Source organism: Nitrospirillum amazonense (assembly GCF_007828045.1).
Lineage (GTDB): Bacteria > Pseudomonadota > Alphaproteobacteria > Azospirillales > Azospirillaceae > Nitrospirillum > Nitrospirillum amazonense_C.
Genome location: NZ_VITN01000001.1, coordinates 461,372 through 519,042, shown reverse-complemented (window position 1 = coordinate 519,042; position 57,671 = coordinate 461,372). Strand labels below are relative to the sequence as shown.

49 protein-coding genes (2 of these 49 running past the window's edge) are annotated in these 57,671 nt (G+C 66.9%); 29 read left to right on the top strand and 20 right to left on the bottom strand.

The features are described from left to right. The 5 genes from FBZ89_RS02075 to FBZ89_RS02055 form a co-directional block, all read left to right on the top strand. Window positions 1-2,208 carry the 3' portion of a DUF5695 domain-containing protein gene (locus tag FBZ89_RS02075; RefSeq protein ID WP_186457142.1) on the top strand. Its footprint begins 582 nt before the window's first position, so the window shows 2,208 of its 2,790 coding nt (coding positions 583-2,790); its start codon lies beyond the left edge, outside the window; the stop codon is at window positions 2,206-2,208. Between the two features lie 181 nt (window positions 2,209-2,389). Continuing rightward, window positions 2,390-3,784 (top strand): polymorphic toxin type 46 domain-containing protein, encoded by a 1,395-nt coding sequence (locus FBZ89_RS31835; RefSeq protein ID WP_186457141.1) that lies wholly within the window; start codon window positions 2,390-2,392, stop codon window positions 3,782-3,784. 16 nt (window positions 3,785-3,800) lie between these two features. Further along, entirely contained in the window at window positions 3,801-4,073 is a 273-nt protein-coding gene (locus tag FBZ89_RS02065; RefSeq protein ID WP_145748362.1) for an immunity protein Tsi6 family protein, read from the top strand. A 219-nt stretch (window positions 4,074-4,292) separates the two neighbouring features. Further along, the gene (locus FBZ89_RS02060) at window positions 4,293-4,601 is read left to right on the top strand and encodes a hypothetical protein (protein ID WP_145748361.1); all 309 of its coding nucleotides are present in this window, start codon (window positions 4,293-4,295) and stop codon (window positions 4,599-4,601) included. 80 nt (window positions 4,602-4,681) lie between these two features. Next, window positions 4,682-7,531, top strand: coding sequence for a rhomboid family intramembrane serine protease (locus FBZ89_RS02055; protein ID WP_145748360.1), 2,850 nt, complete (start codon window positions 4,682-4,684; stop codon window positions 7,529-7,531). A 16-nt stretch (window positions 7,532-7,547) separates the two neighbouring features. Here FBZ89_RS02055 and FBZ89_RS02050 read toward each other — a convergent pair whose 3' ends face one another. Then, window positions 7,548-7,895 (bottom strand): ArsR/SmtB family transcription factor, encoded by a 348-nt coding sequence (locus FBZ89_RS02050; protein WP_145748359.1) that lies wholly within the window; start codon window positions 7,893-7,895, stop codon window positions 7,548-7,550. Window positions 7,896-7,955: 60 nt separating this feature from the next. Continuing rightward, on the bottom strand, window positions 7,956-9,176 hold the full coding sequence (locus tag FBZ89_RS02045) for an NADH:flavin oxidoreductase (RefSeq protein ID WP_145748357.1): 1,221 nt from the start codon (window positions 9,174-9,176) through the stop codon (window positions 7,956-7,958). A gap of 277 nt (window positions 9,177-9,453) precedes the next feature. Between FBZ89_RS02045 and FBZ89_RS02040 the strand changes: the two genes are divergently transcribed. Together FBZ89_RS02040 and nhaA are read left to right on the top strand one after the other, a co-directional pair. After that, window positions 9,454-10,128, top strand: coding sequence for a class I SAM-dependent methyltransferase (locus FBZ89_RS02040; RefSeq protein WP_211115068.1), 675 nt, complete (start codon window positions 9,454-9,456; stop codon window positions 10,126-10,128). A 96-nt stretch (window positions 10,129-10,224) separates the two neighbouring features. Further along, a complete protein-coding gene (gene nhaA / locus FBZ89_RS02035; RefSeq protein ID WP_145748355.1) occupies window positions 10,225-11,424 on the top strand; it encodes a Na+/H+ antiporter NhaA in 1,200 nt (399 codons plus the stop codon). A 151-nt stretch (window positions 11,425-11,575) separates the two neighbouring features. Here nhaA and FBZ89_RS02030 read toward each other — a convergent pair whose 3' ends face one another. From FBZ89_RS02030 to FBZ89_RS02020, 3 genes are read right to left on the bottom strand one after another with little or no spacing between them, the layout of a single operon-like run. Continuing rightward, entirely contained in the window at window positions 11,576-12,325 is a 750-nt protein-coding gene (locus FBZ89_RS02030) for an HvfC/BufC N-terminal domain-containing protein (RefSeq protein WP_186457140.1), read from the bottom strand. Further along, window positions 12,318-13,235: an MNIO family bufferin maturase gene (gene bufB, locus FBZ89_RS02025; protein ID WP_145748352.1), complete on the bottom strand. Its 918-nt coding sequence runs from the start codon at window positions 13,233-13,235 to the stop codon at window positions 12,318-12,320. The genes FBZ89_RS02030 and bufB overlap by 8 nt, the downstream gene beginning before the upstream one ends. A gap of 31 nt (window positions 13,236-13,266) precedes the next feature. Then, complete coding sequence (locus tag FBZ89_RS02020) at window positions 13,267-13,584, bottom strand: BufA1 family periplasmic bufferin-type metallophore (RefSeq protein WP_145748351.1); 318 nt, start codon at window positions 13,582-13,584, stop codon at window positions 13,267-13,269. Between the two features lie 319 nt (window positions 13,585-13,903). Here FBZ89_RS02020 and FBZ89_RS02015 point away from each other — a divergent pair, with 319 nt between their 5' ends. From FBZ89_RS02015 to FBZ89_RS01995, 5 genes are all read left to right on the top strand, one after another. After that, window positions 13,904-14,512, top strand: coding sequence for a YceI family protein (locus FBZ89_RS02015; RefSeq protein WP_145748350.1), 609 nt, complete (start codon window positions 13,904-13,906; stop codon window positions 14,510-14,512). 46 nt (window positions 14,513-14,558) lie between these two features. Next, entirely contained in the window at window positions 14,559-15,131 is a 573-nt protein-coding gene (locus tag FBZ89_RS02010; protein ID WP_145748349.1) for a cytochrome b, read from the top strand. Between the two features lie 36 nt (window positions 15,132-15,167). Beyond that, window positions 15,168-15,731 (top strand): YceI family protein, encoded by a 564-nt coding sequence (locus FBZ89_RS02005; protein ID WP_145748348.1) that lies wholly within the window; start codon window positions 15,168-15,170, stop codon window positions 15,729-15,731. 162 nt (window positions 15,732-15,893) lie between these two features. Next, a complete protein-coding gene (locus FBZ89_RS02000; protein ID WP_145748347.1) occupies window positions 15,894-16,478 on the top strand; it encodes a YceI family protein in 585 nt (194 codons plus the stop codon). Window positions 16,479-16,630: 152 nt separating this feature from the next. Further along, on the top strand, window positions 16,631-17,617 hold the full coding sequence (locus FBZ89_RS01995; RefSeq protein WP_145748346.1) for a CBS domain-containing protein: 987 nt from the start codon (window positions 16,631-16,633) through the stop codon (window positions 17,615-17,617). 61 nt (window positions 17,618-17,678) lie between these two features. Here FBZ89_RS01995 and ilvD read toward each other — a convergent pair whose 3' ends face one another. Then, entirely contained in the window at window positions 17,679-19,523 is a 1,845-nt protein-coding gene (gene ilvD / locus FBZ89_RS01990) for a dihydroxy-acid dehydratase (RefSeq protein WP_145748345.1), read from the bottom strand. A 362-nt stretch (window positions 19,524-19,885) separates the two neighbouring features. Between ilvD and FBZ89_RS01985 the strand changes: the two genes are divergently transcribed. From FBZ89_RS01985 to FBZ89_RS01970, 4 genes are read left to right on the top strand one after another with little or no spacing between them, the layout of a single operon-like run. Beyond that, window positions 19,886-20,860 carry an OmpA family protein gene (locus FBZ89_RS01985; RefSeq protein WP_145748344.1) on the top strand — a complete coding sequence of 325 codons (975 nt, stop codon included), beginning with the start codon at window positions 19,886-19,888 and terminating at the stop codon, window positions 20,858-20,860. A gap of 42 nt (window positions 20,861-20,902) precedes the next feature. After that, window positions 20,903-22,237 (top strand): hypothetical protein, encoded by a 1,335-nt coding sequence (locus FBZ89_RS01980; RefSeq protein ID WP_145748343.1) that lies wholly within the window; start codon window positions 20,903-20,905, stop codon window positions 22,235-22,237. A 12-nt stretch (window positions 22,238-22,249) separates the two neighbouring features. Continuing rightward, entirely contained in the window at window positions 22,250-23,395 is a 1,146-nt protein-coding gene (locus tag FBZ89_RS01975) for a hypothetical protein (protein WP_145748342.1), read from the top strand. 43 nt (window positions 23,396-23,438) lie between these two features. Continuing rightward, a complete protein-coding gene (locus FBZ89_RS01970) occupies window positions 23,439-23,969 on the top strand; it encodes an RT0821/Lpp0805 family surface protein (protein WP_145748340.1) in 531 nt (176 codons plus the stop codon). A gap of 84 nt (window positions 23,970-24,053) precedes the next feature. Here FBZ89_RS01970 and FBZ89_RS01965 read toward each other — a convergent pair whose 3' ends face one another. Both FBZ89_RS01965 and FBZ89_RS01960 read right to left on the bottom strand, forming a co-directional pair. Next, on the bottom strand, window positions 24,054-25,724 hold the full coding sequence (locus FBZ89_RS01965) for an MDR family MFS transporter (protein ID WP_246171988.1): 1,671 nt from the start codon (window positions 25,722-25,724) through the stop codon (window positions 24,054-24,056). A gap of 32 nt (window positions 25,725-25,756) precedes the next feature. After that, the gene (locus tag FBZ89_RS01960) at window positions 25,757-26,875 is read right to left on the bottom strand and encodes an HlyD family secretion protein (protein WP_246171987.1); all 1,119 of its coding nucleotides are present in this window, start codon (window positions 26,873-26,875) and stop codon (window positions 25,757-25,759) included. A gap of 283 nt (window positions 26,876-27,158) precedes the next feature. Between FBZ89_RS01960 and FBZ89_RS01955 the strand changes: the two genes are divergently transcribed. Further along, the gene (locus tag FBZ89_RS01955; protein ID WP_145748339.1) at window positions 27,159-27,776 is read left to right on the top strand and encodes a TetR/AcrR family transcriptional regulator; all 618 of its coding nucleotides are present in this window, start codon (window positions 27,159-27,161) and stop codon (window positions 27,774-27,776) included. A 79-nt stretch (window positions 27,777-27,855) separates the two neighbouring features. Here FBZ89_RS01955 and FBZ89_RS01950 read toward each other — a convergent pair whose 3' ends face one another. Continuing rightward, window positions 27,856-28,647, bottom strand: coding sequence for a hypothetical protein (locus tag FBZ89_RS01950; protein ID WP_145748338.1), 792 nt, complete (start codon window positions 28,645-28,647; stop codon window positions 27,856-27,858). Window positions 28,648-29,135: 488 nt separating this feature from the next. On the opposite strand from FBZ89_RS01950, the gene hpnA reads away from it, so the two are divergent. The 7 genes from hpnA (at window position 29,136) to FBZ89_RS01915 (ending at window position 37,530) form a co-directional block, all read left to right on the top strand. Then, the gene (gene hpnA, locus FBZ89_RS01945) at window positions 29,136-30,137 is read left to right on the top strand and encodes a hopanoid-associated sugar epimerase (RefSeq protein ID WP_145748337.1); all 1,002 of its coding nucleotides are present in this window, start codon (window positions 29,136-29,138) and stop codon (window positions 30,135-30,137) included. Then, entirely contained in the window at window positions 30,134-31,429 is a 1,296-nt protein-coding gene (locus tag FBZ89_RS01940; RefSeq protein WP_145748336.1) for a glycosyltransferase, read from the top strand. The genes hpnA and FBZ89_RS01940 overlap by 4 nt, the downstream gene beginning before the upstream one ends. After that, complete coding sequence (gene hpnC / locus FBZ89_RS01935; RefSeq protein ID WP_145748335.1) at window positions 31,426-32,304, top strand: squalene synthase HpnC; 879 nt, start codon at window positions 31,426-31,428, stop codon at window positions 32,302-32,304. The genes FBZ89_RS01940 and hpnC overlap by 4 nt, the downstream gene beginning before the upstream one ends. After that, complete coding sequence (gene hpnD / locus FBZ89_RS01930; RefSeq protein WP_246171986.1) at window positions 32,301-33,170, top strand: presqualene diphosphate synthase HpnD; 870 nt, start codon at window positions 32,301-32,303, stop codon at window positions 33,168-33,170. Before hpnC ends, hpnD begins: the two co-directional genes overlap by 4 nt. Further along, complete coding sequence (gene hpnE / locus FBZ89_RS01925) at window positions 33,170-34,459, top strand: hydroxysqualene dehydroxylase HpnE (protein WP_145748334.1); 1,290 nt, start codon at window positions 33,170-33,172, stop codon at window positions 34,457-34,459. Before hpnD ends, hpnE begins: the two co-directional genes overlap by 1 nt. A gap of 127 nt (window positions 34,460-34,586) precedes the next feature. Then, window positions 34,587-36,578: a squalene--hopene cyclase gene (shc, locus tag FBZ89_RS01920; protein WP_145748333.1), complete on the top strand. Its 1,992-nt coding sequence runs from the start codon at window positions 34,587-34,589 to the stop codon at window positions 36,576-36,578. Window positions 36,579-36,825: 247 nt separating this feature from the next. Continuing rightward, the gene (locus FBZ89_RS01915; RefSeq protein ID WP_186457139.1) at window positions 36,826-37,530 is read left to right on the top strand and encodes a phosphorylase family protein; all 705 of its coding nucleotides are present in this window, start codon (window positions 36,826-36,828) and stop codon (window positions 37,528-37,530) included. On the opposite strand, the gene hpnH is transcribed toward FBZ89_RS01915, so the two are convergent. After that, window positions 37,465-38,601, bottom strand: a complete 1,137-nt coding sequence (hpnH, locus tag FBZ89_RS01910) for an adenosyl-hopene transferase HpnH (RefSeq protein ID WP_040850176.1) — start codon at window positions 38,599-38,601, stop codon at window positions 37,465-37,467. The genes FBZ89_RS01915 and hpnH overlap by 66 nt on opposite strands. Window positions 38,602-38,705: 104 nt before the next feature. After that, a complete protein-coding gene (gene ispH, locus FBZ89_RS01905; protein WP_145748330.1) occupies window positions 38,706-39,626 on the bottom strand; it encodes a 4-hydroxy-3-methylbut-2-enyl diphosphate reductase in 921 nt (306 codons plus the stop codon). 710 nt (window positions 39,627-40,336) lie between these two features. Between ispH and FBZ89_RS01900 the strand changes: the two genes are divergently transcribed. The 4 genes from FBZ89_RS01900 to FBZ89_RS01885 all read left to right on the top strand — a co-directional run bounded on the left by FBZ89_RS01900 (window position 40,337) and on the right by FBZ89_RS01885 (window position 45,696). Beyond that, entirely contained in the window at window positions 40,337-40,750 is a 414-nt protein-coding gene (locus tag FBZ89_RS01900; RefSeq protein ID WP_211115067.1) for a copper resistance CopC family protein, read from the top strand. 16 nt (window positions 40,751-40,766) lie between these two features. Further along, window positions 40,767-42,425, top strand: coding sequence for a CopD family protein (locus FBZ89_RS01895; protein WP_145748326.1), 1,659 nt, complete (start codon window positions 40,767-40,769; stop codon window positions 42,423-42,425). Window positions 42,426-42,508: 83 nt separating this feature from the next. Then, on the top strand, window positions 42,509-45,127 hold the full coding sequence (locus FBZ89_RS01890; RefSeq protein ID WP_145748324.1) for an MMPL family transporter: 2,619 nt from the start codon (window positions 42,509-42,511) through the stop codon (window positions 45,125-45,127). Window positions 45,128-45,222: 95 nt separating this feature from the next. Further along, the gene (locus tag FBZ89_RS01885) at window positions 45,223-45,696 is read left to right on the top strand and encodes a VOC family protein (RefSeq protein WP_145748323.1); all 474 of its coding nucleotides are present in this window, start codon (window positions 45,223-45,225) and stop codon (window positions 45,694-45,696) included. 181 nt (window positions 45,697-45,877) lie between these two features. Here the strand turns inward: FBZ89_RS01885 and FBZ89_RS01880 are convergent, their stop codons facing one another. The 7 genes from FBZ89_RS01880 to hpnI all read right to left on the bottom strand — a co-directional run bounded on the left by FBZ89_RS01880 (window position 45,878) and on the right by hpnI (window position 54,567). Then, window positions 45,878-47,467: an inorganic phosphate transporter gene (locus FBZ89_RS01880; RefSeq protein WP_246171985.1), complete on the bottom strand. Its 1,590-nt coding sequence runs from the start codon at window positions 47,465-47,467 to the stop codon at window positions 45,878-45,880. A gap of 192 nt (window positions 47,468-47,659) precedes the next feature. Next, the gene (locus FBZ89_RS01875) at window positions 47,660-48,304 is read right to left on the bottom strand and encodes an HAD family hydrolase (RefSeq protein ID WP_145748321.1); all 645 of its coding nucleotides are present in this window, start codon (window positions 48,302-48,304) and stop codon (window positions 47,660-47,662) included. 31 nt (window positions 48,305-48,335) lie between these two features. Next, window positions 48,336-49,943, bottom strand: a complete 1,608-nt coding sequence (locus FBZ89_RS01870) for an inorganic phosphate transporter (protein ID WP_145748320.1) — start codon at window positions 49,941-49,943, stop codon at window positions 48,336-48,338. Window positions 49,944-50,033: 90 nt separating this feature from the next. Further along, entirely contained in the window at window positions 50,034-50,993 is a 960-nt protein-coding gene (locus tag FBZ89_RS01865) for a lysylphosphatidylglycerol synthase domain-containing protein (RefSeq protein WP_145748319.1), read from the bottom strand. Window positions 50,994-51,004: 11 nt separating this feature from the next. Then, window positions 51,005-51,901 (bottom strand): hopanoid biosynthesis-associated protein HpnK, encoded by an 897-nt coding sequence (gene hpnK / locus FBZ89_RS01860; RefSeq protein WP_145748318.1) that lies wholly within the window; start codon window positions 51,899-51,901, stop codon window positions 51,005-51,007. A gap of 30 nt (window positions 51,902-51,931) precedes the next feature. Beyond that, window positions 51,932-53,359: a hopanoid biosynthesis associated radical SAM protein HpnJ gene (gene hpnJ / locus FBZ89_RS01855; protein WP_211115066.1), complete on the bottom strand. Its 1,428-nt coding sequence runs from the start codon at window positions 53,357-53,359 to the stop codon at window positions 51,932-51,934. Continuing rightward, a complete protein-coding gene (gene hpnI / locus FBZ89_RS01850) occupies window positions 53,356-54,567 on the bottom strand; it encodes a bacteriohopanetetrol glucosamine biosynthesis glycosyltransferase HpnI (RefSeq protein ID WP_145748317.1) in 1,212 nt (403 codons plus the stop codon). The genes hpnJ and hpnI overlap by 4 nt, the downstream gene beginning before the upstream one ends. Window positions 54,568-54,954: 387 nt before the next feature. Here hpnI and FBZ89_RS01845 point away from each other — a divergent pair, with 387 nt between their 5' ends. After that, window positions 54,955-55,710, top strand: a complete 756-nt coding sequence (locus FBZ89_RS01845; protein WP_186457138.1) for an MlaA family lipoprotein — start codon at window positions 54,955-54,957, stop codon at window positions 55,708-55,710. Window positions 55,711-55,878: 168 nt separating this feature from the next. Here the strand turns inward: FBZ89_RS01845 and FBZ89_RS01840 are convergent, their stop codons facing one another. Together FBZ89_RS01840 and dxs are read right to left on the bottom strand one after the other, a co-directional pair. Next, window positions 55,879-56,538 carry an ABC transporter substrate-binding protein gene (locus FBZ89_RS01840; protein WP_145748315.1) on the bottom strand — a complete coding sequence of 220 codons (660 nt, stop codon included), beginning with the start codon at window positions 56,536-56,538 and terminating at the stop codon, window positions 55,879-55,881. Then, on the bottom strand, window positions 56,535-57,671 hold the 3' portion of the coding sequence (gene dxs, locus FBZ89_RS01835) for a 1-deoxy-D-xylulose-5-phosphate synthase (RefSeq protein WP_145748314.1). Its footprint extends 774 nt past the window's final position; 1,137 of the gene's 1,911 nt are visible here — the last part of the coding sequence; its start codon lies off the right edge, out of view — the gene reads right to left on this strand; it ends in the stop codon at window positions 56,535-56,537. The genes FBZ89_RS01840 and dxs overlap by 4 nt, the downstream gene beginning before the upstream one ends.

Below are 57,671 nucleotides of genomic sequence, written 5' to 3'. Positions count from 1 at the left end.
TCCTTCCTGTTCTGGATGCGGTCCAACAGCGTCGGCCCCTATCTGGTGATGACGCCGGAGCGGGGAACCCATTTCGAATATTGGCAACCGCGCCAAGGCGCCCGGCAGGACAGCGACAGCCCCGTCCGGCCTTACCGCGCCTATCAAGTGTTCATCCACGCCGCCGCCACGGGCGAAGCCATGAGGGCGGAGGGCGGCCGCTGGCGCCAGCCGCTGACCAGCCTGACCCTCAAACCGGGCGAAACCCACCGCTTCGGCGCCCGCTTCACCTGGGCCCCGGACTATGCCGGCGTGCGCGACGCCCTGGTCGCCCAGGGCGGCATCGATGTGGAGGTGGCGCAGGGCATGACCCTGCCCACCGACCTGCCCGGCCGCATCGCGCTGCGCACCCTGGACACCATCGACGCCGTCGAGGCGGAATATCCCGACCACACCACCATCCTGGATCTGGGCACCCTCAGCGGCCGCCGCGTCTATGAGCTGCGCTTCCGCCGCCTGGGCGAGAACCTGATCACCATCCGCCACGGACAAGGCCGCGCCACCCATCTGGAGTTCTTCGCCACCGAGCCGGTGGAAACCCTGGTCAAGAAGCGCGCGGCCTTCATCGCCGCCCACCAGCACCGCGATCCGGCCAAGTGGTACGACGGCCTGTTGGCGGAATGGAATATGGAAACCCAGACCCTGCTGGGCCCCGACAATTACGACCGCATCAAGGGCTGGCGCATCTATGAGGTGACCTGCGATGACCCGGGCCTGAGCAAACCGGCCTATCTCGCCAGCAAAAACGCCGAGCACCCGGTGCAGGCGGAGGTGGCGGCGCTTGATTACTATGTCGAGCACTTCGTCTGGGGCGGCCTGCAGCGCACGACGGAGGAAGAAGACAGCTACGCCCTCTATGGCATTCCCGACTGGAAGAAGAACCGGGACAGCGCCGATCCCGGCCCCAAGGGGCGCCAGCATTACTGGCGGCCCTACGACTACCCGCACATCATCACGATGTATCTGGGCCTCTATCGCGTCGCCACCCGCTATCCGGCCATCACCACCCGGCTGGATGCCGCCACCTACCTGGAGCGGGCCTACGGCACCACCCGCGCCCTGTTCACCATCCCCATGAAGATCGAGCAGTGGAGCGCCTATGAGACCGGCTTCTATAACGAGGTGGTTATTCCCGAGTTGATCGACGCCCTGGACGCGGCCGGGGAGACCGCCAAGGCGGCGGAGCTGCGCGGCCACTGGGTGCGCAAGGTCGATTTCTTCGTGAACGGCAAGCCCGACCTGTTCGGGTCGGAATATCCCTTCGATTCCACCGGCTTTGAATCGACGGAAGCCCTGGCCCGCTATGCCCTGGACCACGCCGGCCAGCCGGGCTTTCCCATCGGCCGCGCCGACGCCCGGCGCTTCGCCGACGCGCAGATCGCCGCCAACCTGTTCTGCCGCGGCACCATCGAGCCCGCCTATTATTATCTGGGCAGCGACTACCGCGCCGCCGGCGGCGACGCCTTCACCCTGACCTACATGGCGCAGATGGGCGGCTGGGCCCTGCTGGACCATGCCCTGAACGATGCCGAGGACGGGCGGCCCCATCTGCGCCTGGCCTGGACCTCATTCCTAAGCGCCTGGGCCCTGGTGAACAGCGGCATGGCGGAAAGCGGCTATGGCTATTGGTATCCCGGCCAGGCCAACGACGGCGCCTCCGGCGGCGGGTTCGAGCCCGCGTCCCACGGCACCACCTGGCTGGGCCAGCCCCACCACCGGGGCAGCTGGTATTATTCCAGCGAAAGCGACCTGGGCTTCTGCGGCGCCCTGCGCATGGCCGCCACCCTGGTCAGCGACGACCCCGTGTTCGGCCGCTTCTGCTTCGGCGGCACGCTGGCGGAAAAGGACGGTTGGCTGAGGATCACCCCGCGCGACGGCGTCCGCCGCCGCCTGCACGCCCGCCTGACCCGCCAGCACCTGGACCTGGAGGTACAGGGCGCCCGCCTCGCTCCCACCGAAAGCATCGCCTGGCACCCGGGGAACGCCCACCTGCGCCTGACCCTGGACGGCGAGGCGCAGCGCCAACCCCCCGCCCTGCGCCTGCGCGGCCTGCCCAAGGGGCGCTACCGGGTGACGGGGGGCGGTGCGGTCGAGGTGGTTGCCGAGGCGGCCTGGGTGACGGTGGCGCTGCCGGCTGGAACGCGGGAGGTGGCGGTGGGGCGGGTGTAACGACGCCTACCCTCTCGGCTAAGCCGTTGCTTTCGACTATGGCCCGTTGGCATATGCCCCTTTCCCGTGCAGGCGATCACCTTAATTCATCCCCCGGGCCGTATGGCGGCCCGGCTTGAACGCAGGGGAAGGGACGGTGCCCGACAGTTTCATCAGCGGCGGCGGCCCGGCCGGCCTGTCCATGGCCGACTGGATGGATGCCGAGATTCCCGAGGGCCGCCTGCTGATCGGCCCCACGCACGGCATCCCGGCCGGCATGCGGCGCTATGCCCTGGGCGGCGGCGCCAGCGGCCCCATCTGGCGGGATGCCCGTGTCATCCGGTATTTGCAGGGCCTGGACGCGATCGGCCGCCTGCGCCTGCGCCATGTGGTGCAGGGCGTGGACTTCCGCGTCAGCGACACCCAACTCATCGACCAGGCGATGCGCGACCTGGCCATGGGCAGCCTCAGCGCCTTCCTCATCCCCCGCGCCGTCGCCCCGCTCTCGCCCCCGCCCGTGGACCCGCCCCGGCACGACCAGGGGGACGAGGATCCGCCGGGCCAGCCGGCGCAGTGGTCGGTGACCGACCGCGTGGTCGCCACGCTGCGCCGCTGCGTGCCCCTGCTGCCGCGCGACATGCAGCAGGCGGCCAAAAGCGTGTTCACGCGTGAGACGCTGTACTGGCTGGCCGGCTTCCTGGTGGTGTGGGCCGGCGGGCACCTGGCCGGCTATGGCGAGGCCATCGACCTCATTCTGCTGGGCGTGGGCTACGCCATGGTGGGCTGGTCGGTGTTCCAGGGCCTGAACGACCTGGGCCACGGCATCGCCCTGGCCACCACCGCCAAGACCCAGCACGACCTGGACGAGGCCGCCCGCCGCACCGCCGCCGGCCTCACCATCCTGACCATCAACGCCATCATTGCCCTGATCGCCAAGGTGAAGCCGGCCTCCGGCGGGCGCAAGTCTATGGTTGCTGAGGAGCCGCAGCCGACGGTTTCGTCCTTTGACTCGCTCAGTGCGCAGCCCAAGTCTGCGGCGCCCGAGCCCAAGCCGCCGCCAGAGCCGGAAGTCGGACCTCCGCCCAAGGCCCCGATTCCTGATCCGGGTCGCCGTGCATATCTGAATGAGAAATTTGGCCGAACGGGCGACCTTAATCAGGACATCAATATTCGTGGCCGGCAGGAAACCGCCACTAATTTCTTCAAGGCACAAGGAGTGCCGGAGCAAAACATTTCCTCATATATGACTGGTATTGACTTCACCAAGCCAGTAGATGTGCAAACGCTGAATTCTGGCAAAACGCTCTATCAGTATCAAACCCCCGGAGCTCCACAGGGAAATTGGTATTCCCCGAATCCGTCTGTTCAACCGACGGAATTAGGCATTAGCCCGCTAGGCTTCAACCGAGCGACACAAACCATCGAGCCGAAGGTCCTAAACACCTACACCACGACTCAGCCAGTGTCGGTCCTGCGGAGCACCTCGGCCGCCGTGGATGACTTCTGGTCGGTCAAAGGGCAATCATTCCCGACAGAGGGCGGAGCAACCCAGCTTTTCTCGACACAGAAATCGGCGTTCAACTCGACGCCGCAGTAATCAGGAAATGAAGACCATGACGGCCATAGAAACTGTAGAGTATGCGCTGAATCTCGCGCGCCAAAGACTGAGCGAGATGCCGGCGTTCGAGATATTTGCGTCGGCGGTCGCTCAGCTAGAGTATCTGTTGTCGGTGCTGCAGGGGAACCCCGACCGGACCCGCCTTAAGAACATCATCGTTGGTCATTACGGCGCTCGGGAATTCGCCGAGAGCGATCCCGAATTCGCCCAGGCATTAATGTCCGCGCAAAACATAGCAACCAAGATCAGCAAGGGACTGAAAGTTTAACGCTTGGGCGGAGAGGGCCTCGTTTGGGTGACCTGCGCCACCTCCGCCACCGGACCGGGTACGTCTTTTATCGTCGCAGCCTGCTGTACCGTGAAGGCCCCCAGGTCGAAACGAATTGAGCGGGGGCAGGATAGCCCACTTATCGGCCCCCTTCCCGAATGGGCCGTTGGATGCCATAGAGGACGGAGCCCGCCTCAACCACCGTTCCGACCTTCCCTCATGACCCGCTTCGACAAATTCTGCAGAATCGCCCTATGGGTGCTCGGCTTCCTGCTGATCGTGGGCGGGTGCATGGCCATCTTCCCCGCCCTGTTCCTGACGGTGGTGGCGGCCAACGATAGCGCGCAGGGTGGGAGCACCCCCGGCATGGTGTGGCTGCTGATGCCGCTGGTGGTCGCCGGCGTGCCCGTGCTGATCCTGCTGTCGGCGCGCAAGTTCCCGGCCCACGTCAAGCTGCACGCCCTGGCCATGCTGCTGGCCTGGGCGGGTGCCCTGTATCTGCTCGACCGGTTCTGGCTGCACCGCTGAAGCGGCAGCTCCCACGATTGGCCTTGCCTTCACCGGGCGTGCAAAAATAAATTGTTCCGCAATTAAAGGCCCATGGATCGGTGACGCAGGAAGTGCGGCGGCGGATCGGTGGGGGGATGGGGGATAACGTGGGGTCCACGCCAACGGCGCCGGGCGCGCATGACGGCCTAATTGATTTTTCCCAATATTCAGACGCCCAGCTACGCGATTTGCAGCAAATCGTCACCCCCAGCGCGTCTCCCCAAAATCATGCCAACCTCATGGCGGAAATCACGCGACGCGCGGCGATTGGCGAACACGCATTGGCCATCGATGCTGTCAACCAGCGCGCTTCGTGTTGGTCTGTGCGCTTAAGCCGCCATAACGGCCTGCTGGGCTGGCTAGAGTCTGTCCGCGACCGCCAACCCCTGTATGGCGCAGGATTGGTGGAAATTGATGACGCGGGCATCACCTTCCATGGCTGGCGGCGCACCTGGCTTGGCGTGCCCTTGAGGGCGACCCATGCCATTCCGCGCGCTTCCGTCCGCAACGTCGGCGTCGATGATACGCTTGTACAATTCGACCAGCGCGGCCTTTCAGGTTGGCTGGCGGCTATCGGCTTGGGTAAGGGGCGGCTTTCCTTTCGGGCCGACTCGGTGACGGACGCCCAGGCCATCACCCGTGCTCTGCCCACCACCCGTACGGATGGTTTCGACGATAACTGGGCAGCAGTCCGTCAGTTCGACCGGTCAATGGCGGCTGCCGGAGGGGCCTGGATCACGATCGCGTTGGTTCTGGTCAATATCGTTATATTTTCGGTAATGGCCTGGGCAGGCCAACGCTTCACCGCTTTCGACATTCAGTCCTTGCTCAGTTGGGGCGGCAACTTCGGCGTTCTCACCATCAACGGACAATGGTGGCGTCTATTGACCGCCATGTTCCTGCACCTGGACCCTGCCCACCTGCTCGTCAACATGTGGGCACTATGGAGCGTCGGGCGGCTTACGGAACGCTTGTACGGCCGCTGGGTGTTCCTGGCCCTTTATTTGGCTATAGGTCTACTGAGCGGCTTGACCAGCGTGGTCTGGGATCCAGCACGGGTGAGCGCCGGTGCCTCGGGCGCCATTTTCGGACTGTTCGGTTTGTTGCTGGCTTACCTTTCACTGCGTCGTACCCAGGTGCCCCGGGCCGTTTTCCGCGCTCATTGGCTAAGCACGGCTGTGTTCGTCGTCTTCAGCCTAACCAACGGCATGCTGCAGACCGGCATCGACAATGCCGCTCACGTAGGCGGCCTGGTCGCCGGATTGGTGCTGGGTCGCATCCTGGCCCAGCCACTCGTGGATAAAGGCAGCCAGCGTCCGCGCCCACTGGCGGTGGGTCTTGCCACAGCCGTACTCACCATCGCCTCAATCGCCGGCATCCTCCGGGCCCGCAACGAAGGGGTGCAACTGAGCCCCTGGGAGCAATACTGGCAGTCGCGTCAGGATCTGGCACGGGACAGCGGCGCGGCGGAGCGCCGTTGGGCCCAGCTGGGAGCACAGGTTAGCGGCGGGTCGATGAGCGTGGCTGACGCAGCCGCGGCCTTTGAAACGGAAATGATTCCCACTTGGCAAAAAATGTACGATCGGCTGCGCCGAGAGAAACCTCTCCTGCCCGCAAGCCAAGCTCGCGCGGGGGCCGAGGCCTTGACCTATGCCGAAAATCGCCTCAACTGGGCCAAGGAACTGGTCGCCTTACTGAAGAGGAATGACAATTCCGAAGCTGACAAATTGTTAACGTTCAGTAAGAAAAACGATCGTGTCGTTGCATATATGCAGTGGCAAAACCTACGCGCGGCCTCAACCCACCGCCCCACTGCGCTTTCCAACAGCACCTTTGTAACCTATGCCCGCGCACTGCTGCGGCACGGTGGCACCGATTGCGTTCATGGGCCTGCCGTTTTCGGCCGAAGCCCTACCACTAGCGACGCACAGGGCGACGGCCCGGCCTTGCGAGAAGCCGCCGGATGCGGCGCGCAACAAGCCCTCCGCAAGGGCGACTATGCGGCCCTGGAGGCCGCGTTAGCCGAAGGACTGCGAACCATCGGCGAGATGCCTGATGGTGGATCGCGCTTGCAGGGAATCGTTGGCGGCCTGAACGACCTATTCGATTATGAAGGCCTAAGCGTCGATGATCAATTCGCCCGCATTGCCAGTTGGCGCCGCGCCTACCCACAGTCCGTCTATCCTGACTTGATGGAAGTTCAGGTTCTTTACACCTGGGCCTGGTGGGCACGGGGACACGGCGGAGCCAATACCGTCAGCGGCCAAGCGCAGGCCATTTACAGCTTCCGCCTCGCCATGGCGGCGGCGGCGCTGAATGAAATCGGGGGGCGGGCAAATAGCACGCCGCTTTGGTACCTCATGTCCATGGCAATCGGTATTAGCGAGGGCTCGGAGTTGAAGGAATTGCGGGCGACCTTCGATGAGGGGCACGCCAAGTTCCCGCGTTATTATGCCCTACATAGACAAATGCTGCGCGCCCTTATGCCCCGCTGGTACGGGTCGGCTGACGATCTCATAGAGTTCTTTTCCGATATACGGAACCGGGCACCGGAAGCCGAGCGCGAGGAAATATTCGCACGCCTCGCCTGGGACTATTCGGCGATGGAAGGCGACGATTACGACATCACCGTGGAAAACAATTTTGGCTGGCCTGCGCTGATGACCGGATATCAAGGCCTTATGAAGCGTTATCCCGCGAGCGATTTCTGGATTAACGTCTACGCCAACATGGCCTGTCGCGTCGGTAGTGATTTGGAATACATAAAGCTGCGGCCTGACCTCAACACACGGATGTCATCGATTGTGTGGTCGGACAAGATTTCGGTCGCCACCTGCGACAAGAAATTCGAGCGGCCCATCAAGCGCTACCGGCAGGATCATCCCGACTGGCATGGCCCGGCCCTATGAGCCGCGCCCCGCGGCATCAATCCCGCCCGCCCTCGTAATCCCCCCGCTTCACCAGCATCTGGCACAGTTGCTTGCCAAACGTGCTCATGAATTCGTTGATCAGCGCCTCGTCGCGCCGATAGAAGGTCCATTGCCCCACGCGGTGGGAGGTCAGCAGGCCGGCGCGTTGCAGCATGGCCAGGTAGGTCGAGACGGTGGACTGCGACAGATCCGTCTTTTCCAGGATGCGGGTGACGCACACGCCCTTTTCGACGGGGTAGCCATCGGGCTGGGGGCCGAAGTGGGTGGCCGGGTCCTTCAGCCACATCAGGATGTCGCGCCGGACCGGGTTGGCCAGGGCCTTCAGGATCGCTTCCACATCCATCGCGTCGACATCCACACCCGTGAAACCGGGGAAGGCTGGCCACCCTCCCCGGCCTGACAATCAAACCACCAGCCGGTCCAGCGCGGCGCGGTCGAAGGGGATCACCTCACCCACGCGGCCATCGCGGACCTTGATGGCCCAATCGGGATCGCTGAGCAAGGCCCGGCCTACGCCCAGCAGGTCGAAATCACCCCGCGCCAGGGCCTGGGCCGCCTGGTCCACGTCGGTGGGCTTCACCTCGAAGGCGTCGCGGTTGGCGAACATGCCGACCTTGAAGGCGCCATCCAGCCCCACGCTGCCCACGGCGATGACGGGCTTGCCCGTCAGGCGCTTGGTCCAGGCGGCCAGCGTGTCGGGCGAACCCCCGTCCGCATCCGGGAAGGCGGGTTCCCAATACCGCCGGGTGCTGACGTGGAAGACGTCCACGCCGGCCCCGGCCAGGGGGGTCAGGATGCGGCCCAGTTCTTCCGGCGTCTGGGCGATCCGGGCGTTGTAGTCGACGCCCTTCCACTGTGAGAAGCGGAAGACGATGGGGAAGTCCGGGCTGACGGCGGCGCGCACCGCCCGCACGATCTCCACCGCGAAGCGCGTGCGGTTCTCCAGGCTGCCGCCATAGGCGTCGGTGCGCCGGTTGGTCTGTTCCCAGAAAAAGTCATCGATGATGTAGCCGTGGGCGCCGTGCAGCTCCGCCCCGTCGAAGCCCAGGCGTTCCGCATCCGCGGCGGCCTGGGCGAAGGCGGCGATGACGGCGTCGATGTCGGCCTGGGTCATGGCCCGCACCACCTCGACCCCGTCGGCCACGATGGCGGAGGGGCCGTAGCCCGGGACGCCGGGGTCCGGTTCCACCCCCGGGCGGCGGGCGATGCCCACGTGCCACAGCTGCGGGATGATGCGCCCGCCCTCGGCATGCACGGCGTCCACCACCCGCTTCCAGCCGGCCAACGCTGCCTCGCCATGGAAGGCCGGGACCTGGGGATAGCCGTTGGCGGCCGGGTGGTTGATGGTTGTGCCCTCGGTGATCAGCAGGCCGACGCCGCCCCGCACCCGGCGGCGGTAATAGGCCACGACATCATCGGTGGGCACGCCGCCCGGCGACTTGTTGCGGGTCATGGGCGCCATCACCAGACGGTTGGCCAGGGTGTGCCGGCCAAAGGCGAAGGGCTGGAACAAGGGCGCCACCGCCGCGTTGACTGGATGGGCGCCGGTACCCGGCTGGGCGGCAGGGGTGGTGACCGGAGTCGCACCGGAATTGGCGGCCGGGGCGGGGGTGGCGGTGTCCATCGGAGGGCCTTGGCTGGTTGATGCAGAGAGGGCGTTTCGGTATATCGCGTTTTCTCGATATATCAAGTCCCTGGTTTGGCGACATTTTCGCGCGGATGAAATGTTGCGCCGCAAACCAACCAATCATTAACGAATGATCGCCTATGGTATGTATTGGGAAATGCGCTACGCTTTGATGACAGGCTTTGAAGAGGCCAGCAAAACAGCAGACGCAGATTGGGTTTATGCGCGCCAGACGGCGCCGTGACAGCAGGAGGACAGCAGGATGGCGGCACCCGTGTCAGCCCGTGCAAGCCTATTGGAAACCGGGCGTAATGATGCGCTGCAGCGGAGCCTGATCCCCTGTTTCGATGCCTTCTATGGCGCGGCGCTGACCCTGATCGACGACTGGGGCGCCCCAACCCGGCCCCGGGTGCTGGACCTGGGCGCCAATGGCGGCCTGTTCGCCTCGCTGGTGCGCGCCCGCCTGCCCCACGCCCATCTGCACCTGGTGGAAGAGACGCCCCAGGCGATGGAGCAGAGCCGCCGCCGTTTCGCCGGCGACGCCCGCGTCAGCTTCGCCCTGGCGGAGCTGGAGGAGGCGGACCTGACCGGCCCCTGGGACCTGGTCGTCTCCTCCCTCGCCATTCACCACCTGGACCATAACGCCAAGCGCGACCTGTACGGCCGCATCAACCAGGCGCTGGCCCCCGGCGGCCTGTTCATCAGCGCCGAGCAGGTGCTGGGCCCCACCGCCGAGGTGGAAAGCCAGTACGACCGGCTGTGGCAGTCCGAGGCCAGCGACCTGGGCGCGCCGGCGGTGGAGCTGTCGCGCGCCCGCGACCGCCTGCGCCAGGACCATTGCGCCACCCTGGGCGAACAGCTGATGTGGATGGCGGAGGCCGGCTTGGCTGACGTGGACTGCGCCTTCAAATCCTGGCGCTTCGCCGTCATGAGCGCGCGCCACCACTGACCTTTATCGTCCGGCATGGCGGCTTTGGGTGGCAATCGGCGGCCCCGTCCGTAAAGTGGGACGGGTATCCGCCCTTAAGCCGTAGGCCTGCCCCCCATGATCCAGTCCCTGGTCCGCCGCATCCATTATCGTGTGGAGCACTTCCTGGCTCTGGATAACTGGGGCGAGATCCTGCTGCTGGCCCTGTCGCTGGCGGGGTTGGCCGTGGCCAACTCCAGCCTGGCGTCAGCCTATTTCCACGCGCTGCACGCACCGCTGGGCATTGGCCCCGCCACCCTGTCGGTGGAGCAATGGGTCAACGACCTGCTGATGGCGCTGTTCTTCCTGCTGGTGGGCCTGGAGATCAAGCGGGAGATGGTGGGCGGCGACCTGTCCAGCCCGTCGCAGATCGCCCTGCCCGGCATCGCCGCCCTGGGCGGCGTGCTGTTCCCGGTGTTGATCTACGTCGCGCTGAACCGAGGGCACGCCGATGCGCTGGCCGGCTGGGCCACGCCGGCCGCCACCGACATCGCCTTCGCCCTGGCGGCGTTGTCGGCCTTCGGACGCGGCCTGCCCCGCTCCGCCTTCCTGTTCCTGTCGTCGCTGGCCATCTTCGATGATTTGGCGGCCATCCTGATCATCGCCCTGTTTTACAGCGGCGGCCTGTCCTGGCCTGACCTGGGCCTGGCCACCCTGGCCCTGGCGGCGCTGGTCGGCATGAACCGCCTGCGCGTGCGCCGGCTGACGCCGTACCTGGTGGTGGGCCTGGCGCTGTGGGTGGCGGTGCTGCGCTCCGGCATCCACGCCACCATGGCCGGCGTGCTGCTGGCCCTGACAATCCCCCTGGGCAGCGAGGAGGAGGAGGCCGCCGGCCGGTCGCCGCTGCACCGGCTGGAGTCGGCGTTGCACCCTCTCGTCTATTTCGGCGTGCTGCCTCTGTTCGGTTTCGCCAACGCCGGCGTCAGCTTCCAGGGCCTGGACTGGTCCAGCCTGCTGGATTCCGTGCCGCTGGGCATCGCGCTGGGCCTGTTCCTGGGCAAGCAGCTGGGCGTCTTCGCCTTCACGCTGGGCGCCGTGCGTCTGGGCCTGGCCCAGCTGCCGGCGCAGGTGGATTGGGGCACCCTCTACGGCATCGCCATGCTGTGCGGCATCGGCTTCACCATGAGCCTGTTCATCGCCGGCCTGGCCTTCCCCGACACGGGACTGACGGGGGAGGCCAAGCTGGGCGTGTTCAGCGGGTCGCTGATCTCCGCCCTAGGGGGTGGGCTGTGGTTGGCCGTGGCGCGGCGGAAGGCTTACACCAGCGGCACGAGATAGTGACTCATGCCGCTTAGGCCGCGACCGCGGGCGCCGGAGCGAGACACCGCCCAGCTGACATGAAGGGGGCACAGCGAGGAAGCCAAGCCAGCGGATGCTGGCGCCCGGCGACTGAGGGGCGTTTGAGCGGCACGATCAAACGCCACGTGTATTAGAGTCTGGCGCCGGCCAGCGCCCCCTGGGCCAGCAGCGTATGCAGCATGGCCTGCAAATCCAGCTCCGGTTCCACCAGCAGGCCGGCCTCGGCCGCCTGTGTCAGCATGTCGCCATTCAGCAGCGACTGGATGGCGGCGGCGGCCCCGGGCGGCAGCGAGACGCAGACGATGCCGTCGGCCGGGCGCAGCACCAGCACCTCGCCATCCAGCGCGTCCGGTGCCGGCGGTACCCAGGTCTCATCCTCCTGCGCCTGGCGCCACAGGGGCAGCACGTCATGCCCCAGCCACAGCACCCGGGCGGCGGGATGGGGGACGAAGCGCAGTTGGGCATAGTCGCCGGGCGGAAAAGCCGCCAGTCGCTCCACCGTCAGGACGGGGGCATCGGCGGCGAAATAGGCCTCCATCACCGCCCATTCCAGGCGCGCCATGTCAGCGGCACCGGTGTCGAGCGGCGCCAGCGCCGCGGGGAAGTCGCCACCGTAGGCCGCCAGTTGCGGCCGCGTGGGCGGGTGGGCGCGCACGAAATCCAGAGCCGCCGAGCGGAAGGCCGGCACGCCCATCAGCCGCAAGGTGACGGGGAAGGCGGCGGCCAGCGCTTCCGCCAAGGATTGCTGAACGTTGGCGCGATAGATCTTCAGCCGCGCCTCGGCCACCGCGCCAAGGGCGAGGTCTACGCCGACCCCGCCTTCACCGCCGCCGGCGGCCAGCAACGCCCGCCGCATCTGTTGCTGAAAGGCCTCAAGCATGCGGGGCCGCCCCATCCAGCAAGGACTGGGCGTGGGCCGCCTCCCCCAGCAGCACCTCCAGCGGCGGTACGTCCATGTCCCATTCCACCAGCACCGGCAGCGGCCCGGTGCGGGCGAGCACGCCGGCCAGCAAATCCCAGACGGTGTCCGATACCCGGCTGCCATGGTCGTCGATCAGCACCACGCCGCCGGTTCCCGCGTCCGGGCCCACCCAGGGGTCGAAGGCCTCGCGCCGGTGGCCGGCCACATGGATCTCGCCTACCGCCTCCAGCGGGAAATCCGCCAGGTAGCCGGCGGCGTCAAAGCCCAGGTTATGGGCGCAGACCACCACGTTGTTCACGTCCAGCAACAGGCCGCAGCCGGTGCGGGCCACCAGGTCCGCCAGGAACCGCGGCTCGGGAATGGCCTCCACCCCCGGCGGCAGGGTCAGCGGCATGTAGAGGGAGGGGTTTTCCACCAGCAGGCGGCGGCCCAGCGCGTCCTGGGCATGGGCGATATTGACCGCCACCACGTCCCGCGTCTCCGCCGTCAGCGGCAGGGGCAGCAAATCGTTGAGGTAGGCGCCGCCGGCCCCGGTCCAGGCCAGGTGATCGGAGATCTGGTCGGGCCGCAGCCGGTCATACAACTGGCGCAGGTTGGCCAGGTGGTTGGCATCCAGCCCGGTGGCGCTGCCCAGGGACAACCCCACCCCGTGGCAGGACAGGGCGTAGTCGCGGCGGATGGCTTCCAGTGCCGCCAGGCGCGGCCCGCCCGCCACCAGGTAGGTCTCGCTGTGCACCTCCACCCAGGCCACGTCCGGCCGCCCGTCGCCCAGGAAGGCCGGGACGTGGGGATGGCGCAGGCCGATACCGGCGCGGCGCGGCAGGGCGACGGCGGGGGTGGCGCCCGGGGCCGGCGCGGCGGTGTCCATGGGCGCCCTTCTGTCCACGGGGGCCGGCCGGTCAGTCTTGCGCCGGCTTTTGCGCGGCCGCCTTGGGCGGCTTGCCCACGCCCTTGAACGGCTTCAGCTTGCCGCCCAGGGTCTTGCACTCGCCCTTGGCCACGTCGAGGTATTCCTGGCCGTCGTAGTCCACCTTGGACATGGCGCCGCAATCGTGGATGCCGGCGGCCGATGAGCACGAATTCTCACCCGCCTTGGCGATGCCGTAGCACTTTTCCCGGCCCGGGGGCGTGGGGGCGTCGTGCGCCGCGGCGCTGAGCGCCGTCAGGGCGCCGGCCAGGGCCAGGGCCGCGGTCAGGGCGGTGGTTCGGTCGGTCATCAGGCCATCCTTCGGCAAAGACGGGCGCCATCGCGCGCCCCCAGGGGCCGCCCCACCGGGCAGGCCCGCAGACCCTACGCCCTTTGACGCCGCGACAAAACCCCCGGCTTGCGTGTGAAATCGACGCGGCGAGGGCATGATTGGTGCGACGAATGGAACAATGAATTCCAGGTGACCTTGATTGTGGGCAAGGGCGGCGCGACTTAGATTAGGCCCGTACCGCCGGCTCACCACCCGTCCCATGGGTGGCGGCCGGCGCCCCCCTCCCTCCGGCCGTTCGGCCAGCTTTCTCCCCAAGGCTTTCTCAAGGAACATTCCCATGAAGTGCATTCCCGCCCTGATGTTGGCCGCCGCCTTGCTGGCCGCCCCCGCCACGGCCCTGGCCCAGGCGACCACCGACCTCAGCAAGGTCGAGGGTGGCCACTTCACCCTGGACAAGAGCCACGCCAAGGTGGTGTTCGCCATCACCCACTTCGGCTTCTCCACCTATTACGGCGCCTTCCCGGACCTGGAGGGCACGCTGGACTTCGACCCCAAGGCGCCGGCCAAGAGCAAGCTGGATGTGACCATCAACGTGAAGGGCCTGGCCACCGCCAACCCTAAGCTGGATGAACACCTGAACAGCCCGGACTTCTTCGACACCGCCAAGTTCCCGACCGCCACCTTCAAGACCACCAAGATCGAGGTGACCGGCGCCACCACCGGCAAGATCACCGGCGACCTGACCCTGCACGGCGTGACCAAGCCGGTGACCCTGAACGCCAGCTTCCACGGTGGCGGCAGCAACCCGATGACCAAGGCCTACGTTGTCGGCTTCGACGCCAAGGCCGAGGTGAAGCGGTCCGAATTCGGCATCGACAAGTACGTGCCCTACGTCAGCGACGAGGTTGAGCTGCTGATCAGCGGCGAGTTCGACCGCGCCCAGTAATAGCGTTAGTATCATCGCGTTATCGGACTGAAGGGGGAGCCGGGCCATGACCGTCGCGGCGCGTTACAACAGCGTGGCCATCCTGGTCCATTGGCTGACCGTTATCGCCATCCTGGCCCTGTTGATCATGGGCTGGACGATGACGTCGCTGCCACCCGGCTCCCCCGACCAGTTCAAGCTGTTCCAGTTGCACAAGTCGGTGGGCATCACCGTGCTGGCCCTGACCCTGTTCCGGGCGGCCTGGCGCCTGGCCCACCAGCCTCCGCCCCTGCCGGCCCATATGCCGGCGTGGGAGAAGTGGGCCGCCCACCTGGGCCATGCCGGCCTGTACGCCCTGCTGCTGGGCATGCCGCTGACGGGCTGGGCGGTCGTCTCCACTTCGAAATTCAACATCCCGACCGTGTTGTACGGCCTCATCCCCTTCCCGCACATGCCCGTCCTGGCCGACCTGGAGAACAAGGCGCCGATCAACGACGTGGTGTCGGAGGCGCACGAGCTGGCCGCCTGGATCCTGGTGGCCCTGGTGGTGGTCCACGCTTTGGCGGCGCTGCGTCACCATTTCCTGGTCAAGGATGACGTGCTGCTGCGCATGGTTCCCCGTTTCGGCCGCCGGGCCTAAGTCCCCGGCCGCCCTCACAGACTGAGGATATCCATCATGAAGTTCCTCGCCCCCATCGTCAGCGCCGCCCTGGGCGCGCTGCTGCTGGCCGGCCCTGCCGCCGCCGCCGGCTGGACCGTGGACACCGCCCATAGCAAGCTGGGCTTCACCGGCAGCCAGAGCGGCGCCGCCTTCAGCGGCCAGTTCACCCGTTGGGACGCTACCATCGATTTCGACCCGGCCAACCCGTCCACCGGCCACGCCACCGTCACGATCGACATGGCCAGCGCCAAGACCGGCGACGTGCAGAAGGACCAGTCCCTGCCCGAGGCCGACTGGTTCAGCACCAAAGCCTTCCCCAAGGCGGTGTTCGAAGCCACCAGCTTCAAATCCAAGGGCGGCAACCAGTATGACGCGGTGGGCACCCTGACCATCCGCGGCATCAAGAAGGACGTGACCCTGCCCTTCACCCTGGACGTGGCCGGCGGCAAGGCCCACGCCGTGGGCAAGCTGGATCTGGTGCGCACCGATTACGGCGTGGGGCAAGGCGCCTGGGGCGACGGCAAGATGGTGGCCCTGGCCGTCAGCGTCACCATCGACCTGAACGCCACGGCCAAGTAAGCCGTAACACAGTAAACGCCAAGACAAGGAAGCCCCGGACGCCACAGCGTCCGGGGCTTTTCTTACAGTGTATGCTACGCAAGGTCGCAGACGGCGCAGCCGGCCCGTCGATTATTATCGGCAACCACCCCGCCGCATAGGCCTGTCCTGGAGGTTTTGCCCGTGACCCTGCGCCCATCTTTTCTGATACCCGCCCTGGCCGTCCTGTTGCTGTCGCCCCTGTTGCTGGCCGCCCCGGCGGGCGCCGCGTCCTGGGTCGTGGACAAGGCTCAGAGCCAGCTGGGCTTCATCGGCCACCAAAGCGACAAGGAGTTCACTGGCCGCTTCGGCCGCTGGGACGCCGCCGTCGACTTCGACCCAGCCGACCCCACCGCCGGCCATGCCAAGGTGACCATCGCCATGGGCAGCGCCGTCATCGGCGACGCCGAGAAGGACCAGGCCCTGCCCGGCGAGGACTGGTTCAACATCCAGGCCTTCCCCGACGCGGTGTTCGAGGCCACGACCTTCCGCGCCAAGGGCGGCAACCAGTACGACGCGGTGGGCACCCTGACCATTCGCGGTATCAAGAAGGACGTGACCCTGCCCTTCACCCTGGACATCACCGAGGGCAAGGCCCACGCCGTGGGCCGGCTGGACCTGGTGCGCACCGACTATGACGTCGGCGGCCACGGGCTGTTCAGCAAGGGCCGGACGGTGGACCTGAACGTGGCGGTGGTCGTCGATCTTATGGCCACGGCGCAGCCCTGACGAGTATGGCGCGCGGCGCGGTCTTACCAAAGGGTAGGCGCCCGGCTCATTGGGGGAAGTGCTCCCGTGGCTATGATGCAGCGCAAAGACGGCCGTCCTTTCATCGGGTTATCTTTTCCGGCACGGACCCATCGTGACAGGAAAGCCGCCCCATGCGCGCCCATGACGTAATGACCGAGGATGTCCTGACCCTGGCGCCCGATACGCCCGTCAGCCGCATCGCCGCCTTGCTGTTGGACCGGGGCGTCAGCGCCGCACCGGTGGTGGACAGCCACGGCGGCGTCATCGGCATGGTCAGCGAAGGCGACCTGATCGACCGGGAGAAGGCGGGTACAGCCCATGAGGCGCGGCGCGACTGGTGGCTGGCCCTGGTGGCGGAAGGCGAGCAATTGCCCCCCTATTGGGCCGACGCCCAGAATCGCGAGCGCACCGCCCGCGATGTCATGGCCGCCCCGGTCATCACCGTCGACATCAACACCGACACGGCCGACATCGCGCGCCTGCTGATGACCCATGGCATCAAGCGCGTGCCCGTGGTGCTGGACGGGTCGCTGGTGGGCATCGTGTCACGCGCCGACCTGTTGAAGGTGCTGGCGGCCGAGCCCGCCGAGAAGACGGAGCCGGCACACCGTTCCGGCCTGTTCCAGCGGTGGGAGAGGAAGGCGCCCGCGCTGGCGCCCGTGCGCGAGCCGGCGCATGAACCCTTGTTCCGCGCCGCCGACTTCCGCCACCTGGTGGGTAATTTCCACGACGAGAACGCCCGCCACCTGGCCGAGCAACGCAAGGAGGCGCTGGTCCGCCGGCAGGAGAAGGTGCAGGAACTGATCGACCATCATGTGGCCGACCATGGCTGGCACAAACTGCTGGAGGGCGCGCACGACGCCGCCGCGCGGGGTGAGAAGGAATTCCTGCTGCTGCGCTTCCCTGCGGAATTGTGCAGCGACGGCGCCCGCGCCATCAACGCCCCGGAACCGGACTGGCCCCGCACCCTGCGCGGCGAGGCGGCCGAGATCTACCAGCGCTGGCACCATGAGCTGCAGCCGGCGGGCTTCAGCCTGACCGCCCGCGTCCTGGACTTCCCCAACGGCTTCCCCGGCGACGTCGGCCTGTTCCTGGTGTGGGGCGACGCGGAAGGGTAAGGGCGCCGCCGTGTCCCGCAGCGGCATGGGGGGCGTCCCATGCCGCTGACATGGCCCCGGATCAAATCCCCGACGTGTCCCGCACCGCACCGCGCGAGGCGGAGGTGGCGAAGTAGGCGTAGGCCTTGAGCGCGCCGGAGACCTGGCGGTTACGGGTGGCGGGCTTCCAGGCCTTGGCGCCCTTGGCCTTCATGGCGTCGCGGCGGCGCTCCAGCTCACTGTCCTCAACCTCCAGCCGGATGCTGCGGTTGGGGATGTCGATGACGATGCGGTCGCCCTCCTCCACCAGGCCGATGGTGCCGCCCTCCGCCGCCTCGGGCGAGATGTGGCCGATGGACAGGCCGGAGCTGCCGCCGGAGAACCGGCCGTCCGTCACCAGGGCGCAGACCTTGCCCAGGCCCTTGGACTTCAGATAGCTGGTCGGGTACAGCATCTCCTGCATGCCGGGGCCGCCGCGCGGGCCCTCATAGCGGATCAGCACCACGTCGCCGGCCACCACCCGGTTGCCCAGGATGGCGGAGACGGCGTCATCCTGGCTTTCGAACACGCGGGCCTTGCCGGTGAAGGTCAGGGCCGCCGGATCCACGCCCGCCGTCTTCACGATGCAGCCATCAACCGCCAGGTTGCCGTACAGCACGGCCAAGCCGCCGTCCTGGCTGAAGGCGTTTTCCTTGTTGCGGATGATGCCGTTCACCCGGTCACGGTCCAGGCTGGTGTAGCGCGAGGCCTGGCTGAAGGCCTGGGTGGTGCGCACGCCGCCAGGCGCGGCCGCGTAGAACTCGCTGATGTCGGCGTCGTTGGCGCGGGTAATGTCCCAGCGGTCCACGGCGGCGCCGATGGTGGGGGCGTGCACGGTGGGCACATCGCGGTGCAACAGGCCGGCGCGGTCCAACTCGCCCAGGATGCCCATGATGCCGCCGGCGCGGTGCACGTCCTCGATATGCACGGTGGCGGAGGACGGCGCCACCTTGCACAGGTGGGGCACGCGGCGCGACATGCGGTCGATGTCGGCCATGGTGAAGTCCACCCCACCCTCATAGGCGGCCGCCAACAGGTGCAGCACCGTGTTGGTGGACCCGCCCATGGCGATGTCCAGGGCGATGGCGTTCTCAAACCCCTCGAACGTGGCGATGGAACGCGGCAGGACGCTGGCGTCATCCTGTTCGTACCAGCGCTTGGCGATCTCCACCGCCGTGCGACCGGCCCGCAGGAACAGGGCCTTGCGGTCGGCGTGGGTGGCCAGCACGGTGCCGTTGCCGGGCAGGCCCAGGCCCAGCGCCTCCACCAGGCAGTTCATGGAATTGGCGGTGAACATGCCGGAGCAGGAGCCGCAGGTGGGGCAGGCGTTCTGTTCCAGCGCCTGGACCTCGGCATCGCTGACGCTGTCGTCCGCCGCCGCCACCATGGCGTCGATCAGGTCGACGGAGCGGATCTCGCCATGCACCGGGGCCTTGCCGGCCTCCATGGGCCCGCCGGAGACGAACACGGTGGGGATGTTGAGGCGCAGGGCGGCCATCAGCATGCCGGGTGTGATCTTATCGCAGTTGGAGATGCAGACCAGGGCGTCGGCGCAATGCGCGTTGACCATATACTCCACGGCATCGGCGATGACCTCACGCGAGGGCAGGCTGTACAGCATGCCCGCGTGGCCCATGGCGATGCCGTCGTCCACCGCGATGGTGTTGAATTCCTTGGCCACACCGCCGGCCGCCACCACCTCGCCCGCCACCAGCTGGCCCAGATCCTTCAGGTGCACGTGGCCGGGCACGAACTGGGTGAAGGAATTGGCGATGGCCACGATGGGCTTGCCGAAATCGGCATCCGTCATACCGGTGGCGCGCCACAGGCCGCGGGCGCCGGCCATGTTGCGGCCATGGGTGGTGGTACGGGAACGAAGCTGGGGCACGGAACCAGATCCTGAAAGATTGTTACCTGACTAGGCCAATTTCTAAAACTATCTGGCCGCAGAGGCAACCTTTCCGGCACGCGCGTCGCAATCATCCGGCATGCCGCTGGCGCGGGTCGAGCCATGGGGAAGGAAGCAGCGCCTGCAAGCCACTGTCGAAATCACGCGGATTGCCGAAGGATATACCCCCAAGGGTAGAAGAATCGCATTTATGCCCTTGAACGACCTACCGCGCATGGGATACGGTTTCACTCAATAGGTGCATTTCCAACAAAATATGCCGACGTAAAGGAAGTTTCCCGGCGTATTTCTTCTTATTACGCGAACTACATATGTAATCCACCCTATATTTGGCGGCCCCCGTGACGTTCCATCGTTTCTCGCTCGTTGCCCTGCTCCGCGGCGGACTTCTGTCGACGATGCTTGCAGCTTGCGCCCCAACGCAGCCATCCCCCTCATGGCTGGCGCCCCCACCCAGCGCTGCCGCCCGTCCCACCACGCCGCCACCAGCCACGGGAATCGGCTACGTCAACCTGCAATCCCTGCCCCAAACCATCGGCTTGGAACATCAGGATCGCGTCAACCGCTTCAACCGGCTTGCGCAATTGAACGGGATTGCCCCGCCGCGAATTGACCAGCTGCAGGTGCCTCCGGGCATGCTGCCTGGCTTCACCTACCCGGTGCCCGTGGTGCGCGTCACTTTCGATGAGAAGGTGTTCTTCGATTTCAACAAGGACATCTTGCGACCGGAAGCAGAGCCAGTGCTGGACGTTATCGCCCAGAACATGCGGCGCGACGTGCCTGACGCAAGCCTGCTGGTGCTGGGGCACACGGACGCCATCGGTTCCGACGCCTATAATATTGAACTGTCCAAACGAAGAGCCCAGACAGTGCTGGAAGGACTGATCCGACGGGGCGTCGACCCGCGACAGTTGTCGACTGTCGCCATTGGCAAAAACCAGCCGACCGCCCCCAATAGCACGGAGGAGGGGCGGGCCCGCAACCGCCGCGTGGAATTCATGATCTCCGCCAGCGCGCCAGCCAACCTGCGCCTGGTGCAGCAGCGGCGCATCAATAAGGATTTCCTGGCGGTAAAGCCGGAGACGGCCGCTGAACCGCAAGTTCCCAAACAGGTCAGGGTTTTTAGTCCAGCAGACCTGGGAATAGTCCCGGCCACAGCCAAAGGCGCGCCTGAAGCGGCCAAACCAGCGGCCCCCGTGGCGGCCGCAGCACCCGCAATGATCGCCCTGCAAGTCCCGTCGACCCCTCCGGCGTTCGAGCTGAATCGTCCGCGCGCCGTGGAGCAAGCGGACCTGAACAGCGAATTCCAGATGTGACGCCTCCGACTTTCCCTTCAATCAAATTTTTAGAGAGACACTATGGCTGAAGCAAAATCCGCGAGCGCCATCATCAGTCCCCAGGCGACCTCAGAGATCGAAGCAGCCTATCAAGCGGCGACCGCTTTCTCGGTGCATGAGGCCGAGCGCCTAGTCCTGTCGGAGGAGACGTTGCGCGGGCTCGCGCAGGACGAAGCCTTGTTCGGCCGGGTGGCCTTGGACGAACAAGGGCTGACAGCCTGCATGCAGATCAATCTGCTGCACCCGGCGCGCGAGTTGCGTAACCGCTGGAAGCAGCTTGAGAACAATTTTCTTACGGCGTTTCAGCCTTTCCGTTCGGCCGTTGACGCCGTCGACAATCTTTATGCAGAGATTGAAGAGATAAAAGAAAAAGGTCGCGAAGCGGTCGAAATGATCGAGGAACGTGCCCGGACTAACCGCGATTACATTGACGCGGAAACCAACTTCAAGTCGGTCGAGCAGCGTTTCAAGCAAATTTCGATGCGCGAAGGAATGCGCGAACCCAATATGATGGCCTATAGCCCCATCTATTGGCTCTTGCTGCTGGCCATCGGCATTGCCGAATGGCTTATCAATTATGAAACTTTCTTCCAGTTTTTCCATGTTCCCGCCATGGCGGCGGGTACCACCATTATCCTCGGCTTGCTTTTGGCATTTTCGGCGCATGGCCACGGGACCATCCTGCGGCAGTGGACCGTCCGCTTCGGGCCTGACCGCGACATTGGTGACCGATGGGGCGAATATCGCATGCTCTGCCTGTCGTCCTTGGCGCTTATCATCGTCATCGGCGCCGCCGGCGGCTCTCGTTATGTCTGGGCGCTCAACGCGATCGCCGCCTTGCCGACCGAGAACATCATTCCCGGCGTCATCGTACTAGAGATCAATCCGCTGCGCGATGTGATGCTGAGCCTGCTGGGCAATGTGGGCGCATGGATCGTGGGTGTCTTCATCGCCTACCTGTTCCATGACAAGAATCCAGACCTTATGTCCTGGACCCGCCAGTTCCGCCAAGCCCACAAGCGCTTCCACACCCTGCGTCGTGGTGTGGAAGAGGAGATCAAGATAGCAAAGGCGCGCACCGAGAAGGCGGTCCAAGCGCAAATCAACTCGGCCGATGTGCAGTCCAAGGCTGTCGAAAATCAACGTAACCAGCGGGCGCAGATTGCAAACCATGGCGCTGGCGTGATGATGGGAATCACCCGGTCCATAGAACACAATATCAAGCTATATCAGAATATACTGGCGCAAATTGTACTGTCCGAGAAAGGAAATGTTGGGATCTACATGGCAGACAAGGCCGTGACTCCCTTCGAGTACAAGGCGATGAAAATAAAAATCGACCTTGAGGCGATCTGAGGGACGTCGCAAATGAAAAAGATGAATATGGGCCTAGCCGGGTTGGCCGGATTTCTAGCCCTGTGTCTTCACTGTCCCGCGCAGGCTCAAATCGGCGTCGGCCCCACCCTCAATCCCGCCTTCTGCAATCAGCCAACCCAACGCGAGACCGTTGCCTACATTGACGACATGTCCTTGGTGGAGGGCAAGACGGAATGGGCGCAAAAGCTGGTCACCAAGCTGATCAGTTCGCTGACGCCGGGCGAGCGCGTTGCCGTGGTTCAAATTTCACCCGCGTCCGGGCAGTCTAAAGCGATTTGGAGCGGGTGCTGGCCGGATTACAACGCCGAACAGCGCAGCCAGATCGGCAGCCAGCATTATATTTTTTCGAAGAACCCTCTGGATGGACTGAAAGAACAGCAAGCCTTGTTTCAGGGATACATCGGGCAAGCCCTGACCAAGATTTATACTGAAAGCAAACGTCCGCAAGGCCAGGTGCGCTTCACTCCGGACAATGCCCCCAAGAAGCAGATCCTGCGCGCCCTGGCCTCAGATGAGGGCCGATATTCGTCCACCCAAAAAACCATTCGGGCCGTCATCTATTCCGACATGATGGAAAACTCCGATCTCGGATCGGTCTATGCGCCGCTGCCAGAAAAATTCCCCAACTATGGCGAGCGCCTTGGCAGCCGTTTCCGTCACGGGGTCTTCTATGCGTTCGGTGTCGCCGGAAACGTCGATAACAGCACGAACCTTCCTGAAAAAGCCCGGACGTTCTGGACGCATGCTCTGGAAATGATGAGCGCATCGGCCGCTGGATTCGGCTCGGACCTGGTGATTGAAAACCGCGTACCCGTGGCCAGCTATGTCTTCGATCTGAAAACCGCCCTGGGCGACGACAAACTGGAGGGGAAGATGTCCCTCCTGGTCGATCGGGATGGCGCCTTGATCGACAGTTGGATCGGATTCGACCGCCTCTCCATCGTCGGCCTGACCGGCAAATTCAAATGTGATGGCGAGAATTGCCTGTTGGATGGGTCAACCGCCCGCGGCTTGGTCACTAAAAGCGATACTGACACCGTGCAGCTTTCTGGGAAACAAACCGACCTATCCGGGCAAATCGGGGTGAGGTCCACGAAGCAGTTGTTCGAATTAAGGGCGGTACTGCCACGCACCTAAGCTGACGCCATTTAGCCACAATAATATTGGAAGGAATAAGAACATGCACTGTAAGAGCTCCCGCGCCATAGCAACTTCCATCATTACGGTCGGCCTTGCCTTTGGCGGATTACCGGGCTGTGCCCAAGGCCCACAAACTGCGCAACAGCAGGCTGAGAATAGCTGCCGCGCCTTCGGCCCCAAAACAGCGGGCGGCGCTCTGGCGGGCGCCCTGGTCGGCGCGCTCTTGGGCGCAGCTCTTGGCGGCGGCAAAGGCGGCAATATCGCCGCCGGCGCGGCGGCGGGTGCGGTCGCCGGTGGTTTGATCGGCAAGGGCCTGGACAGTAAGGATTGCAACGCTGCTACCGTCGCCCTCCGCCAAATGGATACGGCTCGCACCGGCACGCAGATCGCGTGGGCCAATCCGGATTCCGGCAACTCGGGCACCTTCATGCCTACATCGGATGTCCGACTGCAGGACGGCCGACAGTGCCGCAGCTATACCCGGCAGACCGTAGTCAACGGCAAACCCTCCAACGTTGAAAACGGCGTGACTTGCCGTACGCCTGAGGGCGATTGGGAAGCCATCAACTAAACCCGCCTGCGCGAGAAGGCACACGCCGCGAGATTCAAAGGCCGCAGGAGAACCCCTTCTGCGGCCTTCGTTTTTTCGCCGTCCTCAGTGCGCGCCGCCGGCGTCCGCCCCGGATGCGGCTTTCTTCAGGAACAGGATGGCAATGGCCGACAGGGCCATGGCGCTGCCCAGGAAGAAGAAGGCGTCGCTGTAGGCCATCAGCCAGGCCTGGGCGCGGATCCCGGCGTCCACCTCCGCCACCGCCTGCCGCCACGCGGTGAGGGCGTCGGGCACGCCGTGTTCCATGAACTTTCGCTGCAGTATGGCCAGATGCTGGCGGGTGCTTTCGCCGAATAGGCTGACCTGGCCCGTCATGACGTTGGAATGGAACTGTTCACGCTTGGTCAGCCAGGTCTGGGTCAGCGCGATACCGACGGCGCCGCCCAGGTTGCGCATCATGTTGAACAGGCCGGAGGCGGAGCCCGCATTCTCCTTCTCGATGCCGCCGGTGGCCAGCACCGACAGGGGCGTCATGACCAGGGCCTGGCCGAAGGCGCGCACGATGTTGGGCCAGAACAGCTGGTCCGACGCGCTGCCCAGCCACAGATGGATGTTCATGAAGTTGCTGCCGGCGAAGACCGCCGCCCCCACCAGGGCCAGCCAGCGGGCGTCGAAGCGCTTCATCAGCAGGGGCACCAGCGGGATCAGCACCAGCTGCGGCAGGCCCACCCAGGCCATGACCGACCCGATCTGCTGCGCATTGTAGCCCTGGATTTGGCCCAGGTAGCGCGGCAGCAGGTAGGACGAGGCGTAGAGCACCACCCCCAGCAACACGTTGGCGACGATGCCCAGGCCGAAATTGCGCCGCGCCAGCAGGCGCAGGTTCAGCAGCGGCTTGGCCACCTTAAGCTCGATCACCAGGAAGGCCGCCAGCGCCACGGCGGCGATGACCGCCAGCCGCACGATATAGGCGGAACCGAACCAGTCGTCCTTGTTCCCCTCCTCCAGCACCGTCTGCAGGCTGGCCAGGCCCACCGCCATGGTGGCGATGCCCCACCAGTCGCCCTGGCGCAGCAGGTTCAGGCGCAAGGGCGCCCGCTCCAGCGAGGCCCACAGCGCCGCGACCATGAACACGCCCGGCACCAGGTTGATGTAGAAGATGTATTTCCAGCCGTAGGTCTCGGTCAGGTAGCCACCGATGGTGGGGCCGATGGCGGGCGCAAAGGTGGCGGTCAGGGCGAACAGGGCCAGGCCCAGCGGGTGCCGCGACTTGGGCAGCAGGGTGATGATGAGGGTGAAGGCCATGGGGATGAGCACGCCGCCGCAGAAGCCCTGGATGGCGCGCAGCACGATCATCTGCTGCAGGTTCTGCGCGAAGGCGCAGGCGACGGAAAACAGCAGGAACAGCACCGTGTTGGTGATCAGGTAGCGGCGTACGCTGAACACCTGGCTCATGAAGCCGGACAGTGGGATGACGATGATCTCGCCGATCAGGTAGGCGGTGGCGACCCAGCCGCCATCGTCCACGCCGGCGCCGATGCCGCCCTGGATGTCGGCCAGCGAGGCGTTGACGATCTGGATGTTCAGCACCGCCATGAAGGCGCCCAGCACCGAGCCCAGCACGGCCAGCCAGGTCTTGAACGGCACGTGGTCGGCGGTCGGGGTGGAGGGCGCGGCCCGGCCCCCGTCGTGAGGGGCCGGGCCGCTGGCCGGCGGCAGGGTGCGGGGGAAGGTGCCGCCGGCGGTCAGGATGGTGCTGCTGTCGAGGGGTGCCATGGCTTGGGGCCTTCAGCGATCCGGTGCGGCCCTCAGCGGGCCATGGGGTAGAGGCCGGAGGTGGACGTCGCCAGCTGCGGCGCCTGGGCCGCGTGGGCGGGCTGCACCCGGGTATCGATCACCGGCTCGGCCGACATGCCGGGGCGTAACAGGCCCGCCAGGGGCTGGCCTTCATCCAGCACGATCTTGATGGGGATGCGCTGCACGATCTTGGTGAAGTTGCCGGTGGCGTTGTCCGGCGGCAGCAGGGCGAAACTGGTGCCGCTGGCAGGCGACAGGCTGTCCACCCGGCCCTTCAGGGTGGTGCCCGGGAAGCTGTCCACCGTCACCTGCACCGGCTGGCCGGGACGCACCTCGGTCAACTGGGTCTCCTTGAAATTGGCCAGGACGTAGACCTGGGACAGGGGCACCACGGCCATCAGCTGCGTGCCGGCCTGGACCAGTTGGCCCACGCGCAGGGTGCGGGCACCCACCGTGCCGTCGATGGGGGCGGCGATGGTGGTGTAGGACAGGTTCAGCGCCGCCTGGCGGGCGATGGCCTGGGCGCGGTCCAGCACGGTCGCGGCCTTGGCCTCGGCCGTGGCCAGCACGTCCACCTGCTTCTGCGCCGCCACCAGGGCCGCCTGGTCGCGCTGCAGGGTCGACGCCTTGTCCGTCACCGCCGCCTCGGTCTGCTGGGCGCGTTGCACCGTGCCGAATCCGGTCTTCATCAGGTCGCGATAGCGGTCGCGGTCCTGGCGGGCGAAGGTCAGGTTGGCCTGATCAGCGGCCAGCGCCGCCTGGGCCTGGGCCACCACCGCCTGCTGCTGCGTGCGCTGGGCCTGGATGTTGCGAATATCGGCCTCGGCCGTGGCCACGTCGGCCTTGGCCTGGTCCAGCGCCGTGCGGAAGTCGCGGTCGTCGATGCGGGCCAGCACCTGGCCGGCCTTCACCGGCTGGTTGTCCTCCACCAGCACTTCCGCGATATAGCCCGACACCTTGGGTGCCACCGTCGTGTAATCGGCCTGGACGTAGGCGTCGTCGGTCGATTCGAGGAAGCGTCCCGTCTTCCAATAGTAATTCCCGCCGACGGCGGCCCCACCCAAAAGCGCTACGGCCGCGACGGCGCCGGCCAATACTTTAACGGAAGACTTCTTTACAACCCCGCTCACCGCTACTCTCCTTGCATCTGATGCCCGCAGGGACGACCGGGGGCGTTCCGGCCCAAGGAAGGATGGGCCGGGAATGGAACCGGAGGTCGGCGGGAAGGACCATTTCGCTATGGTCCGTTTCGTAACGGTAAGGTAGTGTGAAACCGGTGTGAGGAGCACTGCGACAAACGAAACGCTGTGTAGCGTTTCATGTCCGTGACCGTGCGACGCGCATCACAGACCGGCCCCGGTCAACCAGGGGCCGGCTTAATAACCGGGGCTTCATTTTGAGCGAGGAGAGAGGGTGACGGATAAAGCCATGCGGGGGCCTGGGCGGCCCCGATCAGACCAGGCCCGGGACGCCATCCTGGACGCCGCCTTCCAGTTGCTGGAAGAAAACGGCCTGGAACGCTTCACCATCGAGGGAGTGGCCGCCCGTTCGGGCACGGCGAAGACAACCATTTACCGCTGGTGGCCGGGCAAGGGGGCCCTGGCCATGGAGGCGCTGCTGGCGCATGCGGAACTGACGGTACCGATTCCCTACACGGCGTCGGCCGTGTCCGACCTGCGCACCGTGCTGGACGGCATCGCCCGCAGCTTCGCCGGCGCCACCGGCCGGGTGGTGGCCAGCATCGTGCTGGCGGGGCAGAACGACCCGCCCACGCTGAAGGTCTATCATGACAAGGTGGTGGAGCCGCGGCGCCAACGCCTGCGCGACATTATCGAGCGGGGCAAGCGCAATGGCGAGTTCCGCCCCGACCTGCACGTGGAAACCCTGGTGGAGGCAATGTACGGCGCCCTCTACACCCGCCTGCTGATTCGTTTCAGCCCACTGGACGAGCCGGGCTGGATGGACCGCCACATCAACCAGCTGCTGGAAGGCGCCCTGCCCCGGCCGCTGTGCGGCCAGGCGGCCAAATAGGAAAAGGCCCGGGAGTCGGGGGACTCCCGGGCCTTTTCAATATCTTTCGGAACCTTGGTCTTTCGGAACCTGGCCGGCCTCAGGCGGCCAGCACCGTGGGCTTGCTTTGCAGGGCACGGACCGGGCGGCGGCCCCGCTGCTTCGCCTGGTCGCGCAAAGCCATCAGGGCGCGGGCCCAGTCGCCCAGTTCATCCTCCCGGGCGGCGGCGGCCATGACCGCGCGCAGGTCGTCATTGCCGGCCCCGACCCAGCGGGCCAGGGGGCGGCGCAGCAGCGCCAGCAGGAACAGGGCGCTCATCATCATGGCCGCGGCCGTGCCCAGCACGCCGCCCCAGGCCGTCAGGCGGCTGGTGCGCGCCTGCAGTCGGCCGGCGTCGGCCGCCAGACTGTCCAGGACCTGGCCCTGGGTATCGATGAAGGCCTGGGCCAAGCCGGCGGCCTGGGCATCCAGCGGGCCGACGGTGGTGCGCAGGCGGGCCAGGGCGCCAGCCTCGTCACCACCGCGCACGGCCGTCACCATGGCCGTCATTTCCGTCAGGGCCTGGGCCTGCGGCGCCAGAAAGGCCGCGTCGGCGGCCCGGTCGCGCAGGCCGGCGACCAGCAGCCCCATCTCCGTCAGCCGCGCGGACGCGCGCTCGACAAAGGTGCCGCGATCGGCCGCCGGTTCCAGCAGGGTGTTCAGCGCGTCGCGCTGCACGGCGCGGCTGATGGCCCGCACGTCCGTGGCCTGCACCAGCGTGGTCCGCGCCTGGTCCAGCGACTGGGCAACCCGCGCCGCCCGGTCCTGGCCCATCTGGCCAGCGGCCACCAGCACGCCGCCCAGGGCGGCAACACCAATGACAGGCAACAAAAACTGGACCTTCACGCGCATCTCTAAAATCCCCCGGATCGTTTCAAGGTCCCGCAGGCGCGACGCCTCGGGACAACCCACCTCGCTTGCTGGAAATTCGACTGATGGCATCACCTTGATTCCACCAGCCCCTCCTACAACCATGAGCACAATGCATCTTGACCGGCTGGTCAATCAGTATTGGACGCACATAACCGAATGGTCAGACGATCTTGTAGATGACACGGGATGGCGAGTACGGGTGGGCACCCGTTTGCGATGCAACATTTACCGGAAATCCCGCATCATCAGCGTGCCCGACAGTAGTTAACATACCGTTAAATACTTGACCGTCCGGCGGCGATTGGCGGCCTTGGCGGCGGCGGCGCACCTGTGGCATCGGCGCCGCAGCAGGCCAGCCATCCGCCGGGCGCCGATGCCCAACCCTTTCCCCTCCGCACCAGGGAAGTGATATGGTCCGCGCCGATCGATGGGTGCCGACCAAGGCATTGATGGGGACCGTAAGGCCGATGGCCGATAAGCAGCGACTGTTCATCACCGGGGCGACGGGATTCGTCGGCGCGGCCGTGGCCCGTGTGGCCTTGGCGCGTGGCCACGACGTCACTGTGCTGAAGCGCGCCGCGACGCCGCCGACCAACCTGGCCGGTCTGGACGTGCGGGTGGTGAAAGGCGACCTGAACGACCCGGACAGCCTGGCGCGCGGCATGGACGGGGTGGACGCCCTGCTGCATGTGGCGGCCGACTACCGCCTGTGGGCGCCCAACCCGGAAGAGATTGTCCAGAACAACCTGCGCGGCACCCGCGCCATCATGGAACTGGCGGTACGCCATCGCCTGAAGCGCGTGGTCTACACCAGCAGCGTGGCCGTGCTGGCCCCCCGCACCGATGGCGTCGCGGTCGATGAGCACGCGGTGATGGCCCCGGACGCCGCCATCGGCGCCTACAAGCGCAGCAAGATTCTGGCGGAACAGGCGGTGCTGGACATGGTGGCCAAGGATGGTTTGCCGGCCGTCATCGTCAACCCATCGACCCCCATCGGCCCCCGTGACCTGCGCCCCACCCCCACCGGCCGCATCATCGTCGAGGCCGCGACCGGCAAGATGCCGGCCTTCGTCGATACCGGCCTGAACCTGGTGCATGTGGACGACGTGGCCGAGGGCCATCTGCTGGCCTTCGAGAAAGGCCGGGTGGGCGAACGCTACATCCTGGGCGGCCAGGACGTCTCCTTGCAGCAAATGCTGGCGGACATCGCGCGCCTGGTGGGCCGCAAGCCGCCCACGGTGGCGGTGCCGCGCGGCCTGATTCTGCCCATCGCCGTGGTGGCGGAGGCGGTGGCCAAGGTGACGAAGCGCGAGCCCTTCGTGACCGTGGACGGCCTGCGCATGTCCAAATACCGCATGTTCTTCTCCTCGGCCAAGGCCGAGGCCGAGTTGGGCTATACCGCCCGCCCCTATGGCCAGGCCCTGGCCGACGCCCTCACCTGGTTCAAGACCGCGGGGTACCTTGCATGAGCCTGATCTTCCTCATTGGCCTCATCAGCCTGGCGATCTGGGTGGTCCTGGTCTTCGCCCGCGGCCTGTTCTGGCTGGGGCTGGAGCGGGACGACATGGCGGTGGTGCCGGCCAACAGGCCGGGGGACCTGCCCAGCGGCCCGGCCCCTGGAGGCATGACTGGCAGCCATGGCGGGCTGGAGGGTGGCTGGCCCTCCGTCACCGCCATCATCCCCGCCCGCAACGAGGCTGACGGCATCGCCCAGGTGATCGCGTCCCTGGGCGCGCAGGACTATCCCGGCGCCCTGAACATCGTGCTGGTGGACGACGGCAGCGACGACGGCACGGCCGACCTGGCCCGCCACGCCGCCGAGTCCTCAGGTTCCACCGCCGCGCTGACGGTGCTGGCGGGGGCGGAACTGGCGCCGGGCTGGACGGGCAAGCTGTGGGCCGTGCGCCAGGGCATCGCGCATGCGCAGGAGGGCGACTTCCCGCCCGACTACCTGTGGCTGACCGACGCCGACATCGCCTACGCCCCCGACACGCTGACCCGCCTGGTCACCCGCGCCCAGACGGAGAAGCGCGTGCTGGTCAGTCTGATGGCCAAGCTGCGCTGCCAGAGCTGGGCGGAAAGGGCCTTCATCCCCGCCTTCATCTATTTCTTCCAGATGCTGTACCCCTTCGGCCGGGTGAACGACAGCGGATCCACCGTGGTGGCGGCGGCCGGCGGCTGCATGCTGGTGGACCGCCAGGCCCTGGCACGCGCCGGCGGCATCGACAGCATCCGCGACGCCCTGATCGATGATTGCGCCCTGGGCCGCCGCCTGAAGACGCAAGGGTCCGTCTGGCTGGGCCTGAGCGACCGTGCCGTGAGCCTGCGCGCCTATGACAAGGTGGACGACATCCGCCGCATGGTCATCCGTAGCGCCTACGCGCAGCTGAACTATTCCCCGGCGCTGCTGGCGGGCACCGTGCTGGGCATGCTGCTGACCTATGTGGCGCCCGTGCTGCTGGCCCTGTTCAACCGGGAGGCGGCGGGCATCTTCGGCGCGCTCGCCGTTGGCCTCATGCTGGCCAGCTTCGCCCCCATCCAGGTGTTCTATCGCCTGTCGCCTATGCGGGCCGTCACCTTGCCGCTGATCGGCATCGTCTATACCGTGTGGACCGTGGACAGCGCGGTTCAGCATTGGATGGGCCGCGGCGGCATGTGGAAGGGGCGCGCCCAGGCCCAGCATGTGCATCCGGTCCAGGCCAGCCAAGGCCAAGCGGTGACGGGTCAGCAGACGGGCCAGGACGGAACCCCTACCCCATGACGGCAGCCAACCACCGCACCGGCAAAGGCCACACGGACGAGAACTTCCCCGTCGCCTCGCTGATCATCCGCCGGGACGCCCGGGCGCCGGTGATGGCCTATTACGCCTTCGCCCGCGTGGCCGACGACGTGTCGGACAGCCCCATCCTGGCGCCGGACATGAAGCTGAAGCTGCTGGACGCCATGGGCGCCAGCCTGCGCGGTGAGCGCCAGAACGAGCCAGAGGCCGTGGCGCTGCGCGAGGTCCTGCGCGAGCGCGGCCTGTCCGACCAGCACGCCCACGACCTGCTGACCGCCTTCCGCCGCGACGTCACCCAGCTGCGCTACACCGACTGGGACGATTTGATGGACTATTGCCGGTATTCCGCCATGCCGGTGGGCCGCTACGTCCTGGACGTGCATGGGGAGAGCCGCGATACATGGCCGGCGTCGGACGCCTTGTGCGCCGCCCTGCAGGTCATCAACCATCTGCAGGACTGCGGCAAGGACAAGCGGGTGCTGGACCGTGTCTACATTCCCCTGCCCCTGCTGATCGCGGGTGACCTGACGCCCGACGTGCTGCTGGAACCGGCGGCGCCGCCGGCCTTGCTGGACATCATCCACCACCTGGCCAAGCGCACCGACGCCCTGCTGGACCAGGCGGAACCGCTGGCCGCCCAGGTGAAGGATCTGCGGCTGGCCATCGAGGTCGCCATCATCCAGCGCCTGGCCCGCCGCCTGGTGCGCCTGCTGTTGATCCGCGACCCGCTGTCCGACCGGGTGCACCTGACCAAGACGGAAACCCTGTGCACCGCTGCCGGTGCCGCCCTGGCCACCCTGTGGCAGCGCCTGACCAAGGGCAGCGCCCGCGCCGTGCCGGCGGGGAAGAAGCCATGAGTGCTGCCGCCGAGATGACCGAAGCCACAGCTCAGAACGAAACCGCCGCCAAGTCGGCCAGCGGCAGCTCGTTCTACACCGCCATGCGCGTCCTGCCCCCGGCGGAACGCGACGCCATGTTCCACATCTACGCCTTCTGCCGAGCGGTGGACGACATCGCCGATGGCGACGACCCGACCATCGCCGCCACCAAGGCGGCGCGGCGCGAGGCGCTGGACGCGTGGCGGCGCGACATCGCCGCCGTGTGTGAGGGCAAGGGACCCGCCCGCCTGGCCGGCCTGCAGGCCGCCACCCTGCGCTTCGGCCTGCGCCACGACGATTTCATCGCCGTCATCGACGGCATGCAGATGGACCTGGACGCCGACATCCAGGCGCCGGACATGGCCACCCTGGATCTGTACTGCGATCGCGTGGCCAGCGCCGTGGGCCGCCTGTCCGTCCGTGTCTTCGGCATGCCGGAGGACAGCGGCATCGCCCTGTCGCACCATCTGGGCCGCGCCCTGCAGCTGACCAACGTGCTGCGCGACGTGGACGAGGATGCGGCGATCAACCGGCTGTACCTGCCGGCTGAACTGCTGCGCAAGCAGGGCATCACCGCCACCGACCCCAACACGGTGGTGGCCGACCCGCGCATCGATGGCGTGGCGCGCGACCTGGCGGTGCGGGCCGCCGAGCATTTCCGCGAGGCCGACCGCCTGCTGGCGGCCGCCCCCCGCCGCGCCGCCCGGGCCCCGCGCCTGATGCGGGACGTCTATAAGGTGTACCTGGACCGTCTGTTGGTGCGCGGCTGGGCCGGGGCCCGCCCCAAGGTCCGCATCGCCAAGCCCCACCTGCTGTGGATCGTGCTGAAGGCCTTCCTGTTCTGATGACCACCACTGTTCCTTCCCCGGGAGCCGCTTCCCCCGGGCCGACCGTGCACGTCGTCGGCGCCGGCCTGGCCGGCCTGGCTGCCGCCGTGCGCCTGACCCAGGCCGGGCGGCGCGTGCGCCTGTATGAGGCCGCCGCCCAGGCCGGCGGCCGCTGCCGCTCGTATGATGAGCCCAACCTGGGCATCCGCATCGACAACGGCAGCCACCTGATGGTCAGCGGCAATCACGCCGCCATGGCCTATCTGCGCGCGACGCACGGCCCCGGCCGGAAACCGGCGCTGGAGAAGGTGGAATACCGGTTCTGGGACGGTGCCACCGGCCGGCGCTGGCAGGTGCGGCCCAACCACGGCAAGCTGCCATGGTGGGCCTTAGTGCCCTCGCGCCGCGTGCCCGGCACCAAGGCCAGCGACTACCTGGCCGGGTGGAAGCTGATGCGGGCCGACCCGCTGGCCCCCATCGGTGAGGTGCTGGCCTGTTCCGGCCCCGCCTGGGACACCTTCTTCCGCCCGGTCCTGCTGGCGGCGCTGAATACCGAGCCGGAGCAGTCGGCCGCCGGTCTGGCCGGCGCCATCATCCGCGAAACCCTGGCCCAGGGGGGGGCGGCCTACCAGCCCTTGCTGGCCAGCGGCGGCCTGTCGCCCGTCTTCGTCGACCCGGCGTTGGAGTGGCTGGCGGCGCATGGGGCAGAGATCGTGTGGCGCCGCCGCCTGCGCGCCCTCCGCCGTGTGGACCAGTTGATCACAGCCCTTGATTTCGGTACCGAAACGATAGAGTTGAAACCTGACGACCGGGTGGTGCTGGCGGTGCCGGCCTGGGTAGCGGCCGATCTGCTGCCCGGCCTGACGACGCCGACGGAACACCGCTCCATCCTGAACGTTCATTTCCGCCTGGACCGGCCGGCGGGCATGCCCCGGATGACGGGCATGATCAACACCGTGGGCGAATGGGCCTTCGCCTATGACGACCATGTGTCGGTGACCGTCAGCGGCGCCGACCGCCTGATGGAGTCGGACCGGGAAGAGACCGCAGGCACCATTTGGGGTGAGATCGCGGCCCTCGCCAACCTCGATCGCGCCACGCCCCTGCCCCGGTGGCAGGTGGTGAAGGAGAAGCGGGCCACCTTTGCCGCACTGCCAGAACAGGTAAACCGTCGCCCGAATGCAACGGCCGCCGGAAAAAACCTTGTATTGGCAGGGGATTGGACCGCTACCGGATTGCCATCCACCATCGAAGGCGCCATACGTTCAGGATTCACTGCTGCGGATGCGATCCTGACCGCACGGTGAGTCGCCTGAGCATTTCAGGCATGAGCGAGGGGTGTGCGCTGGCGCACAGCCTGGGCTGGCGTTTGTTGAATCATCCCGCTTCAGGTTAAGTCGCGTTCGTAGAGGTCGCTTGGTCATGGATGTTCGTATGGAAGCCGATTTCGTTGGCACCGGTGCCGCGTCGGCCCGCGTCAACGAAGGGGTGCTGCAGCAGTCGATCGACCGCGCGGCCCGCGTCCTGATGGACCGCCAGGCGGCCGACGGCCACTGGGTATTCGACCTTGAGGCGGACGCCACCATTCCCGCCGAATACATCCTGTTGAAGCACCACCTGGGTGAGGAGCCGGATCCGGAGATCGCGCGCCGCATCGGCAACTACCTGCGCCGCATCCAGGGCGACCACGGCGGCTGGCCGCTGTTCCACAACGGCGCCTTCAACATCAGCGCCAGCGTGAAAGCCTACTTCGCGCTGAAGGCCATCGGCGACGACATCGACGCCCCACACATGGCCCGGGCCCGCCAGGCCATCCGCGACAACGGCGGGGCGGCGGCCAGCAACGTCTTCACCCGCATCATGCTGGCGCAGTTCGGCGCCGTGCCGTGGACCGCCGTGCCGGTCATGCCGGTGGAAATCATGCTGCTGCCCAAGTGGTTTCCCTTCCACCTGACCAAGATCAGCTATTGGGCGCGCACCGTCATCGTGCCGCTGCTGATCCTGATGGCGCTGAAGTCCAAGGCCAAGAACCCGCGCAACCTGCGCATCGATGAGCTGTTCCTGGTCCCCGCCGACCAGGTCAAGTCCTGGCCCAAGGCGCCGCACGTCAAGAAGCCCTGGGGCGAAATCTTCGGCGTCATCGATCGCGTGCTGCGCCTGGTCCAGCCCTACTTCCCCAAGAAGAGTCGCGACAAGGCCATCGAGAAGGCCGTGGCCTTCGTGCGGGAGCGCCTGAACGGCGAGGATGGCCTGGGCGCCATCTACCCCGCCATGGCCAACACCGTCATGATGTTCGACCTGCTGGGCTGGTCGCCCAAGCATCCCGAGGTCGCGACCGCCCGCTATGCCATCGAAAAGCTGCTGATCGTTGACGAGGCGCGGGACGAGGCCTTCTGCCAGCCCTGCGTCAGCCCCGTGTGGGACACCAGCCTGCTGTGCCACGCCATGCTGGAAGTGGGCACGGAAGAGGCGCTGGCCCGCACCGGCCAGGCCCTGGAATGGCTGAAGGGTGAGCAGGTGCTGGACGTGAAGGGCGACTGGGCCGACCAGCGGCCGGATGTCCGCCCCGGCGGCTGGGCCTTCCAGTATGGCAACGACCACTACCCCGATCTGGACGACACCGCCGTGGTGGTGATGGCCTTCCAGCGTGCCCAGCCGCAGTTGGCCGCGGCCGGCTTGCCCGCCGACTACGACATGACGGTGGCCCGCGGCGCGGAGTGGGTGGAAGGCCTGCAAAGCCGCAACGGCGGCTGGGGGGCGTTCGACGCCGACAACACCCATTACTACCTGAACTACATCCCCTTCTCCGACCATGGCGCCCTGCTGGACCCGCCGACCTCCGACGTCACCGGCCGCTGTCTGGGCATGATGGCCCAGCTGGGCGCCGACAAGGACGGCAAGGCCATGCGGGACGGCGTCGACTATCTGCTGAAGGAGCAGGAGAAGGACGGCAGCTGGTTCGGCCGCTGGGGCGTCAATTACATCTATGGCACCTGGTCGGCCCTGAACGGCCTGAACGCCGCCGGCCTGTCGCCCGACCACCCCGCCATGAAGCGGGCGGTGGACTGGCTGGTGCAGATCCAGAACCCCGACGGGGGCTGGGGCGAGGATTGCGAGAGCTACGCCCTGGATTACAGCGGCTATCAGCCCTTCCCCTCCACCGCCTCGCAGACCGCGTGGGCCCTGCTGGGCCTGATGGCCGCCGGCGCCGTGGACCATCCGGCCGTGGCGCGCGGCATCGACTGGCTGACCAGCCACCAGGGCGCGGACGGCCTGTGGACAGAAGAGTATTACAGCGGTGGCGGCTTCCCCCGCATCTTCTACCTGCGCTATCACGGCTATTCGAAGTATTTTCCGCTGTGGGCCATGGCGCGCTACCGCAACCTGTCCAACAGCAACAGCAAGCTGGTCAGCGTCGGCCTGTAAGGCGGGCGGCATGAGGTTTTGACTCATGCCGTAGGCCGTGACTGCGGCCGCCGCAGCGAGCACCGCAGGGCGGAGCGAGGAAGCCAAGGCCACGGATGTGGCCGCCCGGCGTTTGAGGGTGGCGTAACCAAGAGATCGCCTGTAAAAGGCCCTTTTTAAAACTGTAAATCGCCGCGACTGCGGGTAATAAAGACGCCTGGAAGGTCAGCCTTCCAGGCGTTTTGTTTTTGGCGTTCGGGAAATGGTCATGGTCCAGGCTCAGCGGCGCGTCATGGCGCGCCCCATCATCGTCGTCACCGGCCTAAGGCGTGAGGCGGCCATCGCCCAGGGGCGCGGCTGGCTGCCGCTGGTCAGCGCCGGCGATCTTGAGCGGACGGAGCGGGAACTGACGGCCCATGCCCCCGGCGCCTGCGGCTTCCTCAGCTTCGGCCTGGCCGGCGGCCTGCGGCCCGGGCTGGAGCCCGGCACTCTGGTCATCGCCAACCGCATCGTCACCGACGGCGGCGATTTCCTGCCCGATCCCGACTGGACGGCGGGACTGGCCGACGCCCTGCCCCGGGCCATGGTGGCGCCGGTGGCGGGGCAGGAGCGCATCATCAACACGGTGGCGGGCAAGCAGGCCCTGTTCGCGGCCACGGGGGCGGCGGTGGTCGATACCGAATCCCAGATCGCGGCCCGGGTGGGCGCCCGCTTCGGCGTGCCGGTGGCGGTGCTGCGCGCCGTGTGCGACCCGGCCCACATGACCCTGCCGCCGGCGGCGACTGCCCCCCTGAAACACAACGGGACGCCGGACCCGTTGCGGATCCTGGCGTCCCTGTGGCGTCAACCAGGCCAGATCCCGCAACTGCTGCGGCTGGCCCGGGATTCCGAGGCGGCGTTTAAGGCCTTACTCGGCGGCTTTGCTGGCGTCGCGCGCGCGGATGTCAGCCAACGCCTTCTCGACATGGCGTGAGAAGACGAACTCGGCCGGGCGCTGGTTGGCCAGGCTGATCTCCGGCGCCATGTCGCCGCTGGTCTTCACGCCGCGCAGGCCGACCCAGGCGGCCTTCAGCGGGTTGGCCAGGGTGTCGGTGACGGCGGTCGCCTCATACCCGCAATGGACCATGCAGTCGGCGCACTTCTCGTAGTTGCCGGTGCCGTACTTGTCCCACTCCGTCTCCTCCATCAGTTCCTTGAAGGTCTTGGCATAGCCTTCGCCGAGGAGGTAGCAGGGACGCTGCCAGCCGAAGTAGGTGCGGCAGGGATTGCCCCACGGGGTGCAGTGGTATTCCTGGTTGCCGGCCAGGAAGTCCAGGAACATGGTCGACTGGTTGAACCGCCAGTTCTTGCCACCGTTGCCGCGCTTGAAGACCTCGCGGAACAGGTTCTTGGTGGCCGTGCGATTCAGGAAGTGCTGCTGGTCGGGCGCGCGCTCATAGGCGTAGCCCGGCGAGACGGTGATGCCCTCAACGCCCATCTCCATGACGCTGTCGAAGAAGCGCGCCACGCGCTCGGGATCGGCGTCGTTGAAGAAGGTGCAGTTGATGCTGACGCGGAAGCCGCGATCCTTCGCCGCCTTGATGGCCGCGACCGCCCGGTCGTAGGTGCCCTTCTGGCAGACCGACTTGTCGTGCGCCTCGCGGTCGCCGTCCAGGTGCACCGACCAGGTGAAGTAGGGGCTGGGCTTGAACAGGTCCAGCTTCTTTTCCATCAGCAGCGCGTTGGTGCAGAGGATGGCGTACTTCTTCTTCGCGATGATGCCTTCGACCATCTGGTCGATTTCTTTGTGCAGCAACGGCTCACCGCCGGCGATCACCACCACGGGCGCACCGCACTCGTCCACCGCCGACAGGCAATCCTCCAGCGGCAGGCGCTGGTTCAGGATCTCGTCCGGGTAGTCGATCTTGCCGCAGCCGGCACAGGCGAGGTTGCACCGGAACAGCGGTTCCAGCATGAGGACCAAGGGATAGCGCTTCACGCCCGTCAGCCGCTTCTTGAGAAGATACGAGCCGATACGGACGACCTGATGCAGCGGAATACCCATGCCTTCAATCTCCTTGAACCCCAGCGCCATTAACCGCGGCGGCGCGGGTTGAAACATTTTGTCTACCGAATTGGCGGGCAAAAGACCACCAACCGGCGTGCGCGTCAGGCCAGCGTTTCCGGCAGGCGGAATTGAACGTCTTCCACGATGCCCGGCAATGTCGACAATTCGATGGGCCCCAGGCGCCGCAGCGCCGCGATCACACCGTCCACCAGTACTTCCGGCGCCGAGGCGCCGGCTGTGACGCCCACCACACCGCATCCCGCCAGCCAGGCGGGGTCGATGGCGCGCTCGTCAGGGACAAGGTAACTGGGCACGCCCAGTTCCTCACCAATTTCCCGCAGGCGATTGGAATTCGAACTGTTTGCCGACCCAACCACCAGGATAAGATCCGCCACCTTGGCCAGTTCCCGCACCGCGGCCTGCCGATTCTGCGTGGCGTAGCAGATATCCTTGGTCTCAGGACCCAGAATATCCACGAATCGGCGCTTCAGCGCCGCGATCACCGACCGCGTGTCATCCACGCTGAGCGTCGTCTGCGTCACATAGGCGACCGGCGTCTCCGCCGCCAGGGGCAAGGCCTCCACGTCATCGACACTGGACACCAGATGTGTACGGCCCGGTACCTGGCCAAGGGTGCCTTCCACCTCGGCGTGGCCGGCATGGCCAATGAGGATGACGGTCCGGCCCAGCGCCACGTAGCGCTTGCCCTCCGCATGTACCTTGGACACCAGCGGGCAGGTGGCGTCGATGACGCGCAATTCACGCGCCTCCGCCTCCGCCTCCACGGCGCGCGACACGCCGTGGGCGCTGAATATGGTCAGGGCGCCGGCCGGCACTTCCGACAAATCCTCAACGAACCGGGCGCCCTTGGCCCGCAACCCTTCGACCACGTGCTGGTTATGGACGATCTCATGCCGCACATAAACGGGTGCGCCGTGGCGTTCCAGCGCGCGTTCGACGATGTCGATGGCGCGGATCACTCCGGCGCAGAAGCCCCGCGGCTGGGCGAGAACTACCTGCATTGCGGAAAACCCCTGGAAGGCTACCCCAAGTCCATCGTCCTTAACGGACCCGCCGGGGCACCCCACTTGAACATGTTAGCGATACCAACTGTCCCCCGCCGGACAGGGTCCGCCAGGTCCATATTGGCTACGGATGGTAAAACCGACCCCCCGCCTCGATCGAACACCGGCGATAGATACCCGTGCCAATCGAATCCGCCACCGCCCTATGGTCAGGCCAGACTTGCACAAAATTTAACGCGTGCCAATGCGTGGCGATTGCTTGAGCGATCTGCGCTTCACGTGTGGCATCGCGGCAACGGGGGGCCTAGACCTTAGCTAACGGCATCTTTAGTAGACAGAAAACGCAAACATCTTCCGGTGGGAAAGCTATACGGGGTGATGCAGCCCTTTCCCCAGTGATAGCGTATGGGCCGACAACGCATATGCAACAAAACGTCACGCGCAGCGCAACCTTCACAGCCCCAAATGCGACCCAGATGCGCTATGCATGATGCTTGATCTCCGTCGCCGCAGCCGGAACGATGGCGGAAAGAATTGACATAGACCCTGTCGCGTCCGACGCCGACCCCGTAGAACGTCGCCTGACGCAAGCGGACCGGCCCCGGCAGTGGCCAACCCGCCCCAGCCCGACGGCCCCGCCCCTTTCGAACGCGGGCGACCGCCGGACGCGCCCCTGTTTTCGTGGTTCCCAGAGGAGAACACCCCCCGTGTCGACCGTACGGCCCCCCGTTTCCCGCCCCACCCGCCGCCCCTTCCTGTTCCTGGGCCTGGCGGCCCTGGCGGGCGCCGCGCTGGCGCCCCTGCTGGTCCCGGCGGCAGCCCAGGCCCACGCCATCGTCATTGACAGCAATCCCAAGGTGAACGACACGCTGGGCGTGGGCGGCAACGTCCTGAAGGTGCATTTCAACAGCCGAATCGACCGCGCGCGGTCCAAGCTGACCGTCATCGCCGCCGACAAGACCGAGGTGCCGGTGACCCTGTCCGAAAGCCCGGATGACGAAACGCTGGTGGGCCAGGTCACCCTACCCTTCACCGGCAGCTACAAGCTGCGCTGGCAGGTGCTGGCCGTGGACGGGCATACCACCCGCGGCGACATCCCGTTCACCGTAACCCAGCCGTAATCGGGGCCTGCCGCACGTGGATACCCTTGTCGACATTTTCGGTTACCTGACCGTCGTCCTGAACGGCATCAACCTGGTGGCCATGACCATGGCCTTCGGCAGCGTGCTGTTCCTGACCTGCCTGGCCCTGCCGCTGGCGCCCCAGCTGAAGCTGTCCGCCGACGCGGTGGCCGAGGCGGGCGCCCGCTACGCCCGCTGGGGCGGCATCGCCACGGTCATCGCCACCCTGTCCTCGCTGACGCTGAACGCCCTGGTGCTGTCCGGCACGCTGGAAATGCCGGTGCTGCAGGTCGCGGGCGCCTTCTTCATCGAGGCCGGCATCGTCCAGGTCCTGGCGGCCATCGCCATCGTGGTGGTGGCGCGCGGCCACATGACCCGCCCGCGCGTCGCCGTGCTGACGGCCCTGGCCCTGGTGATGCTGGTCGCCTCATTGGCCACCAGCCACGCCGCCGCCCGGCCGGGTGAGCGGGTGTGGATGCTGCTGGCCACCTTCTCGCACATCCTGGGCGCCGGCCTGTGGCTGGGCGGCCTGCCGGCCTTCCTGTCGTCGCTGGGCCAGGCCCAGTCGCGCGACGAGGGGGCGGCCATCGGCCAGCGCTACAGCCTGATGTCCATCACCGGCGTCATCCTGATCGTGCTGGGCGCCATCGGCATCAGCATCGGCTTCATCGGCGGCCTGCAGGGCTTCTACGGCACGGCCTACGGCGCCATGGCGGTGACCAAGGGCGTCATGCTGGGCATCCTGCTGCTGCTGGGCCTGGGCAACTTCCGCACCATCCGCCGCTTCGCCGCCGGCCAGGGCGAAAGCCTGACCCGCGTGCGCCGCTTCGTGGAGGTTGAGATCGCCTTCGCCATCGCCATCCTGCTGGCGGCCGGTTCCATCACCTCGCAGCCGCCGGCCAGCGACCTGACGGACGACCGCGCCACCTGGGCCGAGGTGGTGGAGCGCATGACCCCCGTCATCCCGCCGCGCCTGGAAAGCCCCAGCCACGACAGCTTGGCCATTCCGGCCCTGCAGGAGAAGCTGGACAAGGAATGGCGCGACCAGCAAGCCAGCAACCGGCCGCAGGCCTTCGTGCCCGGCGCCGGCGAGCTGCCGCCCCGCAACGCCGACGACATCGCCTGGTCGGAATACAACCACCACTGGGCGGGCCTGGTGGTGTTGCTGGTGGGCCTGTTCGCCCTGCTGGAGCGGGCGGGCGTGCGCTGGGCCAAGCACTGGCCGCTGTTGTTCCTGATCCTGGCGGGCTTCCTGTTCCTGCGGTCGGATCCGGAAACCTGGCCCATGGGCAATGTCGGCTTCTGGGACAGCTTCCGTGATCCGGAGGTGGTGCAGCACCGCACCTTCGTCGTGCTGATCGTCGCCTTCACCGTTTTCGAATGGGGCGTGCGCACCGGACGGTGGAAGAACCAGGCCCTGGCCCTGGTCTTCCCCGTGCTAACCACCGTGGGTGGCGACCTGCTGCTGACCCACAACCACGCCATCAGCAACATCAAGGAACAGCTGCTGATCGAGCTTAGCCACCTGTTCCTGGCGGTGCTGGGCGTGGCGGCGGGTGCGGCCCGCTGGATGCAGATCCGGGGCAGCGGCCGCGACGCCCGCTGGGCCGGCTGGATATGGCCCACCTGCTTCGTCCTGGTCGGCCTGTTGTTGCTGGCCTACCGCGAGGCCTGATATCAAGGCCTTGGCGTTGATGATCTGGGAACGGGCGCCGGGAGACCGGCGCCCGTTTTCACATAGGGAGCGAGGAAGCGAACATGGCGCGCGCCGACGGAAAAATGGGCCTTAACGACCGGGTGGCCGCCCTGGTGGGTGCCTGCTGCCGGCGCTGGCAGCTGACCCTGCTGGCCGGCCTGGTGCTGGGGGGGGCGGCCGCCTTCCACGTCGCCACCCACTTCGCCATCGACACCGACGCCGTGAAGCTGCTGTCGCCGCAGCTGATCTGGCGCCAGCGCGAAATCGCCTTCGACAAGCTGTATCCCCAGAAGGTGCAGCAGACCGCCATCGTCGTGGACGGGGTGACACCGGAACTGGCGGAGCGCGCCACCCGCCTGCTGGCCGACGCCCTGCGCAAGCGCACCGACGTGGTGCGCAACGTCTTCCGCCCCGATGGCGGCCCCTATTTCGACCGCGAAGGCCTGATGCTGCTGCCCGCGGAGGAGGTGCAGTCCACCATGCAGTCGCTGATCCAGGCGCAGCCCCTGTTGGGCCCGCTGGCGGCCGACCCGTCGGCGCGTGGCCTGCTGGACACCCTGGGCACTTACCTGCAGGGCGTCAGCTATGGCCAGGCCAAGCTGGAGGATCTTCAGCGCCCCTTCGACGCCCTGTCCGGCACCCTGGAGGCGGCGACGCAAGGGAAGATGGTGCCCCTGAACTGGCGCGGCCTGGTGTCCGGCCAGCCCCCCAACCCCATGGAACTGCGCCGTTTCATCCTGGTGCAGCCGGTCCTGGACTTCAATGACCTGCAGCCGGGCGCCATGGCGTCCGACGCCATCCGCGCCACCGCCAAGGATTTGGGCCTGACGCCGGAAAACGGCATCCGGGTCCGCCTGACGGGCGAGGTGCCTATGGCGGATGAGGAGTTCGGCACCCTGGGCGAAGGAGCGGCCTTCAACGGCGGCCTGACGGGCATCGCCGTGCTGGTGCTGCTGTGGCTGGCGGTGAAGTCCTTCCGCATGGTGGGCGCCATCCTGCTAACCGTGGTCATCGGCCTGGCCGCCACCGCCGCCTTCGGCCTGATCGCCACCGGCCCCTTTAACCTGCTGTCCATCGCCTTTACCGTGCTGTTCGTGGGCCTGGGCGTGGACTTCGGCATCCAGTTCTCCGTCCGCTATCGCGCCGACCGGCTGGCCCATGACGACCTGGCCGAGGCCCTGACCGCCGCAGGGCGCGGCGTCGGCCGGGGCCTGACCATCGCGGCGGCTGCCACCGCCGCCGGCTTCCTGGCCTTCCTGCCCACCGATTACCGCGGCGTGTCGCAGCTGGGCATCATCGCCGGCGTGGGCATGGGTGTCGCCTTCCTGCTGTCCGTCACCTTCCTGCCAGCCCTGCTGATGCTGCTGCGCCCCAAGGGAGAGCAAGTGGAGGTGGGATACAAGGCGTTGGCGCCCCTGGACCGCCTGGTGCTGACCCGCCGCCGCTGGGTGCTGGGTGCCGGTGCCGTGCTGGCCGTGGCCTGCGCCGCCCTGCTGCCGCGCCTGTCCTTCGACTTCAACCCGCTGAACCTGCGCAGCCCCAAGACGGAGGCGGTGTCGGTGGTGCTGGAGCTGATGAAGGACCCGCTGTTCACACCCAACACCATCGACGTGCTGGCCAAGTCGGAGGATGAGGCGCGGGCCCTGGCCGACAAGCTGTCCAAGCTGCCGGAGGTGGCGCAGGCCATCACCCTTAGCGACTACATCCCCACCGACCAGGACGCCAAGATGGCGGCCATCTCCGACGCCGCGTCGCTGATCGGCCCCAGCCTGGCGCCCACCGACGTGCGCCCCGCCCCCAGCATCGAGGACGTGCGCCAGTCCATGACCGGCATCGTCGCCGCCCTGGACAAGCTTAACCCCGACGCCGCCAGCCCGGCCGGCGCCTCCGCCCTGCGGTTCAAGAAGGCGCTGGAAGGGGCCCTGGCCGCCCCGGCGGAAAAGGTGGTGCCCCTGTTCCAGAAGGCGGTGGAGCCTGGGCTTCAGACCATGCTGGCACAGGTGAACGACAGTCTGCAGGCCGCGCCCGTGACCTTCAAGGACCTGCCGGAGGATCTGAAGCGCGACTGGGTGGCGGCGGACGGCCACGCCCGCATCTCCGTCTTCCCCAAGGGCGACAGCAACGACAACCGGGTGCTGAAGCGCTTCGTGAAGGCGGTGCGCACCATCGCCCCCGACGCCACCGGCACGCCCATCAGCATCCAGGAAAGCAGCGCCACCATCATCCACGCCTTCCTTCAGGCGGGCATCCTGGCGGTGATCCTGGTGACCATCCTGCTGGCCGTTACCCTGCGCAACGCGGGCGACGTGCTGAAGACCCTGGCGCCCCTGGCCCTGGCGTCGCTGCTGACCCTGGCCGCAGCCATCCTGGCGGGCAAGCCCATCAACTTCGCCAACATCATCGCCCTGCCCCTGCTGTTCGGCATCGGCACTGCCTTCAACATCTATTACGTCATGGCCTGGCGGCAGGGGCAGACCAACCCGCTGACCTCCAGCCTAACCCGCGCCACCATCCTGTCGGCCCTGACCACCGGCACCGCCTTCGGCAGCCTGTGGACCAGCCACCACCCCGGCACGGCCAGCATGGGCGAGCTGCTGGTGTTCTCGCTGGCCAGCATCCTGGCCACGGCGCTGCTGTTCCTGCCGGCCCTGCTGGGCCCGCCCAAGACGCCGGCGGAATAATTCGGGCGGCGGTGTCGGGCATCACCCAGCCTGGCCGTCCTTGGGGGACAGGCGCATAGTCGGTTCGCGCCTTTCCCCAGAAAAAGGACGAGGACATGCCCACCATCACGCCCTTCCTGTGGTTCGACACCCAGGCGGAAGACGCCGCCCGCTTTTACGTCAGCGTCTTCCCCAATTCACGCATCACCACCATCAGCCATTACGGCGAGGCAGGCCCCCGCCCCGCCGGCCTGGTCATGAGCGTGGCGTTCGAGCTGGATGGGAAGCCCTTCATCGCCCTGAACGGCGGCCCCCACTGGAAGATCAACGAAGCCATCTCTTTCGTCATCGACTGCGCCGATCAGGCGGAGGTCGACCGCTATTGGGAGGTGCTGACCGCCGACGGCGGCAAAACCCACGCCTGCGGCTGGCTGACGGACCAGTTCGGCGTCACCTGGCAGGTGGTGCCGTCCGGATTCATCGAGCTGGTCACCAGCCCCGATCCCATCATCGCCCGCCGGGCGATGACCGCCATGCAGGAGATGATCAAGCTGGACATCAATGTGTTGCGCCGCGCCGTCCAGGGCTGAGCCAAAAGCGAAGGGGCGGCCCTGATGGACCGCCCCGGCGCTTGGGTGGCTGGGTCGTCCCCCTACCAGCGGCACAAGAGTGCGTCTCGTGCCGCTGTAGCCCGCGACTGCGGGCGCCGGAGATTTCTGGGGAGCCGAAGGCGGACTGGAAATCGAGGACAAGTACGCGGATGCGTACTCTCTAAAACAAGTGCCGGAACAGCCAGAACAGGCTGCCGGCCAGGACGATGGAGGCCGGCAGAGTCAGCACCCAAGCCATGGCCATGTTGCGCACCGTGGACCACTGCAGCCCCGAGCCGTTGGCCGCCATGGTGCCGGCCACGCCGGACGACAGGACGTGGGTGGTGCTGACCGGCAGGCCGAAGGCGTCTGCGGCGCCGATGGTGGCCATGGCCACCAACTCGGCGGAGGCGCCCTGGCCGTAGGTCAGGTGTTCCTTGCCGATCTTCTCGCCCACCGTCACCACGATGCGCTTCCAGCCCACCATAGTGCCCAGGCCCAGGGCGATGGCCACGCCCACCTTGACCCAGGTGGGGATGAAGCGGGTGGCGTGGTCGTAGCGGCCCAGCAGTTCCTTCAGCACCGGCTGGTCGGCGGCGTCGATGGCTGGCGCGCCCGACTTCTGGATGATGCGCAGGGCCTCGGCCGACAGGTAGATGTCGTTGCGGACGTTGCGCACCTTTTCCTGCGGCACCTGATCGACCGAGCCATAAGCGCGGATCTGGTCGGCGACGCTGGCGGTCAGGTCATGGATGCCGCCCATGGTGCTGTCGGTCACCTGGCGGCTGCGGACGAAGTCCTCGACCGCGGCGCGGGGATCGGCCGGGGTTTCCTTTACATAGTGGCTCAGCACATCGCCAGCGCGATCGAAGGTGGCGATGTAGGCCGGGGTGTCATGGATGGTGACGGCGCGGTTCAGGGCGTAGGCGGTGGGCACCGTGCCGATCAGGATCAGCATGATCAGGCCCATGCCCTTCTGCCCGTCGTTGGAGCCGTGGGCGAAGCTGACGCCGGAGCAGGTGAGCACCAGCAGGCCGCGGATCCAGGACGGCGGGGCCTTGTTGCCCTCCGGCGCCGTGAACAGCTTCTTGTCCTTGATCAGCGTGCGCATGATGACCAGCAGCGCGGCGGAGCAGAGGAAGCCCACCAGCGGCGACAGAATCAGCGACCAGCCGATCTTGGTGGCCTGGCCCCAGTCGACGCCGCTGGTCGCGGTGCCGGAGGTGGCCATCAGCTGGTTCATCAGGCCGACGCCGATGATGGACCCGATCAGGGTGTGGGAGCTGGAGGAGGGCAGGCCCAGGTACCAGGTGCCCAGGTTCCAGATGATGGCCGCGATCAGCAGCGAGAACACCATGGCGAAGCCGGCGTCGCTGCCCACCTGCAGGATCAATTCCACGGGCAGCAGCGAGACGATGCCGAAGGCCACCGCCCCGGTGGAGAACAGCACGCCGGCGAAGTTGCACAGGCCGGACCACACCACCGCCACGTTGGCCGGCAGGGAGTGGGTGTAGATCACCGTGGCCACGGCGTTGGCCGTGTCGTGGAAGCCGTTCACGAACTCGAAGCCCAGCGCGATCAGCAGCGCCACGCCCAGAAGGACGAAGGGCAGGACGGAGCGGGTGTCGACCCCGCTGAGGTCGCTGACCAGGTTGACCGCCATGTAGCCCAGGCCCACGGCCATCAGGGCCAGGAACAACAGAGTCCCATAGCGCGCGGCCGGGCCGCCGGAGGTTGCGACAGGTGAATTCACGGCTTCCGTATGCGCCATGGCGCCAGTCCTTCTTGAAAAAGCAGGTCCGGCACCCTACGGCGTGAGTCATGACAACTTTATGTCGCAGGCCCCACCATTTGGTTAATAAATGGCCGATTCACCTTAACCATAAGGGGGTGGCTCCAGCGACAGGGTAACCAAAAAATGTGTCAGATCAAATCCTTAATGCCAAGAGGGCATATAAATCCTTTAATCGTTTTGCGCGCTCAAAAGGAACTTGAGGTCGCGCAAATCGCGAATGTGGAACCGCGCCCGGTCATCCCAGACGACGCCGGGGCGCAGACTCTGGACCGTGGGCATGCCCAGGCTGTTGCCGGCGGCGATTTCGGATTCCGGATTGTCCCCCACCACCAGGGCGTGGGCTGCCGGCAGGTCGGACTGGTCCAGCAGCATCCGGAACAGCGCGGCCTTGCCCGGGTGTCCCGCCTCATCGATGGCGTCGATATGCACGCCCCGGAAATAGCGTGCCAGGCCCAGCGCCCGCACCTTGCTTTCCTGCAAGCGGCGAAAGCCGGAGGTGACAAGGTAAAGCGGCAGGCCCAGCCCGGCCAACAAGGGCAGGTCGCCATAGTCGGCCATGGCGCCCGTCACCTCCAACCCCGCCGTCGCCGCCCAGGCGGCCTGGTGCATGGCGGGGCTGAAGCCGTGCATCCGGCTGACCCAATCCAGGGGATGGCGCCAGATATCGGCGAAGGCGGCGTCCAGGGCGTCCTGGCCCAGGGTTCCGGCATTGGCCGCTGTGATGGCGTCGAACACCGGCCGCATGAAGGTCACGCCGACGCCATCGGCCGGGGCCAGGCAATTATCCAGGTCGAAGATGATTGTGCGAATCATGCGGGCAACGCTCCCCTGCCGGCACGGCGGGTCAGAACAGGTGGCGGAACAGCCAGAACAGGCCGCCGGCCAGGATGATGGAGGCCGGCAGGGTCAGCACCCAGGCCGTGGCCATGTTGCGCACCGTGGACCATTGCAGGCCGGAGCCATTAGCCGCCATGGTGCCGGCCACGCCGGACGACAGCACATGGGTGGTGCTGACCGGCAAGCCGAAGACGTCGGCGGCGCCGATGGTCCCCATGGCCACCAGCTGGGCGGAGGCGCCCTGGCCGTAGGTCAGGTGCTCCTTGCCGATCTTCTCACCCACGGTCACCACGGTGCGTTTCCAGCCCACCATGGTGCCCAGGCCCAGGGCGATGGCGACGCCCACCTTCACCCAGGTGGGAATGTAGCGGGTGGCGTGATCGTACCGGCCCAGCAATTCCTTCATCACCGCGCGGTCGTCATCGTCAAGCAGGGGGAAGCCCTGCTTCTGCAGGCGGCGCAGCGCCTCGGCCGACAGGTACATGTCGTTGCGCATCTGGCCCTGCGCCACGCCGGACAGGGCGCCGGAGAAGCGCAGCTGGTCGGCGATGCTGGCCGTCAACTCATGCAGCCCGCCCAGGGTGGCGCTGGTCAAGGTACCGCTGCGGACGTAATCCTCCACCACCGCGCGGGGGTCGGCCGGCATGCGCTGGGCATGACGGCCCAGCGCATCGCCGGCCCGGTCGAAGGTGGCGACATAGGCGGGCGTGTCCGCGGCGGTGATGCCCCGGTTCAAGCCGTAGGCGGCCGGCATGGTGCCGATCAGAATCAGCATGATCAGGCCCATGCCCTTCTGCCCGTCATTGGAACCATGGGCGAAACTGACGCCGGAGCAGGTGAGGACCAGCAGGGCGCGTATCCAGGCGGGCGGCGGCTTCCGGCCCTTGGGCGCCTGGAACAGCGCCTTGTCCTTGATCAGGCCCCGCATCAGCATCAGCAGCGCCGCGGCGCAGACGAAGCCCACGATGGGGGAGATCAGCAGCGTCTGGATGATCTTCAGGGCCTGCCCCCAGTCCACGCCGCTGGCGGCCGCGCCGGGGGCGGCCATCAGCTGGTTCATCAGGCCGACGCCGATGATGGACCCGATCAGGGTGTGGGAGCTGGAGGACGGCAAGCCAAGGGCCCAAGTGCCCAGGTTCCACAGCACAGCGGAAATCAGCAGGGCGAAGACCATGGCGAAGCCGGCCTCGCTGCCCACCCGCAGGATCAGTTCCACCGGCAGCAGGGACACGATGCCATAGGCCACGGCCCCGGTGGACAGCAGCACGCCGACGAAGTTGCACAGGCCAGACAGCACCACGGCGGCGTGCGCCGGCAAGGAATGGGTGTAGATCACCGTGGCCACGGCGTTGGCGGTATCGTGGAAACCGTTCACGAATTCGAAGCCCAAGGCGATCAGCAGCGCCACGCCCAGCAGCACGAAGGGTAGGGCGGATGCCGTACCCATCCCGCGCAGGTCGGCCGCCACATTGACCGCCACATAGCCCAAACCCAGGGCCAGCACCGCCAGCAGCGCCACCGTCCCCAGCCGTGCCGCCAACCCGCCGGATACGGCGGGCAGGGGCGTCAGGGGGGATTCATCCAGTGACGGCTGAAGGGCCTCAAGGTGCGCCATGGATTCAGGCTCCGGTGCGTTAGCCGTTGGCAGCGCGCAACGGCGCCGGAAGATGGCGCAAGGCGGCGCGCGTGGCCTTGATCGTGATCATCACGCCGCCTTGACTTTGCGAATGGTGGTCCAGGCGACCAGGCCCGGCAGGAAGACCACCAGGTCGCGCAGGCGGCGGGCGGCCGCCAGGGCCAGCGCGGCGGGCGCGTCCAGGCCAAGCGCGCCGCCCAGCAGCAGGAAGGCGCCCTCCTGCACCCCCAGGGCGCCGGGCACGACGAAGGCGGCGCTGCTGACGGCCTGGATCAGGCCCTCGATCACCAGCGCCTCGACCAGGCCCATGGGATGGCCCAGCGCCCACAGCGCCAGCCAGATCTCACCCGCCCCCAGGGCCCAGCCCAGCAGTTGCCACAGGAAGCAGCCGGTGATGGCGCCGGTGCGGCGGTACATGGCCTTGGACGCGCGGTCGATGCGGGCGCTGTGCGCCATGATGCCGGCCAGGCGGCCGGACGCCGCCTTGTCCAACAGGCCGGTGACCTTGGCGAACAGGCCGGCGCGCTGCACCAGGATGAACAGCGCCACCAGCGGCACCATGGCCAAAAGCCCCAGGGTCACCTGGCCGGCGATGCCCACGGGGCCCTTCAGCGCCACCAGCAGACCCACCGCCAGCAGGGAGAAGCCCAGTTGGCTGAGGATGGAAATGGCCATGTCCACCACCAGGCTGGCGGCGGCGGGTGCCACGCGTACCCCATCCAGGCGCAGGATGCGGAAGGACACGATCTCTCCCCCGATGCGCGCTACGGGCAGCAGGCCGTTGACCGACTCGCGGATCCAGACGTTGCGGGCCATGGCGCCCAATGAGGGGCGCGTGGCCCCGGGCAGCAGGACCTGCCAGGCCCGGGCGTTGGCCACCATGGGCACGGCATGGAACAGGCCTGCCGCCACCAAGCCCGCGCCGGCCGTCTTCAGCAGGGCCCACAGGGCGCCGGTGTCCTCGCGGGCGACCAGCACCACGGCCAGGACCAGCCCCAACAGGGCGAACAGGCGGGCTGCCTTTTCCATCGGGTGCGGGCCTATTCCAGGGTGATGGGCAGATCGCGGAAGCCGCCGCGGGGAAAGGCGGCGGCCAAGGCGTTGACCTCGGGATCCAGCAGGGCGGCCAGCTCATCACGGTAGCGATAGCCGGGCGCGCCGCCCGGCACGTCGTCGCTGACGGCGGGGTGCAGGTAGATTTCCGTGACGCCGGCCGGCAGGCGGGCCAAGGCGCCGCGCAGCTTCTCCGCCGTGACGGCACCGGTCCAGGCCAGGCCCAGCACCTGGTCGGGGGCGGCCAGGCCGGCGCGGCGCACCTTGGCGCGCAGCAGCTTGGCCCAGGGGCCGGTGATGTGGTGCAGACCCAGGTCGGCCTGGGGCGTCACTGACCGGATGACGTCGGCGGGCTCCACCGGCACCCGCATGGCACGGGCCCCGTGGCGCCGCGCCGCGTCCAGCAGGATGCGCCCCACGGTGGGATGCAGATGATAGTGTTTGTGGGCGTTGACATGGTCCAGCGGCAGCCGGGTGGCGCGGAAGGCCTGGAACTGCGCCTCCACCTCGGCCGCGACCTGGGCCGCGACCTTGGGCCGGAAGAAGATGGACGCCCCAACCTTGGCCAGATCGTTGCGGAACAGGCCGTCGGGCCCCACCAGGTCGGGAATTCGTTCAGGTGGCAGGAAGGGCTTGCCGTCCACCAGCACGACATGCAGGCCCACCGCCAGGCTGGGCTGGGCATGGGCCAGCGCCACCGCCGCGTCGGCGGCGGCCCCCGCCACCATCAGGCTGGCAGCAGTCAGGATGCCATTAAGGTGAGCGTCGATGACGGCGGCGTTGACGGCGGCCGACAGGCCGAAGTCATCCGCCGTAACGATCAGGCGCCGCCCCGATCCCCCATTGCTGGAGGTCGCGGCGGCGCCCGGCGTGGATACGGACATGAGAAGGTGTTCCGAACCCGGATGACGTGCTTAGGCGGCGGTGCGGCGTTCACGCAGGAACTGCCAGAACTCCACGCCCTCGCGCAGGCGGCGCTTCATCATGTCCCGATCACGAACCATCTCGCCGACGATGGAGGCGATCTTGCCACTGCGGAAATAGAACTTCTTGTAGAAGGTCTCAACCGAGCCGAAGATCTCGGAGTGGCTCAGGTGGTCGTAATGCAGCGGGGCGATCTGCACGCCGTGCTCGTCCACCAGCTCGGCGTTCGCGTCGTCCAGCCAGCCGTTCTCGATGGCCTGCTGGTACAGGAAGGTGCCGGGGTACGGGGCGGCCAGCGAAACCTGGATGGTGTGCGGGTTGATCTTCGCCGCCCACTTGATGGTTTCCTGGATGGTTTCCTTCGTCTCGCCGGGCAGGCCCAGGATGAAGGTGCCGTGGATCTGGATCCCCAGCTCATGGCAGTCCTTGGTGAACTTCTCAGCCACCTCGACGCGCATGCCCTTCTTGATGTTGTGCAGGATCTGCTGGTTGCCGGATTCATAGCCGACCAGCAGCAGCCTCAGGCCGTTGTCGCGCAGCACCTTCAGCGTCTCACGCGGCACGTTGGCCTTGGCGTTGCACGACCAGGTGATGCCCAGCTTGCCCAGTTCCTTGGCGATGGCCTCGGCGCGCGGCAGGTTGTCGGTGAAGGTGTCGTCGTCGAAGAAGAATTCCTTCACCTGTGGGAAGTTCTTCTGCGCCCACGCGATCTCCTCCACCACATGGCCGACGCTGCGGGTGCGGTAGCGATGACCGCCCACGGTCTGCGGCCACAGGCAGAAGGTGCAGCGCGACTTGCAGCCGCGGCCGGTGTAGATGCTGAGGTAGGGGGCCTTCAGGTAACCGATGAAGTAGTTCTCGATCACCAGGTCGCGCTTGTAGACCGGGGTCACCCAGGGCAGGGCGTCCATGTTCTCGAGGATCTCGCGGTCCTCGTTATGGACGATCACGCCCTCGGAATTGCGGAAGGACAGGCCCTTGATGTCCGACCACTTCTTGCCGTCGGCCACGTCCTTGATGGTGAAGTCGAATTCGTTGCGGGCGACGAAGTCGACGATGGGGGCCTGGGCCAGGCTCTTGTCCGCCTCGACCGCCACCTTGGCCCCGATCAGGCCAGCCTTCAGGTTGGGGTTGACGGCCTTCAGCGCCTCGATCGTCGCCACGTCCGACTTGAACGACGGGGTGGAGGTGTGCAGCACCACCATGTCGAAGTCTTTGATCTGCGAGGTGATTTCGGACAGCTTGGTCTTGTGCGGCGGGGCGTCGATCAGCTTGCTGTTCTCGATCAGCGCCGCCGGCTGGGCCAGCCACGTCGGATACCAGAAAGACTTGATCTCGCGGCGCGCCTGGTAGCGCGAGCCGGCGCCGCCGTCAAAACCATCGAAGGAAGGCGCCTGAAGAAATAGCGTCCGCATCATGACCCACCATTTTCGCCGACCGGCACCATTGTGCCGTCGGATTTGACCGAAAAGCGCTGTCCGCGCCAACTCACACGTCGAATGCCAAAGCTGGCAACGAACACCAAAAATGACAAGACGTCTCTGATCAATCCAGGCCATCGCGGCCGGGACCGTGTGATCCGTGCATCAATCGTCACCTGAAGCACGAGACGGGCGGCGACCGCAAGCCCCAGCAGCAGCAGGGACCACGCATGCCAGCCCGCGAAAATTGCGCCGAGGAGCGCCAGGGGCACCGGATGGGTGACGATGGAGCCGGCGTAGCCCCCGGGGTCCAGGCCCCGGATGGTGCGGGCCCAGCGCAACTCATGATCCAGCACGGCGCCCAGACTGGACTCGGGCGCCAGGTGTCCCACCACGAAGGGCGGCACCGCCACGGCCAGCCCCAGCGCCCGCACCGCCATGCCCATGGCATGGTCGTCCGCCAGGATGTCGCGGAACGCGGCGAAGCCGCCGATGCGCCCCAGCGTCTCATCCGTCAAGGCGATGGTGGAGCCGAAACATGGCTTGGCCAGCCCGAGGCGCAGCCCGACCAGCACGTTGGGCAGGAAATGATGATCCACCGCGCGGGCCGCCTGGTCCTGCCAGAAGGAGCCGGCATCCACCGGATCACCCCGGTAGAGACAGGTGACCAGTCCCACGCCCGGGCGCGACAAGGCGCCCACCACCCGCGCCAGGTAATCGGCGCCCACGGCGATATCGCTGTCGGCCAGCACCAGCACCTCATGCCGGGCGACCGCCATCAGGTTGATGACATTGGAAATCTTGGCGTTGGCGCCATGGCGGGTGGTATCGACCACCAGATCCAGCCGCACCGGGCTGCCCCCCGCCTCAAGCTCGGCGATCAGGTCCTTCACGATGGCGATGGCGGGGTCGTCATGGGCCTGGACGCCGCACACCACCTGCACCGGCCCCGCGTATTCCTGGATGGTCAGCGCCCGAAGACGGGCCGCCAGCCCCGGTTCCGCCCCGTGCAGGGGCCGCAGCACCGTCACCGCCGGCGCGGGCCCGCCTATTCTTTCCCCACCCTCGCCTTCCCCACCGCCCCGCGCGGCGAAGAAGCGACGGGCGCTGTCCGCCGCCGCCAGGGTATAGAGCGCGCCGACCGCGGACATCGCCCCAAACCCCCAGCCCAGGGCGTCGGTCAACAGGGTGACAGGAAGCGGCATGCCGTGCGGAACTCTCAAATAGAAGCGGCCCGGCGACCCGGTCCGATGATGTCTCTGTGCCTGTGGTCTTAACGTAAGCGCGCCGCACACACCAGCGGACGTCACCGCAGTGCGGATCACCGCTGCATTGCGATACACCGAATGCGAATGCGCATCCTGTGACGGCGGGCATAGCCCCACCCGTCACACGCGTTAGTGCCTTTGCCGGTCATCCGTCGACCGGCATATTGCGCCGCACGCTCCGATATTACACTTCGGGAGTGCATTTCCAATCATGGTAGTCGACACCATCCTTTGTTATCCAAAGTATCGCACTCAGGCGTCGCGGCCCCACCGGGCAGGCGGCGCGGTTCCCGGTCCCGCATTCCGCAGGAAAGTATGGCCAGCATGATCAGACAGTCCCGTGCGGCCCTGGCCGCCTGCCTCTTGATGGGCTTCATGCTCGCCGGCTGCGCCATGCCGCCCAACGGCGGCCGTGACGAGCTGGGCGTGGTGGAGCCCTGGGATCCGCTGGAGAATGTGAACCGGGTCACCTTCGACGCCAACATGTGGCTGAACGACAACGCCATCGGCCCGGCGGCCCAGGCCTATCGCTGGGCGGTACCGGACTATGTGCAGCTGCGCCTGCGTCACGGAATTGAGAACCTGGGCGAGCCGCTGATCTTCGGCAACGATCTGGCCCAGGCGCGCATCAAGGCGGCCTTCACCACCTTCTGGCGATTCGTCTTCAACAGCACCATCGGCCTGGCGGGCATGTACGACGTGGCGACGGACATGGGGCTGACGCGGCAGACGGGCGACTTCGGCCAGACCCTCTATGCTTGGGGCGTGCGGCAAAGTCCTTATTTCGTGCTGCCCCTGCTCGGGCCGTCCACCGTGCGTGACGGCGTGGGCGTGGGCGTGGAGTTGTGGGCCGACCCCACCGGCCGCGTGTTCGACCACGCCGACGGCGGCGACGCCAACTACGCCATCGGCGTGGTGGGTGGCCTGGACAAGGCGCGCAACCTGGAAACCCTGGACGAGTTGCGCAAGGGCACCATCGATTTCTACGCCCTGCTGCGCAGCGTGTGGCTGCAGAATCGCCAGGCCGCGCTGGATGAGGCCATCGGCGTGACCACCAACAACATGCCGGCGATTCCTTAAAGTCCGCCCTCGGATGGCGGGCGGCCCATCCGGGCCCTTGCCTTCCTCGGCTCGCGCCCCGCGGTGCTCAGGTGCCCGGCAGATTAAATCTGGCGTATGCGCAGGAAAAAAGCCCGGCCCCTCCCTACGGAGAGACCGGGCCTGATTCCTGACGGCAGCGTGAGAGGCTTAAGCGCCAGCCAGCAGTTTTTCCGCCTGCTGCTGCAGGCCCTGGATCAGGGCGTCGGCGCCGCCCTGCTGAATGGCGGCGGAGAACTCCGAGCGCCGCGTGGCCAGCTGGCTGATGGTGCCATTGAGATAGACATCGACGATGCGCGCCTGGTCGCCCTGGCCGCGCATCAGGTAGTTCAGCGGAACCGCCGGCTGACCGCTGGGGGTCAGCTTGGTCTCGACGATCTTGTCGGCGCCCCGCGCCTTGGGCGTGGGATCGACGTCGAAGACCTCGCCATTGAAGCCGTCAAACTGGTTGGCGTAGGTCGCCACCGTCACCCTGGTGAAGGCGTCGATGGCGCCCTTCTGCTGGTCCGGCGTGAACTTCTCCCACGCCGGGCCGACGGCCAGGCGGGTCATGGTCGCCAGGTCGAACGTCGACTTGATCACCGGGTCCAGCTTTTCCGCGCGGCCCTTCACGCCCAACTGCTTCGCCTGCTTCATGCCGCTCAGCAGCGTGTCGTAGAAGCCCTTGACCTTGGCCACCGCCGGATCAGCGGCTTCCGCCGTGGCGGCGGCCTGCTGGGCTAGGGCCGGCAGCGCCGTGCCGGTCAGGGCCAGGGCCGCGAAGGCCGCGGCGATGGCTTTACCCTTGAACGCGGTGACCTTGGTCGTCATGCGGTCCTCACCTGAGCGTTGGCCCCCAACGCCTTGAGCACGGTATCGACGATGCCGGTGGCGTTGAGGCCGGCCTCGTCATACTGCTTGGCCGGGTTGTCGTGTTCCTGATAGCGGTCGGGCAGCACCATGGGGCGGAACTTCAGGCCGCTGTCGAACAGCCCCTCCTCCGCCAGGAACTGCATGACCTGCGCGCCGAAGCCGCCCACCGAGCCTTCCTCGATGGTGATCAGCACCTCGTGCTCAACCGCCAGCCGGCGCACCAGTTCCCGGTCAATCGGCTTGGCGAAGCGCGCGTCCGCCACCGTCGTCGATAGGCCCCGCGCCGCCAGGTCCTCCGCCGCCTTGCACGCCTCGCCCAGGCGGGTGCCCAGGCTCAGGATGGCCACCGTGTTGCCCTCGCGGACAATCCGGCCCTTGCCGATGGGCAGAACCTCGCCCTTCTCCGGCATCTCCACGCCCACGCCCTCGCCGCGCGGATAGCGCAGCGCGATGGGGCCGGCGTCATAGGCCACGCTGGTCGCCACCATGTGCACCAGCTCCGCCTCGTCCGCCGCCGCCATCACCACCATGTTGGGCAGGCAGCACAGGTAAGCCAGGTCGAAGGCGCCCGCGTGCGTGGCGCCGTCCGCCCCCACCAGGCCCGCCCGGTCCATGGCGAAGCGCACGGGCAGGTTCTGGATCGACACGTCGTGCACCAGCTGGTCGTAGCCGCGCTGCAGGAAGGTCGAGTAGATGGCCACGAAGGGCTTGTAGCCTTCCGTCGCCATGCCCGCCGCGAACGTCACCGCGTGCTGCTCCGCGATGCCCACGTCGAAGGTGCGCGTGGGGAAGGCCTGGCCGAACAGGTCCAGCCCCGTGCCCGACGGCATCGCCGCCGTGATCGCCACCACCTTGTCGTCCGCCTTGGCCTCCTTCATCAGGGCGTCGGCGAAGACACGGGTGTAGGTCGGCGCGTTCGCCTTGGCCTTGGCCTGGGCGCCCGTCACCACGTCGAAGCGGCCCACCGCGTGCAGCTTGTCCGCCGACGCCTCGGCCGGGGCATAGCCCTTGCCCTTCTGCGTCACCGCGTGGATCAGCACCGGCCGGCCGTTCGGCTCGTCCCGGATGTTCTCCAGGATGGGCACCAGCTG

Coding starts and splice junctions, on each gene's coding strand:
- FBZ89_RS01995 (WP_145748346.1), top strand. CDS start 16,631: ATGCGCGCCCATGACGTAATGACCGAGGATGTCCTGACCCTGGCGCCC.
- FBZ89_RS02065 (WP_145748362.1), top strand. CDS start 3,801: ATGACGGCCATAGAAACTGTAGAGTATGCGCTGAATCTCGCGCGCCAA.
- shc (WP_145748333.1), top strand. CDS start 34,587: ATGGAAGCCGATTTCGTTGGCACCGGTGCCGCGTCGGCCCGCGTCAAC.
- FBZ89_RS01975 (WP_145748342.1), top strand. CDS start 22,250: ATGAAAAAGATGAATATGGGCCTAGCCGGGTTGGCCGGATTTCTAGCC.
- FBZ89_RS01840 (WP_145748315.1), bottom strand. CDS start 56,538: ATGACGACCAAGGTCACCGCGTTCAAGGGTAAAGCCATCGCCGCGGCC.
- hpnA (WP_145748337.1), top strand. CDS start 29,136: ATGGCCGATAAGCAGCGACTGTTCATCACCGGGGCGACGGGATTCGTC.
- FBZ89_RS02030 (WP_186457140.1), bottom strand. CDS start 12,325: ATGCTTGAGGCCTTTCAGCAACAGATGCGGCGGGCGTTGCTGGCCGCC.
- FBZ89_RS01875 (WP_145748321.1), bottom strand. CDS start 48,304: ATGATTCGCACAATCATCTTCGACCTGGATAATTGCCTGGCCCCGGCC.
- FBZ89_RS01970 (WP_145748340.1), top strand. CDS start 23,439: ATGCACTGTAAGAGCTCCCGCGCCATAGCAACTTCCATCATTACGGTC.
- bufB (WP_145748352.1), bottom strand. CDS start 13,235: ATGGACACCGCCGCGCCGGCCCCGGGCGCCACCCCCGCCGTCGCCCTG.
- FBZ89_RS01870 (WP_145748320.1), bottom strand. CDS start 49,943: ATGGCGCACCTTGAGGCCCTTCAGCCGTCACTGGATGAATCCCCCCTG.
- FBZ89_RS01880 (WP_246171985.1), bottom strand. CDS start 47,467: ATGGCGCATACGGAAGCCGTGAATTCACCTGTCGCAACCTCCGGCGGC.
- FBZ89_RS01950 (WP_145748338.1), bottom strand. CDS start 28,647: ATGCGCGTGAAGGTCCAGTTTTTGTTGCCTGTCATTGGTGTTGCCGCC.
- hpnC (WP_145748335.1), top strand. CDS start 31,426: ATGACGGCAGCCAACCACCGCACCGGCAAAGGCCACACGGACGAGAAC.
- hpnH (WP_040850176.1), bottom strand. CDS start 38,601: ATGGGTATTCCGCTGCATCAGGTCGTCCGTATCGGCTCGTATCTTCTC.
- FBZ89_RS01940 (WP_145748336.1), top strand. CDS start 30,134: ATGAGCCTGATCTTCCTCATTGGCCTCATCAGCCTGGCGATCTGGGTG.
- hpnD (WP_246171986.1), top strand. CDS start 32,301: ATGAGTGCTGCCGCCGAGATGACCGAAGCCACAGCTCAGAACGAAACC.
- FBZ89_RS02015 (WP_145748350.1), top strand. CDS start 13,904: ATGAAGTGCATTCCCGCCCTGATGTTGGCCGCCGCCTTGCTGGCCGCC.
- FBZ89_RS01885 (WP_145748323.1), top strand. CDS start 45,223: ATGCCCACCATCACGCCCTTCCTGTGGTTCGACACCCAGGCGGAAGAC.
- FBZ89_RS01965 (WP_246171988.1), bottom strand. CDS start 25,724: ATGGCACCCCTCGACAGCAGCACCATCCTGACCGCCGGCGGCACCTTC.
- FBZ89_RS01980 (WP_145748343.1), top strand. CDS start 20,903: ATGGCTGAAGCAAAATCCGCGAGCGCCATCATCAGTCCCCAGGCGACC.
- nhaA (WP_145748355.1), top strand. CDS start 10,225: ATGATCCAGTCCCTGGTCCGCCGCATCCATTATCGTGTGGAGCACTTC.
- FBZ89_RS01865 (WP_145748319.1), bottom strand. CDS start 50,993: ATGGAAAAGGCAGCCCGCCTGTTCGCCCTGTTGGGGCTGGTCCTGGCC.
- FBZ89_RS02010 (WP_145748349.1), top strand. CDS start 14,559: ATGACCGTCGCGGCGCGTTACAACAGCGTGGCCATCCTGGTCCATTGG.
- FBZ89_RS31835 (WP_186457141.1), top strand. CDS start 2,390: ATGGCCGACTGGATGGATGCCGAGATTCCCGAGGGCCGCCTGCTGATC.
- FBZ89_RS02005 (WP_145748348.1), top strand. CDS start 15,168: ATGAAGTTCCTCGCCCCCATCGTCAGCGCCGCCCTGGGCGCGCTGCTG.
- hpnI (WP_145748317.1), bottom strand. CDS start 54,567: ATGCCGCTTCCTGTCACCCTGTTGACCGACGCCCTGGGCTGGGGGTTT.
- FBZ89_RS02020 (WP_145748351.1), bottom strand. CDS start 13,584: ATGACCGACCGAACCACCGCCCTGACCGCGGCCCTGGCCCTGGCCGGC.
- FBZ89_RS02060 (WP_145748361.1), top strand. CDS start 4,293: ATGACCCGCTTCGACAAATTCTGCAGAATCGCCCTATGGGTGCTCGGC.
- FBZ89_RS01915 (WP_186457139.1), top strand. CDS start 36,826: ATGGTCCAGGCTCAGCGGCGCGTCATGGCGCGCCCCATCATCGTCGTC.
- FBZ89_RS02050 (WP_145748359.1), bottom strand. CDS start 7,895: ATGGATGTGGAAGCGATCCTGAAGGCCCTGGCCAACCCGGTCCGGCGC.
- FBZ89_RS01845 (WP_186457138.1), top strand. CDS start 54,955: ATGATCAGACAGTCCCGTGCGGCCCTGGCCGCCTGCCTCTTGATGGGC.
- hpnK (WP_145748318.1), bottom strand. CDS start 51,901: ATGTCCGTATCCACGCCGGGCGCCGCCGCGACCTCCAGCAATGGGGGA.
- FBZ89_RS01890 (WP_145748324.1), top strand. CDS start 42,509: ATGGCGCGCGCCGACGGAAAAATGGGCCTTAACGACCGGGTGGCCGCC.
- FBZ89_RS02045 (WP_145748357.1), bottom strand. CDS start 9,176: ATGGACACCGCCACCCCCGCCCCGGCCGCCAATTCCGGTGCGACTCCG.
- hpnJ (WP_211115066.1), bottom strand. CDS start 53,359: ATGATGCGGACGCTATTTCTTCAGGCGCCTTCCTTCGATGGTTTTGAC.
- ispH (WP_145748330.1), bottom strand. CDS start 39,626: ATGCAGGTAGTTCTCGCCCAGCCGCGGGGCTTCTGCGCCGGAGTGATC.
- hpnE (WP_145748334.1), top strand. CDS start 33,170: ATGACCACCACTGTTCCTTCCCCGGGAGCCGCTTCCCCCGGGCCGACC.